Origin of the sequence: Metapseudomonas cellulosilytica, assembly GCF_049334135.1 — a bacterium.
In the GTDB taxonomy this organism is placed as follows: Bacteria; Pseudomonadota; Gammaproteobacteria; order Pseudomonadales; family Pseudomonadaceae; genus Metapseudomonas.
Window position 1 is genome coordinate 1 of the sequence record NZ_JBHZGN010000003.1, and the last position, 55844, is coordinate 55844.

Annotated in this window: 52 protein-coding genes (1 of these 52 running past the window's edge); 35 read left to right on the forward strand and 17 right to left on the reverse strand. The window is 65.0% G+C overall.

Translation table 11 applies throughout. The features are described 5' to 3' along the window. Window positions 1-92 precede the first annotated feature (92 nt). From ACFW0H_RS04270 to ACFW0H_RS04295, 6 genes are all read left to right on the forward strand, one after another. Entirely contained in the window at window positions 93-803 is a 711-nt protein-coding gene (locus ACFW0H_RS04270; RefSeq protein ID WP_422912654.1) for an ABC transporter permease, read from the forward strand. 13 nt (window positions 804-816) lie between these two features. Next, window positions 817-1554 carry an ABC transporter permease gene (locus ACFW0H_RS04275; RefSeq protein ID WP_422912655.1) on the forward strand — a complete coding sequence of 246 codons (738 nt, stop codon included), beginning with the start codon at window positions 817-819 and terminating at the stop codon, window positions 1552-1554. A gap of 5 nt (window positions 1555-1559) precedes the next feature. Beyond that, window positions 1560-2336: an ABC transporter ATP-binding protein gene (locus ACFW0H_RS04280; RefSeq protein WP_422912656.1), complete on the forward strand. Its 777-nt coding sequence runs from the start codon at window positions 1560-1562 to the stop codon at window positions 2334-2336. Between the two features lie 94 nt (window positions 2337-2430). Next, window positions 2431-3978 (forward strand): HAL/PAL/TAL family ammonia-lyase, encoded by a 1548-nt coding sequence (locus ACFW0H_RS04285; RefSeq protein ID WP_422912657.1) that lies wholly within the window; start codon window positions 2431-2433, stop codon window positions 3976-3978. A gap of 56 nt (window positions 3979-4034) precedes the next feature. Beyond that, a complete protein-coding gene (locus tag ACFW0H_RS04290) occupies window positions 4035-5147 on the forward strand; it encodes an S-(hydroxymethyl)glutathione dehydrogenase/class III alcohol dehydrogenase (protein WP_422912658.1) in 1113 nt (370 codons plus the stop codon). 20 nt (window positions 5148-5167) lie between these two features. Continuing rightward, complete coding sequence (locus ACFW0H_RS04295) at window positions 5168-5551, forward strand: VOC family protein (protein ID WP_422912659.1); 384 nt, start codon at window positions 5168-5170, stop codon at window positions 5549-5551. A 58-nt stretch (window positions 5552-5609) separates the two neighbouring features. On the opposite strand, the gene ACFW0H_RS04300 is transcribed toward ACFW0H_RS04295, so the two are convergent. Together ACFW0H_RS04300 and ACFW0H_RS04305 are read right to left on the reverse strand one after the other, a co-directional pair. Continuing rightward, window positions 5610-6173, reverse strand: coding sequence for a carboxymuconolactone decarboxylase family protein (locus ACFW0H_RS04300; protein WP_422912660.1), 564 nt, complete (start codon window positions 6171-6173; stop codon window positions 5610-5612). Window positions 6174-6183: 10 nt separating this feature from the next. Next, window positions 6184-7512, reverse strand: coding sequence for an aspartate aminotransferase family protein (locus ACFW0H_RS04305; protein WP_422912661.1), 1329 nt, complete (start codon window positions 7510-7512; stop codon window positions 6184-6186). A gap of 385 nt (window positions 7513-7897) precedes the next feature. On the opposite strand from ACFW0H_RS04305, the gene glnH reads away from it, so the two are divergent. The 5 genes from glnH to ACFW0H_RS04330 all read left to right on the forward strand — a co-directional run bounded on the left by glnH (window position 7898) and on the right by ACFW0H_RS04330 (window position 12086). Then, window positions 7898-8641 carry a glutamine ABC transporter substrate-binding protein GlnH gene (glnH, locus tag ACFW0H_RS04310; protein WP_422912662.1) on the forward strand — a complete coding sequence of 248 codons (744 nt, stop codon included), beginning with the start codon at window positions 7898-7900 and terminating at the stop codon, window positions 8639-8641. 32 nt (window positions 8642-8673) lie between these two features. Next, window positions 8674-9330: a glutamine ABC transporter permease GlnP gene (glnP, locus tag ACFW0H_RS04315; protein ID WP_422912663.1), complete on the forward strand. Its 657-nt coding sequence runs from the start codon at window positions 8674-8676 to the stop codon at window positions 9328-9330. Next, window positions 9327-10049: a glutamine ABC transporter ATP-binding protein GlnQ gene (gene glnQ / locus ACFW0H_RS04320; protein WP_422912664.1), complete on the forward strand. Its 723-nt coding sequence runs from the start codon at window positions 9327-9329 to the stop codon at window positions 10047-10049. The genes glnP and glnQ overlap by 4 nt, the downstream gene beginning before the upstream one ends. A 14-nt stretch (window positions 10050-10063) precedes the next feature. Further along, entirely contained in the window at window positions 10064-11098 is a 1035-nt protein-coding gene (locus tag ACFW0H_RS04325) for a C45 family autoproteolytic acyltransferase/hydolase (RefSeq protein WP_422912665.1), read from the forward strand. Window positions 11099-11192: 94 nt separating this feature from the next. Continuing rightward, window positions 11193-12086, forward strand: coding sequence for a MurR/RpiR family transcriptional regulator (locus ACFW0H_RS04330; protein WP_422912666.1), 894 nt, complete (start codon window positions 11193-11195; stop codon window positions 12084-12086). On the opposite strand, the gene ACFW0H_RS04335 is transcribed toward ACFW0H_RS04330, so the two are convergent. The 11 genes from ACFW0H_RS04335 to ACFW0H_RS04385 form a co-directional block, all read right to left on the reverse strand. Continuing rightward, a complete protein-coding gene (locus ACFW0H_RS04335; RefSeq protein WP_422912667.1) occupies window positions 12070-12708 on the reverse strand; it encodes a TetR/AcrR family transcriptional regulator in 639 nt (212 codons plus the stop codon). The genes ACFW0H_RS04330 and ACFW0H_RS04335 overlap by 17 nt on opposite strands. Before the next feature lie 77 nt (window positions 12709-12785). Next, window positions 12786-14192: a purine-cytosine permease family protein gene (locus ACFW0H_RS04340; RefSeq protein WP_422912668.1), complete on the reverse strand. Its 1407-nt coding sequence runs from the start codon at window positions 14190-14192 to the stop codon at window positions 12786-12788. Window positions 14193-14296: 104 nt separating this feature from the next. Beyond that, window positions 14297-15442, reverse strand: a complete 1146-nt coding sequence (locus ACFW0H_RS04345) for an acyl-CoA dehydrogenase family protein (protein ID WP_422912669.1) — start codon at window positions 15440-15442, stop codon at window positions 14297-14299. A gap of 2 nt (window positions 15443-15444) precedes the next feature. Then, window positions 15445-16602 carry a CaiB/BaiF CoA transferase family protein gene (locus ACFW0H_RS04350; RefSeq protein WP_422912670.1) on the reverse strand — a complete coding sequence of 386 codons (1158 nt, stop codon included), beginning with the start codon at window positions 16600-16602 and terminating at the stop codon, window positions 15445-15447. An 11-nt stretch (window positions 16603-16613) separates the two neighbouring features. After that, window positions 16614-18290 carry a urocanate hydratase gene (gene hutU / locus ACFW0H_RS04355; RefSeq protein WP_422912671.1) on the reverse strand — a complete coding sequence of 559 codons (1677 nt, stop codon included), beginning with the start codon at window positions 18288-18290 and terminating at the stop codon, window positions 16614-16616. Window positions 18291-18676: 386 nt separating this feature from the next. Further along, complete coding sequence (hutC, locus tag ACFW0H_RS04360) at window positions 18677-19429, reverse strand: histidine utilization repressor (protein WP_422912672.1); 753 nt, start codon at window positions 19427-19429, stop codon at window positions 18677-18679. 95 nt (window positions 19430-19524) lie between these two features. After that, window positions 19525-20133, reverse strand: a complete 609-nt coding sequence (locus ACFW0H_RS04365; protein ID WP_422912673.1) for an eCIS core domain-containing protein — start codon at window positions 20131-20133, stop codon at window positions 19525-19527. 282 nt (window positions 20134-20415) lie between these two features. Next, entirely contained in the window at window positions 20416-21579 is a 1164-nt protein-coding gene (locus ACFW0H_RS04370) for a D-glucuronyl C5-epimerase family protein (RefSeq protein ID WP_422912674.1), read from the reverse strand. Beyond that, window positions 21576-21869, reverse strand: a complete 294-nt coding sequence (locus tag ACFW0H_RS04375) for a hypothetical protein (protein WP_422912675.1) — start codon at window positions 21867-21869, stop codon at window positions 21576-21578. Before ACFW0H_RS04375 ends, ACFW0H_RS04370 begins: the two co-directional genes overlap by 4 nt. A 359-nt stretch (window positions 21870-22228) precedes the next feature. Next, on the reverse strand, window positions 22229-22351 hold the full coding sequence (locus tag ACFW0H_RS04380; protein WP_422912676.1) for a hypothetical protein: 123 nt from the start codon (window positions 22349-22351) through the stop codon (window positions 22229-22231). Window positions 22352-22549: 198 nt separating this feature from the next. Then, entirely contained in the window at window positions 22550-23452 is a 903-nt protein-coding gene (locus ACFW0H_RS04385; protein WP_422912677.1) for a LysR family transcriptional regulator, read from the reverse strand. A gap of 308 nt (window positions 23453-23760) precedes the next feature. On the opposite strand from ACFW0H_RS04385, the gene ACFW0H_RS04390 reads away from it, so the two are divergent. Then, window positions 23761-25260, forward strand: coding sequence for a purine-cytosine permease family protein (locus tag ACFW0H_RS04390; RefSeq protein ID WP_422912678.1), 1500 nt, complete (start codon window positions 23761-23763; stop codon window positions 25258-25260). 25 nt (window positions 25261-25285) lie between these two features. Further along, window positions 25286-26128, forward strand: coding sequence for a nitrilase family protein (locus ACFW0H_RS04395; protein WP_422912679.1), 843 nt, complete (start codon window positions 25286-25288; stop codon window positions 26126-26128). 131 nt (window positions 26129-26259) lie between these two features. Here ACFW0H_RS04395 and ACFW0H_RS04400 read toward each other — a convergent pair whose 3' ends face one another. Then, complete coding sequence (locus ACFW0H_RS04400) at window positions 26260-26565, reverse strand: hypothetical protein (RefSeq protein ID WP_422912680.1); 306 nt, start codon at window positions 26563-26565, stop codon at window positions 26260-26262. A gap of 352 nt (window positions 26566-26917) precedes the next feature. Between ACFW0H_RS04400 and ACFW0H_RS04405 the strand changes: the two genes are divergently transcribed. The 12 genes from ACFW0H_RS04405 (at window position 26918) to ACFW0H_RS04460 (ending at window position 43335) form a co-directional block, all read left to right on the forward strand. Next, complete coding sequence (locus ACFW0H_RS04405; RefSeq protein WP_422912681.1) at window positions 26918-27427, forward strand: sigma-70 family RNA polymerase sigma factor; 510 nt, start codon at window positions 26918-26920, stop codon at window positions 27425-27427. Next, window positions 27427-28374 (forward strand): FecR domain-containing protein, encoded by a 948-nt coding sequence (locus ACFW0H_RS04410; RefSeq protein WP_422912682.1) that lies wholly within the window; start codon window positions 27427-27429, stop codon window positions 28372-28374. The genes ACFW0H_RS04405 and ACFW0H_RS04410 overlap by 1 nt, the downstream gene beginning before the upstream one ends. Window positions 28375-28441: 67 nt before the next feature. Further along, complete coding sequence (locus ACFW0H_RS04415; protein ID WP_422912683.1) at window positions 28442-30862, forward strand: TonB-dependent siderophore receptor; 2421 nt, start codon at window positions 28442-28444, stop codon at window positions 30860-30862. Window positions 30863-31217: 355 nt separating this feature from the next. Next, a complete protein-coding gene (locus ACFW0H_RS04420) occupies window positions 31218-32594 on the forward strand; it encodes a diaminobutyrate--2-oxoglutarate transaminase (RefSeq protein ID WP_422912684.1) in 1377 nt (458 codons plus the stop codon). 246 nt (window positions 32595-32840) lie between these two features. Continuing rightward, window positions 32841-34625 carry an IucA/IucC family protein gene (locus tag ACFW0H_RS04425; protein ID WP_422912685.1) on the forward strand — a complete coding sequence of 595 codons (1785 nt, stop codon included), beginning with the start codon at window positions 32841-32843 and terminating at the stop codon, window positions 34623-34625. Further along, window positions 34618-35835: a type III PLP-dependent enzyme gene (locus ACFW0H_RS04430; RefSeq protein ID WP_422912686.1), complete on the forward strand. Its 1218-nt coding sequence runs from the start codon at window positions 34618-34620 to the stop codon at window positions 35833-35835. Before ACFW0H_RS04425 ends, ACFW0H_RS04430 begins: the two co-directional genes overlap by 8 nt. Continuing rightward, window positions 35835-37247, forward strand: coding sequence for a DHA2 family efflux MFS transporter permease subunit (locus tag ACFW0H_RS04435; RefSeq protein ID WP_422912989.1), 1413 nt, complete (start codon window positions 35835-35837; stop codon window positions 37245-37247). Before ACFW0H_RS04430 ends, ACFW0H_RS04435 begins: the two co-directional genes overlap by 1 nt. 23 nt (window positions 37248-37270) lie before the next feature. Further along, the gene (locus ACFW0H_RS04440) at window positions 37271-39151 is read left to right on the forward strand and encodes an IucA/IucC family protein (RefSeq protein WP_422912687.1); all 1881 of its coding nucleotides are present in this window, start codon (window positions 37271-37273) and stop codon (window positions 39149-39151) included. Next, entirely contained in the window at window positions 39145-39918 is a 774-nt protein-coding gene (locus tag ACFW0H_RS04445; RefSeq protein WP_422912688.1) for an HpcH/HpaI aldolase family protein, read from the forward strand. Before ACFW0H_RS04440 ends, ACFW0H_RS04445 begins: the two co-directional genes overlap by 7 nt. Before the next feature lie 4 nt (window positions 39919-39922). Then, on the forward strand, window positions 39923-41791 hold the full coding sequence (locus ACFW0H_RS04450) for an IucA/IucC family protein (RefSeq protein WP_422912689.1): 1869 nt from the start codon (window positions 39923-39925) through the stop codon (window positions 41789-41791). Between the two features lie 74 nt (window positions 41792-41865). Beyond that, window positions 41866-42510, forward strand: a complete 645-nt coding sequence (locus ACFW0H_RS04455) for an RraA family protein (RefSeq protein ID WP_422912690.1) — start codon at window positions 41866-41868, stop codon at window positions 42508-42510. Window positions 42511-42798: 288 nt separating this feature from the next. Further along, on the forward strand, window positions 42799-43335 hold the full coding sequence (locus tag ACFW0H_RS04460; protein ID WP_422912691.1) for a hypothetical protein: 537 nt from the start codon (window positions 42799-42801) through the stop codon (window positions 43333-43335). Between the two features lie 448 nt (window positions 43336-43783). Here ACFW0H_RS04460 and ACFW0H_RS04465 read toward each other — a convergent pair whose 3' ends face one another. Then, window positions 43784-44413: a helix-turn-helix domain-containing protein gene (locus tag ACFW0H_RS04465; RefSeq protein ID WP_422912692.1), complete on the reverse strand. Its 630-nt coding sequence runs from the start codon at window positions 44411-44413 to the stop codon at window positions 43784-43786. A 4-nt stretch (window positions 44414-44417) separates the two neighbouring features. Next, window positions 44418-44579 (reverse strand): hypothetical protein, encoded by a 162-nt coding sequence (locus ACFW0H_RS04470; protein WP_422912693.1) that lies wholly within the window; start codon window positions 44577-44579, stop codon window positions 44418-44420. A gap of 358 nt (window positions 44580-44937) precedes the next feature. On the opposite strand from ACFW0H_RS04470, the gene ACFW0H_RS04475 reads away from it, so the two are divergent. The 10 genes from ACFW0H_RS04475 (at window position 44938) to gabP (ending at window position 54805) form a co-directional block, all read left to right on the forward strand. Further along, entirely contained in the window at window positions 44938-45828 is an 891-nt protein-coding gene (locus ACFW0H_RS04475; RefSeq protein ID WP_422912694.1) for a TauD/TfdA dioxygenase family protein, read from the forward strand. 44 nt (window positions 45829-45872) lie between these two features. Then, window positions 45873-46919: an ABC transporter substrate-binding protein gene (locus ACFW0H_RS04480; protein ID WP_422912695.1), complete on the forward strand. Its 1047-nt coding sequence runs from the start codon at window positions 45873-45875 to the stop codon at window positions 46917-46919. A gap of 4 nt (window positions 46920-46923) precedes the next feature. Further along, window positions 46924-47781 (forward strand): ABC transporter ATP-binding protein, encoded by an 858-nt coding sequence (locus ACFW0H_RS04485; RefSeq protein WP_422912696.1) that lies wholly within the window; start codon window positions 46924-46926, stop codon window positions 47779-47781. A 13-nt stretch (window positions 47782-47794) separates the two neighbouring features. Next, window positions 47795-48661: an ABC transporter permease gene (locus ACFW0H_RS04490; protein WP_422912697.1), complete on the forward strand. Its 867-nt coding sequence runs from the start codon at window positions 47795-47797 to the stop codon at window positions 48659-48661. A 129-nt stretch (window positions 48662-48790) separates the two neighbouring features. Continuing rightward, a complete protein-coding gene (locus ACFW0H_RS04495) occupies window positions 48791-50008 on the forward strand; it encodes a threonine synthase (protein ID WP_422912698.1) in 1218 nt (405 codons plus the stop codon). Next, a complete protein-coding gene (locus ACFW0H_RS04500) occupies window positions 50005-50670 on the forward strand; it encodes an amino acid ABC transporter permease (RefSeq protein ID WP_422912699.1) in 666 nt (221 codons plus the stop codon). Before ACFW0H_RS04495 ends, ACFW0H_RS04500 begins: the two co-directional genes overlap by 4 nt. Continuing rightward, entirely contained in the window at window positions 50651-51310 is a 660-nt protein-coding gene (locus ACFW0H_RS04505) for an amino acid ABC transporter permease (protein WP_422912700.1), read from the forward strand. The genes ACFW0H_RS04500 and ACFW0H_RS04505 overlap by 20 nt, the downstream gene beginning before the upstream one ends. Then, on the forward strand, window positions 51307-52068 hold the full coding sequence (locus ACFW0H_RS04510) for an amino acid ABC transporter ATP-binding protein (RefSeq protein ID WP_422912701.1): 762 nt from the start codon (window positions 51307-51309) through the stop codon (window positions 52066-52068). Before ACFW0H_RS04505 ends, ACFW0H_RS04510 begins: the two co-directional genes overlap by 4 nt. Beyond that, window positions 52065-52952, forward strand: coding sequence for a transporter substrate-binding domain-containing protein (locus tag ACFW0H_RS04515; protein WP_422912702.1), 888 nt, complete (start codon window positions 52065-52067; stop codon window positions 52950-52952). Before ACFW0H_RS04510 ends, ACFW0H_RS04515 begins: the two co-directional genes overlap by 4 nt. A 452-nt stretch (window positions 52953-53404) precedes the next feature. Then, window positions 53405-54805 carry a GABA permease gene (gene gabP / locus ACFW0H_RS04520; protein WP_422912703.1) on the forward strand — a complete coding sequence of 467 codons (1401 nt, stop codon included), beginning with the start codon at window positions 53405-53407 and terminating at the stop codon, window positions 54803-54805. 254 nt (window positions 54806-55059) lie between these two features. Here the strand turns inward: gabP and ACFW0H_RS04525 are convergent, their stop codons facing one another. Beyond that, a protein-coding gene (locus ACFW0H_RS04525; RefSeq protein ID WP_422912704.1) for a hypothetical protein crosses the window boundary here: on the reverse strand, window positions 55060-55844 show its 3' portion. Its footprint extends 289 nt past the window's final position; the window shows 785 of its 1074 coding nt (coding positions 290-1074); the start codon falls outside the window, past its right edge — the gene reads right to left on this strand; it ends in the stop codon at window positions 55060-55062.

Sequence of the window (55844 nt, forward strand, 5' to 3'; positions counted from 1 at the left end):
GCGGGCACCGCTTTGCGCGGTGCCCGCCGGCGCCGGGGTTGTTCATGCGGTTGTGGTTATCGGCCGCTCTCCTGACTCGGTTATCAGCGGGTATGCACGTGATCGACTTGATTGGTTTTGGCGCGAATGGCTGGGGCAGCATCCTGCTCACGGCCGCGCTCATGACGGTACTGGTGACCCTGGCCGCGCTGCTGGTCGGCGCTGTGCTCGGTGCCCTGGTCGCAGCGGCGAAGCTGCACCACAGCGGGCTCCTGCGCCTGCTCGGCGATACCTACACCACGGTATTTCGCGGGGTGCCGGAATTGCTGGTGATCTACCTGTTCTATTACGGCGGTTCGGCGCTGGTCAGCAGCGTCGGCGGACTCTTCGGTGCCAGCGGCTTCATCAGCATGCCCGCCTTCCTGGTGGGGGCGCTGGCCGTCGGCGTGGTGTCCGGGGCCTACCAGGCCGAGGTCTATCGCGGCGCCTTCCAGGCCGTGTCGCGCAGCGAGCTGGAGGCGGCCAAGGCCATCGGCATGCCGGTCCTGCTGCGCTTGCGACGGATCATCGCGCCGCAGATCCTGCGCTTCGCCCTGCCCGGGCTCGGCGGGGTCTGGCAGATCAGCCTGAAGGACTCGGCGCTGATCTCCGTCACCGGCCTGGTCGAGCTGATGCGCGCCAGCCGCGTGGCCGCCGCCTCCACGGGCGAGTTCGTGCTGTTCTTCATCACCGGCTGCGCGCTCTACCTGGTACTGACCGGCCTTTCCAACCTGGTCTTCTCGCGGGCCGAACTGCGGGTCGGCAGAACCTTCCGCCGCAGCTGACAAGGAGCGAACCATGCCGATTGATTTCACTTTCCTGCGTGACACCCTGCTGCAGCTGCTGCAGGCCCTGCCGATGACCCTGGTGTTGTTCGCCGCCTCGGTCGCCCTCGGCACGCTGCTGGCGATGCTGGTGACCTGGCTGCGGGTCTGCCAAGTGGCCGCGCTGCGGCACCTGGCGCGAGGCTACATCTTCCTGTTCCGCGGCTCGCCGCTGCTGATCCAGATGTTCCTGCTCTACTACGGCCTGAGCCAGTTCCAGGCGGTGCGCCAGAGCCTGTTCTGGCCGGTGCTGCGCGAGCCGGTCACCTGCGCGGTGATCGCCCTGGCGCTGTGCACGGCCGGGTACATGGCGGAGATCTTCCGCGGCGGCCTGCTGGCGGTGCCGTCGCCGCAGGTCGAAGCCGGGCGCGCGGCGGGGATGTCCGGCTGGCTGCTGGCGCGGCGGATCATCATCCCGGTGGCCTTGCGCAGCTGCCTGCCGGCCTACTCGACGGAAATCATCCTGATGATGAAGGCGACTTCCCTCGCCAGCCTGGTGACTGTCTACGAAGTCTCCGGCGTGGCGCAGCGGATCATTTCCGAAACCTACCGGACGATGGAAGTGTTCCTCTGCGCCGCGCTGATCTACCTGGTGTTGAACTTCCTGATCGTCCGCGCACTGGCGCAGGTCGAACGCTGGCTGTCGCCGCGGCCGCCGGTCGCCGCGCGTCCAACAACAAGAAATCACGCACTCAGCGTGCGAAGAGGGTAAGTGGCATGGCTACAGGCAATGAACCGGTCCTGCAGGTGAAGCATATCCGCAAGTCGTTCGGCGACCTCGAGGTGCTCAAGGGCATCTCGCTGGATGCCTACGAAGGCGACGTGGTGTCGATCCTCGGCTCCAGCGGCTCGGGCAAGAGCACCTTCCTGCGCTGCATCAATCTGCTGGAAGTTCCCGATGCCGGCGAGATCCGCGTCGCCGGCGAACAGGTGGCGTTCAAGCTCGGGCGCAACCAGCTGCTGGTGCCCGCCGACCGCCGCCAGGTCGACCGTATCCGCCCGGAGCTGGGCATGGTGTTCCAGAACTTCGGGCTGTGGTCGCACATGACCGTGCTGCAGAACGTCATCGAAGGCCCGGTGCATGTGCAGAAGCGTCCGCGCGCCGAGTGCATCGACGAAGCCGAAGCCCTGCTGGAGAAGGTCGGCATGGCGGACAAGCGCAACCACTACCCGGCGTTCCTTTCCGGCGGCCAGCAGCAGCGCGTGGCCATCGCCCGCACCCTGGCGATGCGGCCGCGGGTGATCCTCTTCGACGAGCCCACCTCGGCGCTCGATCCGGAGCTGGTGGGCGAAGTCCTCAAGGTCATGCGCGCGCTGGCCGAGGAGGGCCGCACCATGCTGGTGGTGACCCACGAGATGGGCTTCGCGCGCAATGTCTCCAACCGCGTGGTGTTCATGAACCAGGGGTTGATCGAGGCCCACGGCACCCCGGAAGAGATGTTCAAGGAGCAGCGCTCGGAACGCTTCAGGAAGTTCATCCTGAACCAGGCCTGACGCCCGCCCGATCCCCCGACTTTTTCCGCCTGTCCTGCGACGGGGCAGGCTTCCTTCGCCTTGAAAAAGGCCAATGAACCGAGAGAGCACAGCAATGCCCAAGCACCCGAAAGAGATTTCCAACGTGATCCTGGACGACGCCAGACCCTCGCTGGAGGAGTTCGTCGCCGTCGCCCGCTACTCGGCGAAGGTGAGCTTCTCCGACGCCTATCGCGCCCGGGTTGCGCGCTCGCGCCGGCTGGTCGAACGCTTCCTCGACGAGAACCGCCTGGTCTACGGTGTGACCACCGGCTTCGGCGACAACGTGCGCCACGTGATCTCGCCGGATGACGCCCAGACCCTGCAGGTGAACATCGTCCGCTCCCACGCGGTGTCGGTCGGTGAGCCGCTGAACCGCGAACAGGTCCGCGCCATCCAGCTGATGATCCTGGTCAGCCTCGGCAAGGGCTACTCGGGCGTGCGCATGGCGTTGCTGGAGCAGATCGCCGGCCTGCTCAACAACGATGTGCTGCCCTTCGCCCCCGGCGAAGGCTCGGTGGGCTACCTCGGCCCGGAAGGCCACCTGGCCCTGGTGCTGATCGGCGAAGGCCAGGCCAGCGTCGCCGGTGGCGCGTGGGTGGATGGCGCCACCGCGCTGCGCCAGGTCGGCATGCAGCCGATCGACCTGCAGTGCAAGGAGGGCCTGGCGATGCTCAACGGCACCACTTCGGTGACCGCCATCGCCACCCTGGCGCAATACAACGCCAACCAGGCCGCCCAGGCGGCGGACATCGCCGCGGCGCTCTCGCTGCAGGCGCTCAAGGGCACCATCCGTGCCTTCGATGCGCGCTACCACTCGATCAAGGCCCATGCCGAACAGGCGCAGACCGCCAGCTACATCAAGCGCCTGCTGGCCGACAGTCGGCTGGTGGAGGAGAACATCGACTACCGCCTGCAGGACACCTACAGCCTGCGTGCCATCCCGCAGGTGCACGGCGCCTCGAAGAAGTTCATCGCCTATGCCCAGGCCTGCATCGAAAACGAGATCGCCTCGTCCGGCGACAATCCGGTGATCTACCCGACCGGCGAGGACGACGGCATCGCCATTTCCGGCGCGAACTTCGACGGCTCCTACATCGGCATGGCCGCCGACACCCTGTGCAACGCCATGACCAACCTGGCGAAGATCTCCGAGCGGCGCACCGACCGCATGGTCAACTCGCACTTCAGCGAGATGCCGGCCTTCCTCGTGCGCAACCCCGGCCTGAACAGCGGCTACATGATCATCCAGTACACCGCCGCCGGGCTGCTCGGCGAGATGAAGGTGCTGTCCCACCCGTCCACCATCGACAGCGTATCCACCTGCGGCAACCAGGAGGACCCGGTGAGCTTCGCCTTCAATGCGGCGATCAAGGCCTACCAGGTGTCGCGCAAGCTGGAGTCGGTACTGGCCATCGAGATCCTGGTGGGCTGCCAGGCGCTGGATTTCCACGATGTGGGCAAGTCGTCCAGCGCCACCCGCGCGCTCTATGACCTGGTGCGCAGCCGCGTGGCATGGGCCGACGAGGACCGCGCCTTCTACCCCGACATCGTCGCGGTGACCGAGCAACTGCGCTCGGGCGAAATCCTCGCCACTGTCGACCGCACCCTCCCCAACCGTTGAACGCCGCAGCCGGCCCGGGCGATGCGCCGGGCCGGTCCAGGCCAGGAGATACAGGCATGATCAAATCCCGCGCTGCCGTCGCCTTCGAGCAACGGCGGCCATTGCAGATCGTCGAAGTGGATGTGGCGCCGCCCAGGGCTGGCGAAGTGCTGGTACGCATCGTCGCCAGCGGCGTCTGCCATACCGACGCGTACACCCTGTCCGGCGCCGACCCGGAAGGCCTCTTCCCGAGCATCCTCGGCCATGAAGGCGGCGGCATCGTCGAAGCGGTCGGCCCGGGGGTGACCTCGGTCGCGGTCGGCGACCATGTGATCCCGCTCTATACGCCCGAATGCGGCCAGTGCCGCTTCTGCCGCTCGGGCAGGACCAACCTGTGCCAGGCGATCCGCGCCACCCAGGGCAAGGGCCTGATGCCCGATGGCACCACGCGCTTCTCCTATCAGGGACGGCCGCTGTTCCACTACATGGGCACCTCGACCTTTTCCGAATACACGGTGCTGCCGGAAATCTCCCTGGCGAAGATTCCCCGGGAGGCACCGTTGGAGAAGGTCTGCCTGCTGGGTTGCGGCGTTACCACCGGGATTGGCGCGGTGCTCAACACCGCCAGGGTCCGGGCGGGCTCCAGCGTGGCGATATTCGGCCTCGGCGGCATCGGCCTGTCGGCGATCATCGGCGCGGTGAAGGCCGGCGCGGAACGCATCCTTGCCGTCGACATCAACCCGGCCAAGTTCGAGATCGCCCGCCAGCTCGGCGCCACCGACTGCATCGATCCGCGCGAGTACGACCGGCCGATCCAGGAGGTCATCGTCGATCTCACCGATGGCGGTGTGGATTACTCCTTCGAGTGCATCGGCAACGTGGAGTTGATGCGTGCGGCGCTGGAGTGCTGCCACAAGGGCTGGGGCGAGTCGGTGATCATCGGCGTCGCCGGAGCCGGGCAGGAAATCAGCACCCGGCCGTTCCAGCTGGTTACCGGGCGGGTCTGGCGGGGCTCGGCCTTCGGCGGCGTACGTGGCCGCAGCGAACTGCCCAGCTATGTGGAGATGGCGCGGCGGGGCGAGATTCCCCTGGACACCTTCATCACCCACACCATGGGCCTGGAAGACATCAACCAGGCATTCGAACTGATGCGGGCGGGCCAGAGCATCCGCAGCGTCATTCATTTCTGACCACAACAAAGGAGACAACAATGACTGTCTATACACACGTCACCGTCGGTACCAACGACCTCGCCAAAGCCCGCGCCTTCTATGACGACGTGCTCGGCAAGCTCGGCCTGAAGCGCCTGGCCGACCTCGGCGAGAACGGCTCCATCTGGGGCGTCGATGCCCCCTCGTTCTTCGTGCTGAAGCCCGCCAATGGTAAGCCGGCCACCGTCGGCAATGGCGTTACCGTCAGCTTCGAGGCAGCCGACCGGTCTGCCATCGACGCCGCTCACCGCGCTGCCCTGTCCCTAGGCGGTCAGGATGAAGGCGCGCCCGGCCCGCGCAATTGGAAGGAGAATGCCTACGCCGCCTACTTCCGCGACCTGGACGGCAACAAGGTCGCTGCCTACTGCTTCAAACCCGCCTGAGCGTCCAATGCTGATGCGATACCCATCGGTGACTGATGGGTATCGCTGGCCAGGGGCTTCAGGGCTCCGTGAAGGGCAGCGGCGCATCCGTCCCGCGCCGCACCTGGAACACGTTCAGGGTCATGGCCACCAGCGCGTAGTAGCCGAACACCCCCACCAGTTCCACCACCGCCGGCTCGCCGAAGGCCGCGACGGCTTCGGCGTAGAGCGCTTCGTCGACTCGTCGCGTGGCATACAGCGTGCGGCCCAGGCGATAGACCAGGCGCTCGTCGTCCCGCGCGAAGGGCGGCTCCACGCCCTGGCGCAGGGCGTCGATCACCGCGTCGCTGACGCCAGCCTGGCGGGCGATGGGTTCGTGGATCTGCCATTCCGCCTGGGATTGCCACCAGGACGCGGTGAACAGGATCGCCAGCTCGGTCAGGCGCAGTTCCAGCCCGGTGCCGTAGCGGCAGAAGGCGCCCAGGCGCTGGGCGTGGTCGGCCAGTTCGGGGCTGTGGATCCAGGCCAGGAAAGGGCCGTCCAGGTTGCCGCGCGGGCCGCTGAGGATGGCCTTCAGCACGGTGCGCTGGGCGTCGCTCATCTGCTCTTCGGCCAGGGCGGTGAGCCGCGATTCGATCTTCATCACCGGCTCCTCAGGCATCGGCCAGGGCGTCGCGCAGGGCGGCGTCGAGCTTGTGCACAAGTTCGTCCAGGTGCGGCTCTTCGAGGATAAAGGGCGGTGCCAGGAGGACATGGTCGCCGCTGCGGCCGTCGAGGGTGCCGCCCATGGGGTAGCACATCAGGCCGTGGGCCATGGCGGCTTTCTTCACGCGGGCATGGAGCTTGCGCGCTGGGTCGAAGGGCGCCTTGCTGGCACGATCCTGCACCAGCTCCAGGCCCTGGAACAGGCCGCGGCCACGGATATCGCCGACATGGGGATGGTCCGCGAAACGTTCGCGCAGCCGGGTTTGCAAGGCCGCGCCCAGCTGCCGCACACGCGGCAGCAACTGGCGTTCCTCGATGCTCTTCTGCACCGCCAGGGCCGCCGCGCAGGCGGTGGCGTGGCCGATATAGGTGTGGCCGTGCTGGAAGAAGCCCGAACCCTGGCGGATGGCGTCGACGATGCGGCCGCTCACCAGCGTTGCGCCGATTGGCTGGTAGCCGGCGCCCAGGCCCTTGGCGACGGTGATGAGGTCGGCGCTGATGCCTTCCTGCTCGGCGGCGAACAGCGTGCCGGTACGGCCCATGCCGCACATCACCTCATCCAGGATCAGCAGCACGCCGTGGCGGTCGCAGACCTCGCGCACGCGCTTGAAGTAGCCGGGTACCGCGGGCACCGCGCCCAGGGTTGCACCCACCACCGGCTCGGCGATGAAGGCCATCACGTTCTCGGCACCGAGATTGAGGATTTCCGCTTCCAGTTCCGCTGCCAGGCGAATGCCGAGGGCTTCGGGCGTTTCGTCGGCGCGCTGCTCGCGGTAGGCGTAGCAGGGGGAAACGTGGCTGACGTCAATCAGCAAGGGCTGGAACTGCTGGCGCCGCCAGGCGTTGCCGCCAGCCGCCAGGGCGCCGAGGGTATTGCCGTGGTAGCTCTGGCGCCGGGCGATCACGTGGCGGCGCTGGGGCTGGCCGATCTCCACGAAATATTGGCGCGCCAGTTTGAGTGCGGCTTCCACCGCCTCGGAACCACCGGAGACGAAGTACACCGACTCCAGCCCCCCCAGTGCGCGCTCGATGAGGAAGTCCGCCAGCGCCTCCATGGGTTCGCTGGTGAAGAACGAGGTATGGGCATAGGCAAGCTTGCCGACCTGTTCGCGGATCGCCTCGATCACCGCCGTGTCGCTATGGCCGAGGCAGGACACCGCCGCGCCGCCGCTGGCGTCCAGGTAGCGCTTGCCCTGGCTGTCGATCAGGTAGGGGCCGTCGCCCTGGACGGCGGTCGGGTAGCTCTGGGTGAGGCTGCGGTGGAATACGTGGCTCATGGTGCCCTCCGGTGCATTTTGGCAAAGAATATATGCAAAAACTGGATATGCAATAAATTTTTGCCATGCACTTGGAAAGCGTCCTTTCGTGGGAAGAGTCTGTAGAAAGCCTGAGTGCCTTGAGTTTATTGGCCTGTAGAGGGGTGGTGGAGAGATTGTAGGTGTCTAGGGGTTTAGCAAATCGCTATTGCATTTGTGAAAAATGCATGTTTATCTTGCTCGAAAGCATGGTGGCCGTGCAGCGCATCGCTGACTGGCCTAGCAGCTGATAACAACAAACCGGCAGGGTGCCTTCCTCGGGCCCTTGCTGAACCTTGACTGCCAGAAACGCCTGAAGCCGTACCGGCCAGGGCCAGTTCGTCCACGACCGAGAGGAAGCATGCACATGAAGCACCTGCTGAAAGCAGCCCTGGCTGCGCTCGCCATCGCCGCAACCACCCACGCCAACGCCACCGACAAGGAATTGCTGGTCGCCACCGACACCGCCTTCGTGCCCTTCGAGTTCAAGCAGGGCGACCAGTACGTGGGCTTCGATATCGACCTCTGGGCGGCCATCGCCAAGGAACTGGGCTGGAAGTACACGCTCAAGCCGATGGACTTCAACGGCATCATCCCGGCGCTGCAGACCCGCAACGTGGACCTGGCGCTGGCCGGCATCACCATCAAGGAAGAGCGCAAGCAGGCCATCGACTTCTCCGACGGCTACTACGACAGCGGCTTCCTGCTGATGGTCCGCAGCGACAACGACAGCATCAAGGGCGAGGCGGACGTCGCCGGCAAGACCCTGGCGGTGAAGAGCGGCACCTCCTCGGCCGACTACGCCAAGGCCAACCTCAAGGCCAGCGACCTGCGCCAGTTCCCCAACATCGACAACGCCTACCTGGAGCTGCGCACCGGCCGCGTCGACGCGGCGATGCACGACACCCCCAACGTCCTCTACTACATCAAGACCGCCGGCGAAGGGCAGGTCAAAGCCGTCGGCCAGCAGATGATGGCCCAGCAGTACGGCATCGGCTTCCCCAAGGGCAGTGACCTGCGTGAACCGGTCAACGGCGCGCTGAAGACGCTGCGCGAGAACGGCACCTACGCCGAGATCTACCGCAAGTGGTTCGGCACCGATCCGCAGTAAGTCCTCCCTGCAACTGAAGTAGGAGCAGTGCAATGATTTTCCAATGGAGTGCCATCTGGAGCGCGCTGCCCGTGTTGCTCGAGGGCGCCAAGCTCACCCTGTGGATCTCGGTGCTCGGGCTCCTGGGTGGGGTGGTCATCGGCCTGGTCGCGGGCTTCGCCCGCGCCTATGGCGGCTTCCTCAGCAACCGGCTGGCGCTGGTGTTCATCGAGCTGATCCGTGGCACCCCGATCATGGTGCAGGTGATGTTCATCTATTTCGCCCTGCCACTCATGGTGCCGGTGCGCATCGACCCGTTCGGCGCGGCGGTGGTCACCATCATGATCAACTCCGGCGCCTACATCGCCGAGATCACCCGTGGCGCGGTGCTCTCCATCAATCGCGGCTTCCGTGAAGCGGGCCTGGCGCTCGGACTTTCCGGGCGCGACACCCTGCGCTACGTGATCGCGCCACTGGCCTTCCGGCGGATGATCCCGGCCCTGGGCAACCAGTGGATCGTCAGCATCAAGGACACCTCGCTGTTCATCGTCATCGGTGTCGCCGAGCTGACCCGCCAGGGGCAGGAAGTGATCGCGGGCAACTTCAGGGCGATGGAAATCTGGACGGCGGTGGCGGTGATCTACCTGGTCATCACCCTGGCCCTCAGCTACTCCCTGCGCCGCGTCGAATCGAGGCTGAAAATTCTATGATCGAGTTCAAGGGCGTCTCCAAGCACTTCGGCAGTACCCAGGTGCTGCACGACATCAACCTGAAGATCGGCAGCGGCGAAGTAGTGGTCATCATCGGGCCTTCGGGCTCGGGCAAGTCCACCTTGCTGCGCTGCATCAACAAGCTGGAAGTCATCAGTGGCGGGCAGCTTTACGTCGACGGCTTCGAGGTCAACGACCCCAAGGTGGAGGAGCGGCTGATCCGCCAGGAGGCCGGCATGGTGTTCCAGCAGTTCCACCTGTTCCCGCAGATGACGGCCCTGGAGAACGTCGCCTTCGGCCCCATCCGTGTGCGCGGCGCCAGCAAGGCCGATGCCGAGAATCTGGCCCGCGAGCTGCTGGCCAAGGTGGGCCTGGCCGAGCGCGCCGGGCACTATCCGTCGGAACTCTCCGGCGGCCAGCAACAGCGCGTGGCCATCGCCCGCGCCCTGGCGGTGAAGCCCAAGCTGATGCTGTTCGACGAGCCCACCTCGGCGCTGGACCCGGAACTTCGCCACGAGGTGTTGGGCGTGATGAAGAACCTGGCGGAGGAGGGCATGACCATGGTCATCGTCACCCACGAGGTGGACTTCGCCCGCAAGGTGGCCAGCCGCCTGATCTTCATCGACAAGGGCCGCATCGCCGAAGACGGCGACCCGGCATCCCTCATCAGCAACCCGCCGAGCCCGCGCCTGCGCGAGTTCCTCCAGCACGTTTCCTGAACAGGTAGAGAGTCATGGTTTTCCCCCATCTCCAGCTTGGCGGCAACGCCTACGACATCGGCTACGGCCTGGGCCTGTTCGGCCGCGAGGCGGTGCACAGGCACCTGCGTTCCCTCCCGCTGTGGCAGCGCCTGGCGGGCCTGGCTGGCACTGAAGCGGCGCGCAGCATGCGCATCGCCGTGGAGCAGCGCTTCCCGCGCTACTGGCAGGAGATCGAAGGCCTCGCGGCCGGATTGGAACTGCCGGTAGAAGAAGTCTTTCTCTGGAACTGCCGCGGCGACTTCGTGCAATCGCGGAGCGTCGACGGCTGCACCACGGTGCTCGGCCCCACTGCCAGCGGCACCCTGATCGCCCACAACGAGGACGGCCTGCCGCAGTTGCGCGGGCACTGCGCCCTGGTCAGCGTTTCCCCGGAACAGGGGCTGGGCTTCACCTCCTTCGTTTATCCCGGTTCGATTCCCGGCCACACCTTCGCGGTGAACGAGAAGGGGCTGGTGGTGACGGTGAACAATATCCGCCCGCAGGCGATTCCCGCCGGCCTGCCCCGGCAGGTGCTGGGCCGCGCCAGCCTGGATGCGGCGAGCCTCGACGAGGCTGTGGATATCCTTGCCAGCGAAGGCCGCGCCGGTGCCTTCCACCATGCCCTGGGGCAGGTGGGGAGCCGGCGTCTGATCAGCTTCGAGGGCACTTGCGAAGGCGTGTCCGTGGTCGAAGTGGAGCGTCCCTTCGGCCACTCCAATCACCTGGTCCACCCCGCGCTCGGCGGCGTGGCGCAGCGCATCACCGGCAGCTCCGGCAATCGCCAGCGCTGCGTGGATGGGCGGGTTGCCGCCCTGGGCGAACGGCTCGATGGCAAGCAGGCGCTGGCCATCCTGCGCGACACCTCGGGCGGTGATTTGCCGGTCTACCGTTGCGCTCCCGATGACCCGGACGACGAGAACACCCTGGCCACGGCTCTGTTCCTGATCGGCGCGGGTGCGGTGGAATGGGCGGTGTACACCGAAGCGGACATCGACGTACCGACCCTGAGCGGGCGGGTGGTGGTCTGACGTGGTGGCGCCCATCGCCGCCGGGATCAAGGCTCGGTAGTATGGGCGCCTGCCACCGGGCCGCGTCCCGGGAAACCTTCAGATGGATGCTGTCATGGCAAATCCCCCCGATACCCTGGCCGGCCTGAAACTGCTGCTCGACGCCATCGAGCGGCGGGAAGCCGACATTTCCCTCGGCAGCAGTTCGCGCCGCGTCCTCACCGCGCTGATCGAGGCGCCCCAGCGCGCGGCGGTGTCCTCCATCAGCGAGCTGGCCGAGCAGTTGGGAGTGAACCCATCGACCTTCTCGCGCCTGGCGCAAAAGCTCGGCTACGGCGGCTTCAGCAAGTTCCAGGACGTGTTCCGCCGCGAGGTCACCGAAGGCCGCACCTTCTACAGCGACCAGGCCTCGCGCCTGCTGGTGCCCAGCGGCAGCAACGACAGCATCAGCCAGCTCACCCGCTTGGGCCGCCAGGAAAGCGCCAACATGGCGAGCATGATCGAACAGGTGGACAGCGCCGACTTCGACGCCACGGTGGAGCTGCTCACCAGCGCCCGGCGCGTGCGTATCCACGGCATGCGCCAGTTCAATTCCCTGGCGCTGTTCATGGCCTACGCCCTGGGCATGCTGCGCCCTGATGTGGCGCCGCTGGATTCTGCCCGCCAGGGAGTGGCCGACGCCCTGGCCCAGTTGGACGAAGGCGATGTGCTGGTGGTGGCGAGCTGCTTCCCCTATACCCCCAGCGTGCTGGCCACCGCGGAAGTGGCGGCCAGGCACGGCATCCGGGTCGTCGCGCTGACCGACTCCAGCAGCTCGCCACTGGCGAAGATCGCCCGCTACAGCTTCTACGTGCCCAACCAGAGCCTGTTCTTCAGCAACAGCATGTGCGCCTTCATGCTGCTGGCCGAAGGCATCCTCAGCGCCGTGGCCAGCCGCCTGGGCGAAGCCTCGGTGGCGGCGCTCAAGCACCGCGAGGCGCTGATCGCCGAGCTCAACGCGTCGCTCTGATTTCCGGCCCCGCGCTGAAAGGCGGCTCCAGGCTGGCGGCGGCGCCGAGGATCATTTCGGTGAGTTGTTCGGCGATCAGCTGGGGTGGCAGGGGCGACTCGCTGTCCTCGGCGTCCGGGAGGCTTTCCAGCATGCCGATGACCCCACTGGTGAAGAACTTCATCCGCGAGCCTTCAAGGCCCCGGCGGGCCGGGGTGGAACCGATGATGCCGGTCAGGCACTGCGTGTAGTCATTGCGCAGTGCGGCGAGCAGGCGATTCTGTTCGGCGTTCAGGTTGCGCCGCTCCCGCAGCATGAGCTGCAGCCTTTTCCGCTCGCCCTGCTGGAACTCGATGAAGGCGCCGACGAAGGCGCGCAGCCGGGGCCGCGTGCCCTGGGCGGCCTTCAGCCTTGCACGGGTGAGGCTGAGCAGATCGCTCATGCACTCCTCGACCAGGTCGAAGAGCAGCGCCTGCTTGCTCTCGATGTGGTTGTACAGCGATCCCGCGCCTATCCCCAGGCGGGTGGCCAGGTCGCGCAGGCTGGTGTTCTGGTAGCCCTGTTCGGTGAACAGGTCCAGGGCCGCCTGGCGCAGGCGTTCCTGCGTGCCGGTCGGCTGGAGGGAATTCGAGTTGCCGTTCATGGGGACTCGGAGCCTGTTGGCGGAATGGACGGGAAACCGGCTTGCCGCCCGGTGGGGCGGCAAGCCGAGCTCAGGGGCTAGCGGTGTCCCTGGGCAAGGCCCTGGACGGGCAGCTGCGGCTGGCGCCGGGCCCACTGCCGGGCGAGCGGGTAATAGACCAGCGCCGGCACGATCAGGCCCACCAGCCAGGAGATGTCGGTATCACCCAGGTGCTGCACCAGCGGCCCGGTGTAGAAGCCGGTGGCGATGAAGGGCATCTGCACCAGCACGCCGAATCCATAGGTGCCGATACCCACCCAGTTCCAGCGGCCGTAGCGGCCATCCGGGTCGCCCAGGGCGGCAACGTCGTAACGCTCCTTGGTGATGAAGTAGTAGTCCACCAGGTTGATGGCGCTCCAGGGCGTGAAGAACGCCAGCAGGAACAGCAGGAACGACTTGAACGCGCTGAGGAATGAGTGCTGGCCAACCAGAGCCAGGCTGGTGGAGACGCCGACGATGCCGAGGACGAACAGCAGGCGCTGGCCGTGGGTGACGGTGAAGCGACTGCGGAACGCGCTGACGATGGTGGCGATGCACATGAAGCTGCCGTAGGCGTTCAGGGTGGCGATGGTCACCTTGCCGAAGCCCACGCTGAAGAACAGCAGGCTGGCCATCAGACCGCTGGCGCCCAGGCCGACGATATAGCTCACTTCATGGCCGGAGAAGGCGTCGCCCGCCAACGCGGCGGCGAATACACCGAGCACCATGGACGTCTGCGAGCCCAGTACCGAACCCAGGCCGACGGCGAGGAAGGTGCGCATGGGGGACGTGGAGCTGGGCAGGTAACGCGAGTAGTCGGCGACGTAAGGGCCGAAGGCGATCTGCCAGGAAGCCGACAGCGAGACGGCCAGGAGGAAGGTGTTCCAGCTGAAGTGGCGGTTGTCCAGCAGGGTGGCGATGTCGTTCACCGACAGCAGGCGCACGAAGAGGTAGGCGAAGGCCACCACGCCGAGCACGCTGGCGACCCGTCCCAGCAGGTGGATCACGCGGTAGCCGCAGACCGTCAGCACCACGATCACCGCGGCGAAGATGAGGATGCCCGCCGTGTCGCTGACATTCGCCATGCGGCCGATGGCCTGGCCGGCAAGGACGGTGCCGGTGGCGTTGAAGCCGATGTACATGATGCAGACCAGCACCAGTGGTATCACGGCGCCGAACACGCCGAACTGCACGCGGCTGGAAATCATCTGCGGCAGGCCGAGGCGCGGCCCCTGGGCGCCGTGCAGGGCCATGACGATGCCGCCGAACACCTGGCCGATCAGCAGGCCGATCAATGACCAGAACACATCACCGCCGAGCACCACCGCCAGGGCGCCGGTGACGATGGCGGTGATCTGCAGGTTGGCGCCGAACCACAGGGTGAACTGACTGAAGAGACGGCCGTGCCGTTCGCTTTCGGGGATGTAATCGATGGAGCGCGTTTCGATGAGGGACTTGCCAGACATGCGGGTTTCCTCCTGCGGCGCCATTGCCCATGGCGCCTCTATTGTTGTTATTGCAACGGATGCCCTGCGGACCTGGACGGCGGGCGCCGCCCAGGTTGGCCGCCTCAGCTGCGGGCGGCGTCCAGTACGGCGCGGGAGATGATGATTTTCTGGACCTCGGAGGTGCCTTCGAAGATGCGCAGGATGCGCGCATCGCGCACGAAGCGTTCCAGCGGCAGGTCGCGGATGTAGCCATAGCCGCCATGCAGCTGGAGGGCGGCATCGGTGATGAAGCCGGCAGCCTCGGCGGCGAACAGCTTGGCGGTGGCCGATTCCAGGCTGAAGCGCTCGCCCGAGTCGCGGCGAGCCGCCGCCTGCATGGTCAGCAGGCGCGCCGCTTCCAGTTGTGCGTGCATGTCCGCCAGGCGCCACTGGGTGCCCTGGTAGGCGGCCAGGGGCTTGGGCCCGATCTGCCGTTCCTGGACCCAGCCGAGGCTGTATTCCATGGCCGCACGGGCGATGCCCAGGGACATCGCCGCCACCTCGACCCGGCCACGGTCCAGCACTTCCATCGCGGTCTTGAAGCCCTGGCCTTCCTCGCCCAGCAGGGCCGAGGCGGGCAGCCAGCAATCCAGGGCCAGCTCGTAGATGGTGCTGCCGCGCAGGCCCATGGTTTTCTCCGGGCTGGAGAAGCTGATGCCCTCGGTGCCCTTGGGAATGAGGAAGGCGCTGATGCCACGGTGGCCGGCGTCGGCATCGGTCTTGGCATAGAGCACGATGAAGTCGGCTTCGCGGGCATTGGTGATGTAGTGCTTGCTGCCCCGGATGCGCCAGCCGTCGTTCTCCCGGCTGGCGCGGGTGCGCATGTCGGCCGGGTTGGAGCCTGCGGCGGGTTCGGTCAGGCCGAAGGCGCCGAGCAGCTCGCCGCTGGCGGCGCGGGGCAGCCATTCCTGGCGCTGCGCCTCGGTCGCGCCGATGAGGATGGAGTCTGTGGCCAGGAAGTGCGCGGTCAGCGCCGAGGCGGTGGAGGCGCAGGCGGCCGCCACGGCTTCCACCACGCGGCTCATCGCCAGGCTGCCGATGCCGAAGCCGCCGTAGGCCTCGGGCAGGTTGATGCCCATGAAGCCCAGTTCGCCCAGGGCCTTGAGGCTGTCGGCGCAGAACGACTCGGCTTCGTCGTAGCCTTGGGCGTTCGCCTGCAGCACATCACGCGCGACGCGCTCGGCGGATTCGATGACCGCGAGTTCCGCGGCGTCCAGTTCGAAGTTCATCTTCATTCTCCGGTGGGGTTCAGGCCGAACAGGGCATTGGCTTCGCCCAGGCGCGGGGCGGGCGAGGCGGCATGGGGTTTATTGCCGTTGAAGAAAACCGGCTGCGGAACCAGGGGCGAGCGCGCGCCGGCCTCCACCAGCAGCTGGCGGGTCTCGGCCTGCTCGCTGCCGGTGGCCTGGGCCAGGTTCCACACGGGGGAGGAGGGCACGCCGGCGTCCAGCAGCAGGTCGCAGATCTGCTCGACGCGGCGTGTGCCCGTCCAGGCCTCGATCGCCGCCTTCAGCGCGATTTCGTTTGCAGTGCGCGAACCGTCGTCGACGAAGCGCGGGTCATCGGCCAGGGCCTCGCGCTCCATGCTCTGGCACAGGCGGCGGAACAGCTTGTCGCTGGCCACCGCGATCACCACCAGGCCATCGGCGGCGCGGTAGGTGTCGAAGGGCGTCGAGACCGGGTGGCGGTTGCCCACCAGGCCAGGCGCGCTGCCGTGGGCGAAGAGGTTGGACAGGCCGGTCATCTGCAGGCTGACCAGCACATCGAACATCGCCACGTCGAGGTACTGCGCGCCGGCACCGTGGAACTCGCGGGCGAACAGCGCGGAGCTGATCGCCCAGGCGGCGTAGACCCCGGCGCAGAGGTCGCCGAGGGCTTCGCCGCTGCGGGTCGGGCCGGTCTCGGGGAAGCCGGTCACGCTCATCAGCCCGGACATGGCCTGGGCGACGATGTCGTAGGCCGGGCGGGCGGACAGCGGCCCGCTCTGGCCGAAGCCGGAAATGCTGGCGTAGATCAGCCGGGGGTTATGCGCCTTGAGGCTGTCGAAATCGATGCCCAGCCGCTGCGTCACGCCGGGACGGAAGTTCTCCACCACGACGTCGGCGTCGGCCACCAGTTCAAGGAAGCGCTGCAGCTCGGCGGGGGCCTTGAAGTCGAGCTCGACACTGCGCTTGCCGCGGTTGATCAGGCCGAAGTAGATGCTCTCGCCATCCTCGCCGAAGGGGCCCAGGTGGCGGCTGTCGTCGCCATGGCCGGGGACCTCGAACTTGATGACCTCGGCGCCCAGGTCGGCCAGCATCGCGGTGCAATGCGGGCCGGCCAGCACGCGGCTGAGGTCGAGCACGCGGATGCCCTGCAGCGGCTTCGGGGTGTGGTTCTGCTTGTTCATGACGTCGGCCCTCATTGCTTGCCGGTGATCATCGGCAGGTTCAGGCCTTGTTCCTTGGCGCAGTCGATGGCGATCTGGTAACCGGCATCGGCGTGGCGCATGACGCCAGTGCCTGGGTCGTTGGTCAGGACGCGGGCGATGCGCGCCGCCGCTTCGTCAGTGCCGTCGCAGACGATCACCATCCCGGAGTGCTGGGAGAAGCCCATGCCCACGCCGCCGCCGTGGTGCAGCGAGACCCAGGTGGCGCCGCTGGCGGTGTTCAGCAGGGCGTTGAGCAGCGGCCAGTCGGAGACGGCGTCGGAACCGTCCTGCATGGACTCGGTTTCGCGGTTCGGGCTGGACACCGAGCCGGAGTCCAGGTGGTCGCGGCCGATCACGATCGGCGCGGACAGCTCGCCGCTGCGGACCATCTCGTTGAATGCCAGGCCGAGCTTGGCGCGCAGGCCCAGGCCGACCCAGCAGATCCGTGCCGGCAGACCCTGGAAGCTGATGCGCTCGCGGGCCATGTCCAGCCAGCGGTGCAGGTGGGCGTCGTCCGGGATCAGTTCCTTGACCTTGGCGTCGGTCTTGTAGATGTCCTGCGGATCACCGGACAGCACGGCCCAGCGGAACGGGCCGATGCCGCGGCAGAACAGCGGACGGATGTAGGCCGGGACGAAGCCGGGGAAGTCGAAGGCGTTGGCCACGCCCTCTTCCTTGGCCATCTGGCGGATGTTGTTGCCGTAGTCGAAGGTCGGCACGCCCATCTTCTGGAAGTCCAGCATGGCCTGCACGTGCACGGCCATGGACTGCTTGGCGGCCTTGACCACGGCGGCCGGCTCGGTCTGCGCGCGGTCGCGGTACTGCTCCCAGGTCCAGCCGATCGGCAGGTAGCCGTTCAGCGGGTCGTGGGCGCTGGTCTGGTCGGTGACCATGTCCGGGCGCACGCCACGGCGCACCAGTTCCGGCAGGATCTCGGCGGCGTTGCCAAGCAGGGCGACGGAGATGGCCTTGCCTTCGGCGGTGTACTGGGCAATGCGCGCCAGGGCGTCGTCCAGGTCGGTGGCCTGCTCGTCGACGTAGCGGCTGCGCAGGCGGAAGTCGATGCTGGTCTGTTGGCATTCGATGTTCAGCGAGCAGGCGCCGGCCAGGGTGGCGGCCAGCGGCTGGGCGCCGCCCATGCCGCCCAGGCCGGCGGTGAGCACCCAGCGGCCGGTCAGGTTGCCGTTGTAGTGCTGGCGACCGGCTTCGACGAAGGTTTCATAGGTGCCCTGGACGATGCCCTGGCTGCCGATGTAGATCCAGCTGCCGGCGGTCATCTGGCCGTACATGGCCAGGCCCTTGGCGTCCAGTTCGTTGAAGTGCTCCCAGGTGGCCCAGTGCGGCACCAGGTTGGAGTTGGCGATCAGCACGCGCGGGGCGTTGGCGTGGGTCTTGAACACGCCGACCGGCTTGCCGGACTGCACCAGCAGGGTTTCGTCGTCATTCAGCTCCTTCAGGGTCTCGACGATCTTGTCGTAGCACTCCCAGTTGCGCGCGGCGCGGCCGATGCCGCCGTACACCACCAGTTCCTTCGGGTTCTCCGCCACCTCGGGGTCGAGGTTGTTCATCAACATGCGCAGCGGCGCTTCGGTCAGCCAGCTCTTGGCGTTCAGCTTGTTGCCACGCGGGGCGCGGATCTCGGTGTCACGGAAGCGGGAGGCTTTCATGGTGGTTTCCTTCTTGTTAGCTCGGGTGTTGCCCCGGGTGACGATTTCCCGATCGCGCCTGGAGCGTGGTGGTGGGTTTGTCATCTCTTATACATACAACCATATATCAACCTGTATATACAAGCTAAGGCAAAAACAGGACCAATCTGCCGACGGCGCCTTGCGCCGCGGCCTCAGCGAAGGGATATGAGCTTATTTTTCAATGGGTTGAGCGGGCGCGGCAGATGCTGGTGGCGCGCGCCGGAGAGGACGGGAAAGCCGGCCAGAGCGACGGACGGAGAGAAAAAAGGTAACGGCGGCTGTTCCGGGTAACGCCCGAACAGGGAAAAACGCGGCATGACACCATCGGCCGGAGCGGCCGACAGCGATGCGGGAGCGGGCGGGAGTTACTGGCCGAAGCGGCCTTCGAGGCGGTAGCGCGAGCCCGGGTAGACGAGGCGGGCGCAGCCCACTTGTCCCTTGCCGGACCAGCTGCGGCGGCGGATGAGCAGGCAGGGGTCGGTGCGCTTGATGCGCAGCAGCTTGCATTCGGCCGGCGTCGCCTGGATGGCTTCCACCATGTGCTCGGCTTCGGTCAGTGGCGCCAGTTGCACCAGGTAGGCGAAGGGGGTGACGCGGGTGAAGTCCTGGTTCAGGTAGTCGGGGGCGACATCCGCGTTGACGAAGCGCTCCTCGATCTGCACCGGGATTTCGTTCTCGTAGTGCACCAGCACCGAGTGGAACAGCTTGCGCACGCCGTCCAGGGGGAAGGGCAGCGAGGCCGGGTCCTGGTCCGCCAGCGCTTCGAGCAGGATCACCTCGCTGCGATGGGCGTGGCCGCGCGAGGTGATTTCCTGGGCGATGTCATGGATCTGGAAGAGCGCGGCATGACCCTTGGCTTCCGCGACGAAGGTGCCCACCCCCTGCAGCCGCACCAGCACGCCTTCGATGGTGAGTTCGCGCAGCGCACGATTGATGGTCATCCGGCTGACGCCCAGCTGGTTGAACAGCTCGCTCTCGGAGGGAAGCTTGAAGTTCGGTCCCCAGACGCCGGTGCGAATCTGCTGCAGGATGATGTCCTTGACCCTGGCGTAGAGCGGGGCGGGGCTTTCGAGGGCAAAGGCGGCCAAGGATGCGCGGTCGTCGGAGGAGTGGGGCACGGGTTTTCCTGGAAGTGGTTGGGCGGATCGAATCGCCCGCCAGTGTAACCCTGCCCATCAGGCGGCGCCTACCCGCGCCCCGGCGGCGCGGCGCGCTATGGAGCGCTGCTCGCCATGGTCGGCTTCAGCGCCCGCCTCACCTCGGCCTGAATCTTGTACGCCGGCGCTTCCACGATGTTGTAGTCGCGGGTGTAGCGCTGGGCGAAGCCCGCCACGCCCCATTCCTGGTACTGCTTCACGTGATGGAGTTCGTGGGCCCAGAGGGCAACGTTGTTCTCGGCGTCGTCCTCGTTGCGGAAGACGATCACGTCCACCAGGGTCACGGCTTCCACGTCGGGGTTCTGCATCAGGGTGTTGGCGGCGTTCATCTCTTCGTCGACGCCCACCTTGTAGCGCGCCGTATCCAGCACCCGCAGGTCGTACCAGGGTTCCAGTTGCGCGCGAATGTGCAGCGGAATGGGCTGCAACCGGCTGGCGTCCATGTTGTTGCGTGACTCCACGATCCACTGCTGCAGGCTGGTGGCGGCCATCTGGTTGACGCTCTCCAACAGCGGCGCCATGTCGCTCTGGCTGCCTGGCGCGCAGAAGCAGGACACCACGCAGACCTTCGTTTGCCCGGTGGGGCAGGCGAGGGCAGCGGTGGAAAGGAAGGACAATGCCAGGACTGCCTGGCGAAGCAAGGCGCGAGGAGGTACAGCGGGCAAGATGGCCTCCGTGAGGCGGTGGATAGGCTGGGCCGAGGGCGATGGTTGGACCGTGAGTCCGGAAAATGGTTGCCTGGTGTCCGGTGGCCAATAAACGGCAAGAACGGTCGTAAGCGGTGGCGTGATGCCGCGGACAGGGCTCAGTGGCGGGGAGCCAGCTACGTCCGTAAAACGCAGAAACCAGGGAAAACCCTGGTTTCTGGTGAAATCAGCCCCCAAAGGCTGGGCTGAAAAGATCGCGCGGGCAACTGGCTGCGCGTGGCCGGCTTGTTCGGAGTTTCCCTAGGGCGTTTTGCCCTTCTGCGCTTTAACGAATTCATTTGCCACGAGGTTGGAGAACAGCCAGCCATTATTTTGCGACTCTTTCCACTTCTCCCCGTAGGTACGGAAGTCCTCTATGCCAGTGACAGCGTGAAGCGCAATTAATTGAGAAACAATGAATGCCTGGTATTCACCGGTGACCAAGTCGAATTGATTGCTCTGCGCATATACCGACCAGTCCATAACGTCGTATTTTGAGATTTGCTTGGCCGTCGCAGTCACTCCATTTTTGAACATGGTGTGGGCAACATCGTCTCCCGTTACGCGGTAATAATCCAATACCCCAAATAATGCCCAGATATGGCCATTAAGCACATGGCTTGGTTGCTGTGCATTAGGGTATTCTTCATACCAAACCCCACCCTCGACATCCATGCGGACTCCGCCATCTGCAACTGGCCTATTCAGCCACTCAAGCGCGCGCTTTGCTCCATCCAGATATTTCTGATCATTTGTCAGTTGAAACTGACGAAGAAGAATTGATATGCCCAAACTTTGCGAAAGCCCAGATATCCATGGTGCTTTCAGATCCCTGGCAGGAATATCAGTCGTCCAAACCCATTTCCCATCCTCCTGAATCCCTAGCAGCCAATCAGCTATTTCAGAAAACCTTTTCAACGAGGGCTTGCTTCCAAATACAAGCCATGCGTTGAAGCTGGAGAGCGCACACCACTCCTTCATTGTTATGGTTTTCATGAATGCTTCGCGCTGAAACGCACTGTTGGAATTTCTTGGCGATGAATGGCAGTCAATTTCAATCATCTGTTCCACCGAGTCGTAAGGACGGTGAACATAGTAAGCGCCAAGCTTTTTCCCAGAAATGTCATCGACATTTGGAGTCATAAGAAGCTCCCGGCTAGTGGGGGCTCCGAAGCTTTTTTTGTAGCTTTCGTACCAGGCGTTTCCGCCATTTAACTCCACAAATTGCTTAACTTCAGAGTGTCTTTTATTGAGCTCTTCTTTAGTGTATTTTTGAGTAGAAAATGTATTTGAGGCTGCTCTTGTTATTATATTTTCAGGAATTTGATCTTTGCTTTCGGATGAGATTGAGATGCCAGATATCATTGTTATTGAAATGGCGATCAGGCTCTTGATAGTCCCTTTAAGGACGCTATTGAGCGTCATTTAATTGCACTCCTTTCTATTTGTGTTGGCAAAACAAATTGATCAAGAATTAAGTCCGCGAAGATCCGAAAAGGTCCCTCCCGGTTAGCTGAAATAGCGCCTTTGCTGACCCCAAGTCCGATCGCATGACCGATATGAAATTCTCTGATGCCAAGTACGCCGGCTGGCGCAAGCATACCCGGCGCGAATGCTTTCTGGCAGAGAAGGTACAGATAGTGACCTGGAGTGGACTCCAGGCGGTTATCAACGGCCAGCTTCGAACCTGGGTTGTCGCTGTGCCAGGACACCATCGTCGACGTCTGTGCCGCAAATGAATTCGACCGGCGAATGATTGAGGACAGTTGGCCTGCTCAGCGTCTCCTTAGGAGATATCCACCCAAGTTTCTCCGGTCCATATGGTACTTTGGTCCTGAAAGGGAAGGCCAGTAGGGACCTCGAAGTCCCCTAGCCGGCCGTCGGGTCTGTGACCAACGCCTTACTCGAAGGCATGACGCCGAAAGGGCAAACCGCCTGCCGGGTGTCAGCTCGTCCGCCTCGCGTAGTCGGGGAACCACGTCGCGGCTGATCCACTGGTGGATGACGCGATTCTCGGGTGTAGAAGTGGATCAGCATGACGTAGGCGCCGGATTCGCAGATCATCAGCTCCTCCTCATGGTCGCTGTGGCAGTTGTGAGATGTGCAGCCAGGCCTGGTGCCACTGGTAATCGTGCAGGTTGCGCATGGCTCGCTCGATGATCGGGATGTGATTCATCAGCCGGGCCAGATCGCTCACGGCGAACCAGGTCTCTTCGTCCAGCAGCAGGCGGTGCGGGCGCTGAGGGCCAAGTACGAGCTCTGAATGTCGGCAGGCCTGGCGCTTTCACCGTCCCCGGATGGAGACCTGCCCGCGAATCGACATCCTGATGTCCGGCGCGGCATCCGCCCCGCTCACCTCATTACCGGTGCATTGGTTGTAGGCGCGGGGTTCCCTTCAGGCGGCTTCAAACACCTCCATCAGCTCCGCCAGGAAAGTCGTCACCAGTTCGCTCTGCCGGGCGGAGTGGCGCACCGCGGCGTGGAACTGCACTTCATAGCGGAACCGCTGCGGGTTGAGCGCGCGCAGTTGGTCCAGCTCCACATGCCGCGCCGCATAGTGCTGCGGCAGAAAGCCCAGGTGCTGGCCGGAGAGGATCAGCAGGGCGGCGCCATCCATGCTGTCGGTGAGGGCGGTCAGGCGATCGATGGAGGTGGGCGCCGGCATTTCCGGCAGCGGATGGCTGGGCCAGACCCATTCGTGTTCGGCCACATCGTCGTGGCCCAAGGTGCCGACCTGTGGATAAAGCGGGTGGGAGGCGCTGCAGTAGGCCATCTGGGTTTCGCTGAACAGGGCGAAGTAATCGAGGCTGTCGAGGCGGCGCCAGAAGTAGCCGATCGCGAGGTCCAGGTGACCGTTGATGAGCTTCTCCTCGAGGAAGGACGAAGACAGTTCGGTGAACTGGAAGTACAGGCCCTGGTTGCGCGCACGCAGGCGGGCGATGGCCAGGGCGATCTTCTTGTTGGCCGCCGGGTCGATCTGCCCGAGCAGGCCGATGTTCAGGGTGCCGGTGAGGGTGCGGTTGATGTGCTGCACTTCCAGGCGAAAGCCTTCGGCGGCGGCCAGCAGACGTCGCGCCGCTTCGACGAACTGGCTGCCCTTGGGCGTCAGCGCGAAGCCGGCCCTGCCGCGCTGGCAGAGGCGAAAGCCCAGGCGGGTTTCCAGCGAGGCGAGTTGCGCGCTGATGGTGGGTTGCGAGGTGTTCAGCGCGGTCTGCGCGGCCGAGATGCCGCCGGCCTCGACGACGGCGAGAAAGACTCTGATCAAGCGGATATCCAGCTCGGATACGTTGCCCAGCATGCGGCCTCCGGTCGTGCATTACATAGAGCGCAATCTATGTGAACAGTTGGCTTGCGCTATTTTACCTGCCCGCCAAGCCACCTAGATTGCTGCTTCAGCGACGGCGCAAGACCTGCCAGGACGCAGGAAAGGGCCCAGTCGCGGGCGCGCCATCATAGGGCGCCCCAGGCAGCGTTCGCCACAGGGCCAGGGCGATGCTACCTCACCCAACATAGATGAACCCGATGTATGGCCGGGGCCGAACAGGGCCGCTGACAACATCATCACAAGAACAACAGTTCGCTCGACCAGGAGCGAAGGAGCATCCCATGTCAGGGTCCACCCAGCCCGCCCACGCGGCCGAAGCCAGCGGCGGCCTGGCCATCGAAGGCCACTCGATCGACTACATCCCCGAGACCGAGCGCCACGCCCGGCTAGGCAGCCAGGGGCCGTTCTGGTTCCTCGGCAACTTCCACTTCTTCACCATCTCCATCGGTTTCGTCGGCCCGAGCCTCGGCCTCTCTGCCCTGTGGACAACCCTGGCGGGTGCCCTGGGCATCATGTTCGGCACCCTGTTCATGGCCTTCCACGGCTCCCAGGGACCGGAGATGGGCTTGCCGCAGATGATCCAGTCGCGCGCGCAGTTCGGCTACCGCGGAGTGGTGCTGGCGTTGCTGGCGACCCTGTTCGTATTCGTCGGCTTCAACGTGGTGAACGTCACCCTGATCATCGACGGCCTGAAGAACGTCTTCGGGCTGGAGCCGATTCCGGTGGCCTGCGCGGTGATCGCCGTCGGCGCGCTGCTGGCGATCTACGGCCACGACCTGATGCACAAGGCCTTCAAGTGGGCGCTGATTCTGACCCTGCCGCTCTATGCGCTGGTGACCGTCGCGCTGATCTTCGGCGCAGGGCAGGAGGGTGCCGCCGAGCCGGCCAGCCTCGGCTTCAGCTGGGTCGCCTTCGCCACCCAGTTCGCCATCGCCGCCAGCTACAACATCTCCTACGCGCCTTATGTCTCCGACTACTCGCGCTACCTGCCGAAGAACACCAGCCGGCCCAGGCTGATCGCCGCGGTGTTCCTCGGTGCGTCCCTGTCGGGTGCCTGGATGATCGGCCTCGGCGCCTGGCTGGCGCAGCTGCTGCAAGCCTCCGATGCGCTGGTGGCGCTCGACCGGGTGGGCTCGTCCGTCCTGCCTGGCCTGGGCCATGTGCTGGTGCTGGTGTCGGTGCTGGGCTTCCTGCCGGTGATCGCACTGAACACTTACAGCGCCATGCTCACCCTGCTCACCGGAATCGACTCGGTTCGGCGCATCGATCCCACGCCCCGTGCGCGGGTGCTGTCCATCGTCTGCATTACCCTGGTTCTGTTGGCCTGCGTGCTGTCGATCCGTGGCAACGGCATATCCATCCTCAATACCTTCCTGGTGCTGATGCTCTACTTCCTGGTGCCCTGGACCGCCGTGAACCTGGTGGACTACTTCTGTGTGCGCAAGGGCCGTTATGCGATCCCGCACTTCTTCACCCCCAAGGGCATCTATGGCGCCTGGCAGTTGCGCGGCATCGTTGCCTACGTGGTGGGTTTCGTCTGCATGGTCCCGTTCTTCTTCATCTTCGATGCGGCCGCCGGCCAGGAAGTCTTCGTCGGTCCGATGGCGCGACTCCTGGACGGTGTGGATATCGCCTGGCTGGTGGGTCTGGTGGTGTCCGGCCTGACCTACTTCATCCTCAGCCGCTCGCTGGACCTGGCCGCCGAGCAACGCGTCATCGACGCCATCAGCGAGCGTGACATTCTCGCCATCGCCCGACCTGGCGCAGGCCAGGAGCTGTGAACCCGACTACAGGGAGTACCGCCCCGTGAATGCATCCACCATCAAGGTCGCCTGCTGCCAATTGGCACCGAAGATCGGCGACCTCGCCCACAACCGCCGCATCAGCGAGCGGGCCATCCGCGCGGCGGCGCTGCAGGGGGCGCGAGTCGTGGTGTTGCCGGAGCTGGTGCAGAGCGGCTACGTCTTCCACGACCTGGCCGAGGCGCTGGCCCTGGCGGAGACGCTGGACGGGCCGACCCTGCGACTGTGGCAGGACCTGGCCCGTGAGCTGGATATCGTCATCGTCGGTGGCTTCTGCGAGCGGCTGGACGAGCGGCGCGTAGCCAACAGCGCTGCCCTGGTGGACGCCACCGGCCTGCGGGCGGTCTATCGCAAGGCCCATCTGTGGGACGCCGAGAACGCTATCTTCACCGCTGGCAGCGAGCCGCCGCCGGTGGTGGAAACCGCCTTCGGGCGAATTGGCGTGATGGTCTGCTACGACCTGGAGTTCCCCGAATGGGTGCGCCTGCCGGCACTGGCCGGCGCGGACCTGCTCTGCGCGCCGGTCAACTGGCCGGACGGCCCGCGCCCGCCCATCGAACGTCCGGCCGAAGTGGTGCGCGTGCAAGCCAATGCTGCGGTCAACCGCCTCTTCATCGCCGCCTGCGACCGTCACGGTGCCGAGCGCGGGGTGAACTGGGTACAGGGCTCGGTCATCGTCGACCCGGACGGCTACCCCCTGGCCGGGCCGATCGAGGAGGGTGGCGAACAGATCATGATTGCCACCCTGAAACTCGATGAAGCCCGCAACAAGCGCATCAGCCAGCACAACCACCTGCATGATGATCGCCGCCCGGAGCTCTACGAGGTGGCTGGGCTGTTGGAGTGACTTGCCGAGGCAGGCCCCACACTTGACCCGCCGTGTGCGGCGCGCACCGATTGTGGGATCAGCCACCGCGACAGGCCCAACCGCTGGTGCGCACGGCGCACCCTACGAGGCTTCAGACTGCAGAGGGGCCCTCACTCATGGGCAGCCACATCGGCCAGGGAGGCCTGGGCCAGGCGCTGCTGTTCCTTGATGCAGAACAGGACCATATGGAAATCGGTTTGCCATTCGGACTCGCAGCGCGTTCGAATCGGGCCGCTGTAGCTGGCAACCGCCGCGGATGCCTCGCGCTGTTCCTCGAGGCAGTAGGCCCGCATGGCATCGCCGCTCCACTTCTCCAGACAATGCGCCTGGATGGTCGATTCGCTGGCATGGGCGCTGGATAGGAAGCCGGCCGCAAGGGTCGCGGCAGCGACGATCAGACGCTTTCTGTACGGCATGAGCACGCTCGCTCTCCCCTTTGAACGTCGGCCCCCCCTGGCCAACGAATGACAGGATGCAGTGATCTGAAACCCTGGATGCTGCGCTGGGAACTGCCATCAGGCATGCCCGCCAGCGCGGTAGGGGAGCAGTCTAGTACAGCTCCGCACTTTGCCCAGTTCGTCCGTCGATGACCCGATGTCCGGCCTTCAATTGGCCGCGCGCCACGCCTTGGCGTCCTTCGATTTCACCTGCGCGAAATGAGATGTGAGATTTGGGTAGCGTCGGATGTGCGAAAGGGCTTGGTTTACGGCTCTATCATTAATTAGAATCAGTCGCATTTGTGTTGTCAGACGTGCAGGCCCCTTTGACATGAACGATGCAGCGACGCCCGCGGAGAAAACTCTACATGCCCTGTACCGCGATCATCGTGGCTGGCTGGAGTGCTGGCTCAGGCGTCGCATGGGCAACGCCTGGGATGCGGCGGACTTGAGCCAGGACACCTTCCTGCGCGTGCTGGCCAGCTCCCAGCAGATCGCCGACCTGCGGGAGCCGCGTGCCTATCTGCTGACGGTGGGAAGGCGTCTGCTGAGCAATTTCTACAGCCGGCGCAGCCTGGAAGAGGCCTACCTGGAAGCCCTGGCGCAATTGCCCGAGGAGAGCGTGCCGTCTCCCGAGCAACGCTGGCTGCTGCTGGAAACCCTGCAAGCACTGGACGAGTTGCTCAACGGATTGCCGGCCCTGGTGCGCCGGGCGTTTCTATGGAGCCAACTGGAGGGGCTGGGTTATCGGGAAATCGCCGAACGTTTGCGCGTGTCGGAGCGCACGGTCAAGCGTTACATGGCGCAGGCCTATGAGCATTGCCTGCTGGTGGACCTGTGATGCGCCAGGATCTGTCCAGCAATGCCCGTGAGGTGGCGCGCGCAGCGGCGCGCTGGCTGGTGCTGCTCGAATCCGGTACGGCCAGCGAAGACGATCATCGCCGCCTGCAGGACTGGCGCAACAGCGACAGCAGCCACGAAAACGCCTGGCAGAAGGCGCAGCACTTGCGCCAGCGGTTTTCCGACGTGCCGGCAAACCTGGCGATGGCCACCCTGGACCGCCCGGACCTTGCACGGCGCGATGTACTCAAGCGCACCCTCGGGGTTGCCGCACTGGTACCGGCCGCCTGGCTGCTGGGCCGGGAACTGCCGCTGGATGTCTGGCGAGCCGATCTGCACACCGCAATCGGCGAGCGCAAGCAGTTCCCCCTGGCCGACGGCAGCCTGCTGCTACTGAACACCGACAGTGCGGTCAACCTCGACCTCGCCGCCCGCCAACTGACCCTGGTGCGTGGGGAAATTGCGCTCAAGGTCCCGGCAAGCGTGCCGCTGACCATCCAGGCGGCCTACGGCCGCATCATCGTCAGCCGTGGCGAAGTCTGCGTCCGTTTCGATCAGCAGGATTACCGGGTATCGGTGGTTAGCGGTTCGGTGCGGTTGCATCCGCTGCACGGTCCGCTTCTGGACCTTGGCGAAGGGCAACAGGTCAGCCTGCGAGCGACCGGCGCCGGCCCTGTCGCAACCTTCGACGCCCGGGAACCCGGTTGGCGCGAAGGAGTGCTGGTGGCGCACAACCAGCCATTGGGGGACTTCCTGCGCGAGCTCGGTCGCTACCGTCCCGGATTGCTGCGCTGGGACCCGGCGCTGGAAGCCTTGCGCGTCACCGGCAGCTTCCGCCTCGACAACACCGATCGCGTGCTCTCGCTTTTGGCGGCCAGCCTGCCGGTGGAGGTGCATTCGCGCACGCGTTTCTGGGTCACCCTGGTCCCTCGAAAAAATACTGCCTGAAGGCTGTCCCTTTTTTTCGCGTCGCCTGTCATCACTGGCAGATAAATGAAAATGAGAGATTTTATCAATGCCAGCAGTATTGCCTTTCCGTTTGCTCCCGACGTCGTCCGGCCTGCGCCCGTTGATGCACCTGGGACTCATGATGACCTTGAGCGCGAGCCCGCTGTTCATCCCGACAAGTTGGGCGGACGACGCCGCACGCCGCAGCTACCAGGTGCCAGCCGGCAGCCTGAGTGCCGCGCTGACCCGCTTCGCCGGCCAGGCGGGGGTCAGCCTGTCGGTGGACCCGGTGCTGGTCAGGGGGCGCAGCAGTGACGGACTGTCAGGCGAATACGGGGTGGAGGAGGGCTTCGCCCGGCTGCTGCAGGGCTCCGGCTTGCAGCTGCAGCCGGTGGGTGACCAGGCCTACATCCTCTCCCCGGCCGCGGACGGCGCCGGCATGCAGTTGCCCAGCACGTCGATCCACAGCGTCAGCGACCAGGCGACCGACCAGGTGTACGCCGGTGGCCAGGTGTCCCGTTCCGGCTCCCTGGGCATGCTCGGCAACCAGGACTTCATGGACACGCCCTTCAGCATCACCTCCTACACCAAGGAAACCCTGAAGAACCAGCAGGCCCGTACCCTCAACGACGCCGTGGCGGTGGATCCGTCGGTGCGTTCATCCAACCCGGCCGGCGGACGCTTCGAACAGTTCACCGTGCGCGGCTTCAGCCTGTTCAACAGTGACGTGTCCTACGGCGGTCTGTACGGCATCCTGCCGACCTATGCCATCGACATGGAAATCGCCGAGCGCGTCGACATCCTCAAGGGGCCGAGCGCGGTGCTGAACGGCATCGCGCCGCGCGGCAGCATCGGCGGCGGCATCAACATCGTGCCCAAGCGCGCCACGGACGAGCCGATCACCGAGGTCACCGGGCTCTTCGCCTCGGAAAGCCAGTTCGGCGGCGCGGTGGATGTCGGCCGCCGCTTCGGCGAGGAGCAGCGCTTCGGCGTGCGCTTCAACGGTGTGCAGCAGGACGGCGATACCGAATGGGACGACCAGGCCGTCAAGCGCGAAACCGGCGTACTCGGCCTGGACCTTCGCGAGGAGCGACTGCGCCTGTCCCTGGACATCGGCCACTCGAAGCGCCATGTCGACGCACCGCAGGAGCGGGTGGAGCTGGCCGCGGGGGCCAGGGTGCCCGATGCCGACGACATCGACGACAACTTCGCCCAGCCCTGGACCTTCTCGAACACCAAGGACAGCTTCGGCGCCCTGCGTGGCGAGTACGACGTCAACGAATCGCTGATGGTCTACGCCGCCTATGGCGCGCGCAAAGGCAACTACAACTTCCTGCGCCACGGTGTGCAGAACACCCAGGACAACGGCAACTTCACCCTGGTGCCGCGCACCTTCCGCCGCGATGAAGATGTGAAGACCGCCACCGTCGGCGCCCGCCAATGGTTCAGCACCGGCTCGGTCAACCACACGCTGAACCTGAGCCTGAACCGGTTCGACATGGATTTCGACAACGCCGGCGAGCGCTATCTGCGCAGCATCGGCAATATCTACAACCCGGTGGATATCGCCCCGCCGGGCCGGCCGAACCGTTTCGACGACAGCACCCACACCGAAGACCGTTTCACCAGCGCCGCGCTGGCCGACACCCTGGGATTGTTCGAGGATCGCCTGCTGGTGACCCTCGGTGCCCGCCTCCAACGGGTGAAAATCACCAACTGGACCAACGGCGTCCGCGATCAGGAGCAGAACGACGAAACCGACACCTCGCCGCTGGTGGGCGTGGTGTACAAGGCCACCGACGAGCTCTCGCTGTACGCCAACTATGTGGAAGGCCTGACCCAGGGCGAAACCGCACCCTCCACGGCCAGCAACGCCGAGGAGATCTTCCCGCCGTTCACCAGCAAACAGGGCGAGATCGGTGCCAAGTACGACCTCGGCGACTTCGCCCTGACCGCCGCCGTATTCCGTATCGAGCAGCCGGCCTACCAGTTCGACAACCAGAACACCTTCAAGCCCAACGGCGAGCTGACCAACCAGGGCGTGGAGCTGAACCTGTTCGGTGAACCGCTCGAAGGCTTGCGTCTGCTGGGCGGCGTGATGTTCCTCGACAGCGAGCAGAGCGACACCACCAACGGCGAATTCGACGGCAACGATGGCACCGGCGCGCCGGAGGTCAATGCCAACCTTGGCGTCGAATGGGACATCCGGGCCGTCCAGGGCCTGACCCTCACAGCTCGCGCGATCCACACCAGCTCCCAGTTCCTGGACCCGGCCAACGAGCAGAAGATCGACAGCTGGGAACGCTACGACCTGGGCGGCCGCTACGCGTTCAAGCTGGGCAGCAGCCCGGTGACGCTGCGCGCCACGGTCGAGAACGTGCTGGACAAGACCTACTGGGCCTCCGCCGCGACTTCGTCCGACAGTGCGGCGGGCCTGACCCTGTCAACCCCCAGGACCTGGCTGGTTTCGGCAACCGTGGGTTTCTGAGGCTGCAAGGCAAAGGTGCGCCACAGGGAAGGGCGCATCCGACCTGATTGAACATGACTCTTTAACGACCACGGAAGAACTTGTTCGTTATTACCTGAAACTTGAATTGCACTCTCCTGAATAAGCCTATTGCTCAATTACGGCAACTAAAAGCTGTATGTGTCATGGCAATGGCATGGCTTGTTCATATCACTCCTGATGGAACTACCAGGTTTATCAACCAGGCTGTCTGCGTGTGCGCGTTGTATTTGTTCAATTCTCCCGTATGTAAATTTTTAAATAATCGGCAATAACCTGTTGCATTGGTTTGCTAATGAGAATAATTTGCATCTCAATTCTTAACGAGGGCAAACGGATGTTGAATGATGGCGTACTGCGCACTGAACCTCTGGAAAAAACCAATGCTGAGTATCTGCTTCGACAAAGCAGGTTCGAGTCGAACGTGCGCAGTTATCCGCGCAAGTTACCCCTGGCGATCGCCAAGGCGCATGGCGTCTGGGTGACGGACGTCGAAGGCAGGACCTACCTGGATTGCCTGGCTGGCGCGGGCACCCTGGCCCTTGGCCACAATCACGAAGCGGTGATGGCCAGCCTCGACAGCTTCCTGGCCTCGGGCCTGCCGATGCATACCCTGGACCTGACCACTCCGGTCAAGGACGCCTTCAGCGAAAGGCTGCTCAGCCTGCTGCCGGGCCAGGGCCGAGACTACTGCCTGCAGTTCTGCGGGCCGTCCGGCGCCGATGCGGTGGAGGCCGCGCTCAAGCTAGCCAAGACCCATACCGGGCGCAACACCATCATCAGCTTCTCCGGCGCCTACCACGGCATGACCCACGGCGCCCTGGCGCTCACCGGCAACACGGCCCCCAAGGACGCCATCGCAACGCTGATGCCGGGCGTGCAGTTCCTGCCCTATCCCCATGAATACCGCTGCCCCCTGGGGCTTGGCGGAGAGGCCGGGGTCGAGGCGCTGACCCATTACTTCACTCAGTTCATCGAAGACGTCGAAAGCGGTGTTTCGTTGCCGGCAGCCGTGATCCTCGAAGCCGTGCAGGGGGAGGGCGGGGTGAACTGCGCACCGGTCAGCTGGTTGCGCCGGATTCGTGAGGTGACCCGCGAGCGCGGCATTCTGCTGATCCTGGATGAGGTCCAGGCCGGCTTCGCCCGCACCGGCCGGATGTTCGCCTTCGAGCACGCCGGGATCGAGCCGGACATCATCGTGATGTCCAAGGCCGTCGGCGGCGGGCTGCCCCTGGCGGTGCTGGGGATCCGCCGCGAGTTCGACGCCTGGGCGCCGGGCGGCCATGCCGGGACCTTCCGCGGCAACCAGATGGCCATGGCCACCGGGCTCGCGACCCTCGAGGTGCTGCAGCGGCAGGACCTGGCGGCCCAGGCCGAACGGCGGGGCCTGTGGCTCAAGGAGCAGCTGGAGTCGTTGCAACAGCGCTATCCGGCCCTTGGGCAGGTCCGAGGGCGCGGCCTGATGCTGGGCATCGAGATCGTCGACGAGCGCCGCGCGTCCGACCGCCTGGGCAGCTTCCCGATGGACCCGACCCTGGCCGTCGCCATCCAGCAGCACTGCTTCCGGCAGGGGCTGTTGCTCGAACGGGGTGGCCGGCAGGGCAATGTGATCCGCCTGCTGCCGCCGCTGATCATCAACGACGAACAATGCCAGCAAGTCATCAGCCGTTTCGAAAGAGCCGTGGCCGCGGCACTGCTGCAAACCCGTTCTTGAAGTTTGGGCGCGCTAATAATGCATAGCGATCCAGCAAGAGAGTGCTGACATGGAAGTTGAACTTTCATAGAGCCTGAGCGCCCTGTTCCGGGTGTTCGAAAAAACTTTATCAATTGGTAACAAGCAATCCATTGGGTGGCTGAGGAAGATCAGCTGCGCGGGTGATTATTGGCAGTTTTTCGCGGCGGATATGTTTGTCGCGTATCAACTTCCCAGGTAATTCCAGCGAGCTGCTATGGAGCAAAGATGAATATTCCCGATCGCACCGTTTTATCCAGAGTCGTGAGCGAATTGGCGACCACGCGCGCCTTGCTCAATTGCCTGATAAAGGAATTCGCCCTGCCAGAGAACTGCCTGCGTTATGCATGGCCGGAGGATATGACCGGCATCGCACCTGGCTGTTATCTGGAAGGGCTTGAGTGGAAGGGCATTCCCCTGTCGATCAACCTGCCGAACCAGCAGCAGTTTTTTGTCATGGTGGACCGGCGGGACCGTCTCGGCAGCCACCGTTACCTGTCCGACGTGTACGCCCGGCACGGCCAGGAAACCTGGCGCTGCCTGGCCTTTGCCGAGTTCGTCGAGCAACTGCTCGGCGCCTGCGAGCACATGACCCGGGCGAGCAATGACGAACTGCTGGACCAGGTGCTGCAAAGCCAGCTGCTGACCGCGGCGATAGTCGCCCACAACATGGACGGCCAGCGCCCGGCGCCGCTGAGCGGTTATCTGGCCAGCGAGCAGGGGCTGTGGTTCGGTCACCCCAACCATCCGGCGCCCAAGGCGCGCCTGTGGCCGGCGCACCTGGCCCAGGAGACCTACGCCCCGGAATTCCAGGCGCAGACCGCGCTGCATCTGTTCGAAGTGCCGCAGCGCGGCCTGCGGGTCACCGCCAACGGCCTGAGTGAAGAGCAGGTCATGGCCGGCTTCGCCGACCAGCGCCGGGCGCGTCCGGGCCACGCCATGATCTGCATGCACCCGGTGCAGGCGGAGCTGTTCATCCAGGACCGGAGGGTCCGGCGTCTGCTGGAACAGGGAGAGATCGTCGACCACGGCGCCAGCGGGCCGCTGGCCAGCCCGACGGCGTCGATGCGCACCTGGTACATCGAGGACCACGATTACTTCATCAAGGGCTCGCTGAATGTGCGCATCACCAACTGCGTGCGCAAGAACGCCTGGTACGAGCTGGAAAGCACACTGATCATCGACCAGTTGTTCCAACGCTTGCAGCAGACCCGGCCGGACACCCTCGGCGGGCTGGCGGCGGTGGCCGAGCCGGGCTCGATGAGCTGGGCGCCGCCGCAGGCCAGCGAAGCCGACGCCCATTGGTTCCGCGAGCAGACCGGGGCGATCCTGCGGGAGAACTTCTGCCGGCGCACCGGTGCCGAGCGCAGCGTGATGGCCGGCACCCTGTTCGCCCGGGACATCCATTCCCGGCCCCTGGTGCATGACTTCCTGCGGGGCTGCAACGGTGGCGAGCTCGACGACGAGCAGCTGCTGGACTGGTTCGACCAGTACCAGACGCTGTTGCTGCGCCCGGTCCTGGCGCTGTTCTTCAACCACGGCGTGGTGATGGAACCGCACCTGCAGAACAGTGTGCTGATCCACGACCAGGGCCGGCCGCAACAGGTACTGCTCCGGGACTTCGAGGGGGTGAAGCTCACTGACGAGCTGGGCATGGCGCAGATCGACGTCGGCCTTCACCCGCGGGTCCGCCAGTCGCTGCTCTATTCCCGCGCCCAGGGCTGGAGCCGCATCAGCTACTGCCTGCTGATCAACAACCTGTCCGAAGCGGTGCTGGCCCTGAGCTGGGAACGCCCGCACCTGGCGCCGGCGATGTGGCAACGGGTGGAGCAGCAATTGCGGAGTATCCGCAGCGAACTGGTCTGCCCGGCGCCGGAGCTGGACGCGCTGATCGCCGGCCAGCCGATCGCCTGCAAGACCAACCTCAAGGTCCGGCTGGCGGCCAAGGCCGATCGCCAGGCCGGCTACGTCAACCTGAGTTCGCCGTGGAGCGAGGAGGCCCGCTATGGCTAAGTTGCCTGCGGCGGTCCTGGCCGCCATCGACGAAGCCCGCGCCGGCAGTGCCGACCCGCTGGCGGTCTTCATCTACGACCTGGATGCCTTGCAGGCGCATGTGCGCCAGGTGATGGCGGCGCTGCCGGCCAGGGTCGAGCTGTACTACGCGATCAAGGCCAACAGCGAAGCGCCGATGCTGGCGGCCCTGGCGCCGCTGGTCAGCGGCTTCGAGATCTCGTCGGGTGGCGAGATCGAGCGGGTGGTGGCCTGCCCGACGCGCAAGCCCTACGTCTTCTCCGGTCCCGGCAAGCTGGACTCCGACCTGCGGGCGGCGATGGCCCACCAGGTGGAAGCCATTCACCTGGAAAGCCTCAACGAGATCGATCGCCTGCAACGCCTGGCCAATGACGCCGGGCGGGTGCAGCCGGTGTTCATCCGCATCAATCCGCAGCTGCCGCCGACGCTGTCGAGCAAGCTGGCCATGGCCGGCACCGCCACGCCGTTCGGCATCGACGAGTCGGAGCTGGCCGAGGCGGTGCGGCGGGTGGACCGGGCCAGCCACCTGAGCCTCAAGGGCTTTCATGTGCATGCCATGTCCCATCAGCTGTCGGTGGAGCGTCACGAGAAACTGCTGGACTTCTACCTGCGGCGTTGGCCGCAGTGGCGAGCCCTGGCGGCCTACCCGGCGCAGCTGACCCACCTGAATGTCGGTGGCGGCATCGGCGTCGATTACCTCGGCGGCCGGCAGTTCGACTGGCAGCGCCTGTGCGCATTTCTGGAGCGGCGCCTGGCCGAGCTGCGCGATGCACCGGTGCTGCGCTTCGAGCCGGGCCGTTTCATCAGCGCCTTCTGCGGTTACTACGTGATCGAGGTGCTGGACACCAAGCGCAGCCACGGCGAGCACTTCCTGGTGTGCCGCGGCGGTACCCATCAGTTTCGCCTGCCGGCGGCGCAGGGCCACAGCCACCCGCTGATCCACCTGCCGCGCAGCCGGCGGGCCGCGGAGTCGCCCGAGCAGGCCTGGACCGTGGTCGGCCAGCTGTGCACGCCCAAGGATGTGCTGAGCCGCTCCCAGCCGCTCAAGGGCGTGGGCATCGGTGACCTGCTGGTGCTGCCCATGGCCGGCGCCTATGGCTACAACATCTCCCACGCGGATTTCCTCTGCCACCCAAGGCCGGCGCAGCACTTCCTGCAGCGGGGCGAGTTGCTCGCGGGAGCGGCGCTGTGATCCAGGCACCCCGCAGCTGGGTGGTGGTCAATGTGCTGCTGGGCACGCTGACCGTCAGCCTCAACAACAGCTCGCTGAACCCGGCGTTGCCGGCCTTCATGAGCGTCTTCGGGATCGGCCCGCTGATGGCCACCTGGATAGTCGCGGCCTTCATGACCAGCATGGGCATGACCATGCCGTTGACCAGCTATCTCAGCCAGTGGATCGGGCGAAAACGTCTGTACCTGTGGGGCGTGGCGCTGTTCATCGGCGGCTCGCTGCTGGGGGCGCTGGCCGACTCCATCGCCCTGGTGATAGTCGCGCGGGTGGCGCAGGGCATCGCCAGCGGGCTGATGATCCCGCTGTCGCTGGCCATCATCTTCTCGGTTTATCCCAAGGACGAGCGGGGCCGGGTCACCGGCCTGTGGGGCGCGGCGGTCATGCTCGCCCCGGCCATGGGCCCGCTGTGCGGCAGCCTGCTGCTGGAGTGGTTCAGCTGGCGCTCGCTGTTCCTGATGAACGTGCCGATCGGGGTGCTCGCACTGCTGATGGGCTTCGCTGTGCTGCCGGCCTCGGAGCCGGCCGAGCGCAAGCCCTTCGACCTGTCCGGCTACGTGCTGATCGCGTCGGGCGTCGGCCTGCTGATGATCGCCACCGGGCGCCTGCATCACGCCGAAGGGCTGACCGATCCGCTCAACCTGGGGATGTTGCTGGCAGCGCTGCTGTGCCTGGTGGCCTTCGTCCGCGTGGAGCTGGGCCGGCAAGCGCCGCTGCTCAACCTGCGCATCTTCGCACTACGCGGCTACCGCTTGAGCGTGATCATCGCCGTGGTGCAGTCGGTGGGCATGTTCGAGTGCCTGGTGCTGCTGCCCCTGCTGGTGCAGACGGTGCTCGGTTACAGCGCCATCTGGACCGGCCTGGCGCTGCTGTGCACCGCGGCCTTCGCCAGCCTGTTCGGACGTTTCGGCGGCAGCGCCCTGGACCGCCACGGGCCGCGCGCCGTGGTCTCGCTGGGGCTGCTGCTGACGGGCGCCTCGACCCTGGCCCTGGGCTTGCTCGAAGCCGATGCCGCCATCGGCCTGGTGTTCCTCCTGATGATGGTGCGCGGTGCCGGCCTGGGGCTGTCCTACATGCCGGTGACCACTGCGGGGCTCAATGCCTTGCCCGAGCCGATGGTCACCCAGGGGGCGGCGATGAACAACATCTCCCGGCGCCTGGTGTCGGCCCTGGCCATCGTCATTGCCTCGCTGTGGCTGGAGTTCCGCCTGGCCGCGGCCGGGCTGGAGGCGCAACAGGCCGCCACGCCCTTGGCCATCAGCGAGGTGTTCGTGGCCACCGGCATCCTGATCCTGCTGGCATTGCCCTGTGCCTGGCGCTTTCCCCAATCCGAGGAGGCGGCGCCGGCTGTGCCTGCCGCCTTCGAACCCCGATAACCCTTCTTCTACAAGGTATGAACATGGCGACCCCACTACAGGCCACAGCCCAGGCTGCGACCGCGACTCCCCACGCTTTCAGCCCGGCTGCCTGGCTGGCCACGATCGATGCTCCCGTCCATGAAAAAGTGCAGCAGCGGGTGGTCGGCCAGCTGTTGCAGACCCTGCTGTACGAGGCCGTGCTGCCTTACCACAGCCAGCCGTTGGAACACGGCCAGCAGCTGTTTGTCGTGGTCGGCCGCGATGGGCAGCAGCAGCGGGTGGAGTACCGCTGCAAAGGGCTGCTCAGCCACAGCTTCGAGCTGATCCGCCTCGACCCGCTCAGCCTGGAGCGCGTGGACAGCACGGGTGAGACCAGCCTGCCGGACCTGCACCAGGCTCTGGCGGAACTGCTCGGCGACTACGAGGACAGCCCGCACCTGGGGCGTTTCATCCAGGAGCTGGAACAGACCCAGCTCAAGGACCTGCAAGCCCGCAGCCAGGGCTACCAGGCAGACCGCCCGGCCCACGAGCTGGATGTGGACGCCCTGGAGCAGCACTTCATGGATGCCCACAGCTATCACCCCTGCTACAAGTCGCGTATCGGCTTTTCCCTGGCGGACAACCGCGCCTTTGGGCCCGAATTCGCCACGCCCATAGCCGTGGTCTGGCTGGCGGTGGCCAGGTCCCTGGCGGCAGTCAACCACTCCCGGCACCTGGATTTCCCGACCTTCATCCGGCAGGAGCTGGGGGCCGAGCGCTGGCAGCAGGTGGCCCGGCAACTCGCCAGCCAGGGCCGGTCGATCGACGACTTTCAGCTGCTGCCGGTGCACCCCTGGCAGTGGGAGAACCAGATCGTCCCGACCTTCTACCCGGAGCTGGCCAGCGGTGAGTTGATCCACCTCGGCACCTCGGATGACCTGTACAAGGCCCAGCAGTCGATCCGCACCCTGGCCAACGCCACGGCCAGGGAGCGGCCCTACGTCAAGCTGGCGATGAACATGACCAACACCTCAAGCACCCGCATCCTCGCGCGGCACACGGTGTTGAACGGGCCGATCATCACCGACTGGCTACAAGGGCTGATCGCCAGCGACAGCACCGCCCGCAGCCTGGATTTCGTGATACTCGGCGAAGTCGCCGGCGTCAGCTTCGACTACCCGCAGCTGCCCGAGTCCCGTGGGCCCCAGGCCTACGGCAGCCTGGGGGCGATCTGGCGCGAGAGCATCCACCAGTACCTGAAGGCGGACGAACAGGCGGTGCCCTTCAACGGCCTCAGCCACGTCGAGAACCGCTACGGCACCGGTGAGCAGAAGCCATTCATCGATGCCTGGATCGGCCGGTACGGCCTGCTGGCCTGGACCCGCCAGCTGTTGCAGGTGACCGTGCCACCGATCATCCACATGCTCTACGCCGAAGGCATCGGCATGGAGTCCCACGGCCAGAACATCGTGCTGATCGTCAAACAGGGCTGGCCGCAACGCATCGCCCTGAAGGACTTTCACGACGGCGTGCGCTATTCGCCGGCGCACCTGGCGCGTCCGGAACTCTGCCCGGAGCTGGTACCGCTGCCGGCCAGCCATGCCAAGCTCAACCGCAACTCCTTCATCCTCACCGATGACGTCAACGCGGTCCGCGATTTCTCCTGCGACTGCTTCTTCTTCATCTGCCTGGCGGAGATGGCGATCTTCCTGCGCCAGCATTACCAGCTGGACGAAGCGCAGTTCTGGCGGATGACCGCCGAGGTGATCCTGGCCTACCAGGACGCCCACCCACAGCACTGCGACCGCTTCGGCCTGTTCGATGTGTTCGCACCCAGCTACGAGGTCGAAGCGCTGACCAAGCGCCGCCTGCTGGGTGACGCCGAGCGGCGCTTCAAGTCGGTGCCGAACCCGCTGTATGTCTACAGGCCGCAAGCATGCTGAGAATCAACCAGCTCAAACGCAAGCTCGGCGCCGGGCAGGCGGTGTACGGGGTGATCAGCTCGATTCCCTCGCCAGCGGCCATCGAACTGATCGCCGAAGCGGCTTTCGACTTCGTGATCATCGACATGGAGCACGTGCTGATCAATCCGGAAACCGTGGAGAACATGATCCGCACGGCAGAGGCCTACGACCTGACACCGCTGGTACGGGTGGCCGACCTGAACCCGAAAACCCTGTTGCGCCTGCTCGATGGCGGTGCCCAGGGCATCGTCCTGCCGATGATCGAATCCCCCGAGCAACTGGCGGACGCCATCGCCGCCTGCAAATACCACCCGCTGGGCCGGCGCAGCCTCAACGCCGGACGCCCCGGTGCCTTCGGCAAGAACAGCCTGGCGCAGTACGTGGGCCGGGCCAACGAAGAGACCCTGCTGGTGGCCATGATCGAAAGTGCCGAGGGCGCCCGACGCGCGGCCGAGATCGCCGCCGTGCCGGGCCTGGACATGATCCTGGAAGGCGCGGCCGATCTGTCGCAGTCCCTGGGCGTGCCCTGGCAGATCGACCAGCCCGCGGTGCAGCAGGCGCTACTCGATACCTGGCAGGCCGCCTCTGCCGCCGGGGTGCCGTACTGCGCCCTTCCGCGCCAGGCCGGCGACCTTGGCCGCTGGCGCGCCCGCGGGGTCAAGGCGTTTGTCCTGGGCGACGATCGCGGCATTGCCTTTCGCGCCCTCCAGGCCAGGTTGGCCTCTCTTTCTGCAGAAGGAAACTGATCCGATGAACTTCACCTCACTGGCCGCCGACATGGTGATGCAGGACCTGATCGACTGCCTGCTGGCGGAAGATTTCTTTGCCAACGACACCTTGCCCCTGGTGGACGGCGCGCAATGGCGGCGGGCTCATCCGCAGGCACCGTCCCTCGAAGGCGCCGACCCGCACCAGCGCATCCTGGATTGGTGCTACGACGCCCGGGAGCAGCGTTTCATCAACATCGCCCTGCGTCCGGGCATTACCCAGCAATGGGAGAAGGTGCCGGGCACGCCGGTGCTGGCCCGCCAGGAAGAGCGCTGGACCCTGTTATCCCCGGTGGACTTCATGAAGCGGGTGTTCACCGGCATGGCCTCGCGTTTTCAGAACAACGAAAAGGGCCAGACGCTGTTTCTCGAAGTGCTGCACATCAGCGTCTGGCAAACCGCGCTGTCCCTGGAGCACCGGGTCGACCACCAGGGACTGATGACCCTGGATGGCGCGACCTTCTTCCGCACCATGGAGCAGTGGGCCTCGCTGCGTGATCGTCCCTACCACCCGCTGGCCAAGGCCAAGCAGGGGCTGCTGCAGGGCGAGTACCAGCAGTACCAGGCCGAGTTCGCCCGGCCGGTGGCGCTGAACTGGGTGGCGGTGGACAAGACCCTGCTGCTGTGCGGCGACGGCGTGCCAGACCTGGAGCAGGTCTATCCGGCGCGTTACCTGCTGCCCGAACCGCTGCAGGCGCGTCTGGCCCGGGAGCTGGAAGAGCGCGGCATCGCCCACAGCCATGTGGCCTTGCCGGTTCACCCCTGGCAGTTCGAGCATGTGTTGCAGGTGCAGTTGGGCGAGGCCTTCGCCCGTGGCGACTGCCAGCGCCTGGACTTTACCGAAGCTACGGTATTTGCCACCTCGTCGCTGCGTTCGATGACCCCGTGTTTTGCCAGCGCCGACTACCTGAAGCTGCCCATGGCTATCCATTCCCTGGGAGCGTCGCGCTACCTGCCCGCGGTGAAGATGATCAATGGCGGCCTGAGCGAGGCGCTGTTGCATCAGGTGCGCCGCCTCGACCCGGTGCTGGAGCAGAGCCTGCACCTGTGCGACGAGGGCAAGTGGTGGGCCTTCATGCCGCCCCAGGCGACCTTGTTCGACGAAGCCCCGCGGCACCTGTCGGCGATGGTCCGTGGTTATCCGCAGGCCTTGCTCGACGACCCGGAATGCCGCCTGTTGCCGATGGCCGCGCTGGGCACGCCCTTGCCTGGCAGCAAGCGCCACTTCTTCGACGACTGGATGCAGTACCGCGGGCTACCGGCCAACCATGCCTCGGTGCTGGCCCTGTTCCGTGAGCTGTGCCAGCGTTTCTTCGACGTCAACCTGCGCATGTTCCGTCTTGGCATGCTGGGCGAGGTGCATGGGCAGAATGCGGTGCTGGTCTGGAAAGCCGGCCAGGCCCAGGGCCTGCTGCTGCGCGACCACGATTCGCTGCGCCTCTTCGTGCCCTGGCTGGAACGCAATGGCATGGCCGACCCGCAATACCGGATCAAGAAAGGCCACGCCAACACCCTCTATCACCAGCGTGCCGAGGACCTGCTGTTCTGGCTGCAGACCCTGGCGATCCAGGTCAACGTGCGGGCGATCATCGACACCCTGGGCCAGGTCTACGGGCTACCGGTGACGACCCTGTGGAGCGCCCTGCGCGACGTGCTGGAAGAACTGATCGAGACCATCGGCTTCGACGACGAAGCGCGGGCGATGATCCGGCGGCACCTCTTCGAAGCCCCGCGCTGGCCGCAGAAGCTGTTGCTGAGACCGATGATCGAGCGCGCGGGCGGGCCGGGCAGCATGCCGTTCGGCAAGGGCGAAGTGGTCAACCCCTTCCAGCGTCTCGCCGGTAGGGTCTGAACCCTCGACCGGCCCGGGCCGGGGTGGATCACCCTGGCCTGGGAACTGCCGCAATCACCCTGGAGAAAATGCCGATGAACCATCGGATTGCAACACGGCGACAAGCCCTGGGCGAGGAGCTGCTCAGCCACTACCGGACCGTCGCTTCATCGACCATCGGCCACCTGACCGATGTTGGTTACCTGCGCGGAATAAGGCCGCTGTTCGGCGGCTCGCGCATGGTCGGCAACGTGGTGACGGTAAAGGTCTTCCCGCCCGATGGCGGCATCCTGCGCGAGGCGCTGCTGCTGAGCGAACCGGGGGATGTGCTGGTCATCGAGTGTCTCGGCGATGACTGCGCGTGCTGGGGGGAATTGCGCACATTGGCCGGGAGGATCAAGGGACTTGCCGGCGTCGTGGTCTCCGGCAGCGTCACGGATTCCGCCGCGTTGCGCGAGCACCGGCTGCCCGTGTTCTGCCGGGGCGTCAGTGCTTGCACCACGCGCGGAATCGGGCTGGAAGGTGAGATCAACCATCCGATCCAGGTTTCCGGCACCTGGGTTTATCCAGGCGACCTGGCGGTGGGCGATGACGACGGCGTTTTCATCCTGGATGCCCAGCGGGCGCGGGAGATGCTCCCTGAGCTGCTGGCCAAGGAGGCGCAGGATCGTGAGCGCAGGGAGATGTTCCTGCAGCGGCTCGCAGCGGCGCCGGACCACCCAAGCCACGGGGCGAGTTGATCTTTGCGCGCAAGAAAGGTGGCCCGGGCTTAGATTGTTTATTCACTAGGGTTATTTGCTAAGTGTTGGATCGCATATCCATTTCGCCGGTTTCGGCGCCATGGCCGAGTGGCTGATCGCTACAGCAGTTGATTGCTGGCTATCGCAGCGGATCCGTTCGCGGTTCGCGAAGAATCAGCGGCCCGGCACCGTTCGCCGACGCTGGCCCGTCATCTTGTCCGGCATCCGCGCTTTCCTAGAATCGGCGCCATTCCGATTACTCATTCCATCCTTTGAGGGAGCGCCACCATGATGAATGCCATGCAGATGCCGATGACCGCCAACACCATGATGCCGATGATGGGCATGCCGATGATGATGGCCACCATGCAGTGTGAAATGCAGGACGACGGCATGCTGTGCAAGATGATGCCGGCGATGGGCATGGACATGGCGATGTTCCGCAACAGCGCCGACATGATGGCGATGATGATGAACTGCGGCATGCCGATGATGATGCACTGCGGCAACATGTCGATGATGTGCATGTCCCAGTCCGGCATGGCCATGATGCCGATGATGGGCATGATGAACATGATGCCGATGCCGATGCCGATGCCGATGCCGATGCCGATGATGGGGATGGGCATGCCCATGCCGTCCATGAAGTGCATGATGGAGTGCTCCATGGAGGGCGGCACCATGATGTGCAAGATGATGCCGATGCAGGGCATGAACACGGACATGTTCAAGAACTGCTGCGCGCTGATGATGAAAATGATGGAGTGCGGCATGCCCATGATGATGAGCTGCAACGGCATGCCCGTGATGTGCTGCACCTGCTGATCGGCAGGATGTAGAAAAAGCCCGGCCGGGAAACCCGCCGGGCTTTTTTGTGCCTCCGTAACGGGCGCCTCTGGTTCCAGGATGAAGTTGGACTCGCCGGCGCGAGTCACCCCTCTCCTCTTCAGGGGTGAAGAGGCACGCTTTCGGAAGCTCCGCTTCCGGTGCCGATGAACGCCTGAGCGCGAAGCGATCGGGCTGGGGCGCAGGGCGGGGGCCGGGGGAGAGGGAAGGTGGGATTCACTCGGACCTGCAATCAGGCTCGAACTGCTTCACCTGTAGGGGCGAATTCATTCGCCAAGCAGGCCGCAGGTCTGCCATTCGGGCGCCGCAGGGGGCAGCTTCGTCGCCCTTGGCGAATGAATTCGCCCCTACAAGGAAATACCCCCACCATCCAGCCCCGTAGGGTGGACAGCGATTTTCTGTCCACCAGTCGGGCAGGCGTGGCGACTCAGTCGAGCCGCTCGGCATAGGTGGTGACCAGGTAGGCCACCGCTTCGCTGTCCGCGGGGTTGCGGTAGGTGTGGGGCTGGTCGGCGTAGAACAGGATCGAATCGCCCGTGGCCAGCAGGAAGCGCTCCTCGTTGACGCTGATCTCCAGCACGCCCTGGGCCACCACCAGGTTCTCCTGGGTGCCGGGGGCGTGAGCGGGGGAATCCTCGCTGGCCAGTGCCGCCAGGCGCAGCTCGTAGAACTCCACCTGGCGCGAACAATCGAAGGGGAACAGCGCGCGGCTGACAAAGCTGCCGTCACTGCTCACCAGGCGTTTGCTCTGGCGCGCCGGCAGCACCGCGACACCGTCGAAGGCGCGGTCGTCGAGGAAGGCGGCCACCGAGACCTTCAAGCCCTGGGCGATCTTGCACAACACCTTGATGGAGGGAACGCTGCGTCCCGACTCGATCTGCGCCAGCATGGCCCGGCTCACGCCGGATACTCGCGACAGACCATCCAGGGAGAGGTTTCGCTTGCTGCGCAGGCGCAGCAGATTGCTGGCGACTCGTTGGCCTATGGGGTCGTCCACGACGCCTGGCGCCGCGATCAACACCTGGTCAAGGGCGCCGGCAGAAAAGGACTGCCCCATGGTTTCACGCCTCTCGAATACCGCTGTCCCGACCTTGCTGCAAAATGTGGAACGCGCTGTAGCCCACGCGCGAGGCATACATCAGCCACATCAGCTCGGCCGTGCGGCGGGCCTGGCGGCGCGTGCGATAGCGGGCGATGTCGATGACGTTGTCGGCGCGGTCCATTTGCGTTGCTCCTTTGGAGTCATGGGGTACGGAGCTAGCCTAGTCGCTCCGACTTAGAACAATAAATACTTAATTAGAATTTGTTTATTCCATTTAATCTTATTTGGTGATTGAGCCTTTGGGATGGAGGCGGCTCTAGGAAGCACGATAGCGGGCGGTGGAATGAGAAGTGGCGGAGAGAAGTGGCCGCCATATGCTTATTTCTAAAAGATATTTAAAGTAATTTTCTTATTTCTATACTGTTTTCTCCATGCGTACCTGCCGACCAATCGGCGCGCCGCTCGATGAACCTTCGCGGACACCCCGCGGTTCTTGAACGTTGCGCGCCATGAGCGCGCAGTTTGCATGGAGAGTCGCCATGTCCGTGGCACAAAGCCTTTCTGCGGCACAGCCGCAGCGTTTCGAGATTCGTCCTTTCGCCGGCGCCGCCCTGGGTGCCGAGGTGGTCGGCCTGGACCTGTCCCGGTCTCTGGACGATGCGGACTTCGCCCGCATCCACCGCGCCCATCTGGACCACCACGTGCTGGTGTTCCGCGACCAGCGCATCACCCCCGAACAACAGATCGCCTTCAGCCGCCGCTTCGGCCCGCTGCAGATCCATGTGCTCAAGCAGTTCCTGCTGGAGAGGCACCCCGAGATCTTCATCATTTCCAACATCGTCGAGAACGGTCGGCCCATCGGCCTGGGCGATGCCGGCAAGTTCTGGCATTCGGACCTGTCGTACAAGGAGTTGCCGAGCCTGGGCTCCATGCTGCTCGCCCAGGAGCTGCCGGAGGAGGGCGGCGACACCCTGTTCGCCAACCAGCACCTGGCTTACGACACCTTGCCGGTGGCCCTGCGCCAGGCCATCGAGGGCAAGCGCGCGTCCCACTCCTACACGGCGCGCTACGCCGACGAGGTGTTCGCAGGCATCCAGCGTCCCCAGCTCACCGCGGCCCAGCTCGCCGAGGTCAAGGCGGTGGTCCACCCGGTGGTGCGCACGCACCCGGAAACGCGCCGCAAGGGGCTGTTCGTCAACGAGAACTTCACCACTCACATCCTCGATATCCCCGAGGACGAAAGCCGGCAGATCCTCGCCGAACTGTTCGCCCACAGCGCCCGTCCCGAATTCATCTACCGCCATCAGTGGCAAGCCCACGACCTGGTGTTCTGGGACAACCGCGCGCTGATCCACCTGGCCACCGGCTGCCCCAACCACCTGCGCCGGCGCATGCACCGCACCACCATCCAGGGCGACGCCCCGTTCTGATCCGCTGACCCTTTCCCGCGATCCCTTTTTTCATGGAGCTTCATATGTCTCTAGGCAAACGCTTTCCTTTCATTCCGCGTTTCGGCCGGCTGGCCGGCACCCTGGGCCTCGGTCTCAGCCTGTTGACGGCGGGGCTGGCGACTCCCTCCGTGGCCCAGGCCGAAGGCGAGATCCGCATCGCCGAACAGTTCGGCGTGGTCTATCTGCTGCTCAATGTGGTGCGCGATCAGCATCTGATCGAGAAGCACGGCAAGGCCGAGGGCCTCGAAATCAAGGTGGACTGGACCCAGTTGTCCGGCGGTGCCGCAGTGAACGATGCGCTGCTGGCGGGTTCCATCGACATCGCCGGCGCCGGCATCGGCCCGCTGCTGACCATCTGGGACCGCACCCACGGCCGGCAGAACGTCAAGGGCGTGGCATCCCTGGGCAACTTCCCCTACTACCTGGTGAGCAACAATCCCAAGGTCAAGACCATCGCCGACCTCAGCGACAAGGACCGCATCGCCGTGCCCGCCGTGGGCGTTTCGGTGCAGTCGCGCTTCCTCCAGTACGCCGCCGCCAAGCAGTGGGGCGACAAGGCGTACGATCGTCTGGACAAGTACACCGTGGCCCTGCCGCACCCCGACGCCACCGCCGCGTTGAAGGCCGGCGGCACCGAGCTGACCGGGCACTTCTCCAACCCGCCGTTCCAGAACCAGGCGCTGGAGAACCCCGACGTGCACGTGGTGCTCGACACCTACGAACTACTCGGCCCGAACTCGCCCACCGTGCTCTACACCACCGAGAAGTTCCGCCAGGAGAACCCGAAGACCTACAAGGCCTTCGTCGCCGCGCTGGCCGAGGCTGCCGATTTCGCCCAGAAGGACAAGGGCGCGGCCGCCGACACCTATATCCGCGTGACGGGCGCCAAGGTCAGCCGCGAGGACCTGCTGAAGGTGATCGGCAACGAGCAGATCCAGTTCAGCGTGAACCCCACCAACACCTACCCCTTGGCGGAATTCCTGCACCGCGTCGGTGCCATTAAGAACAAGCCGGCCTCCTGGCAGGACTACTTCTTCCAGGACGAAGCGCACCCGCTGCAAGGAAGCTGATCTGATGAATGCCCCGCTGCAAGGCCGCACGGCCAGCACGCTCACCCACCTGCAGCCGCTGCTGCAGGTGGAGTCGGTGAACCTCGAATACCGCACGCCGCAACGGGTGGTGCGGGCGACCCATGACGTGAGTTTCGAAGTGGACCCGGCGGATCGCTTTGTCCTGCTCGGGCCTTCGGGCTGCGGCAAGTCGACCCTGCTCAAGGCGGTGGCCGGCTTCATCGCCCCGCGTGCCGGCGCGATACGCCTGGATGGCGAACCGGTGCGCGAGCCCGGTCCCGACCGCATCGTGGTGTTCCAGGAGTTCGACCAGCTGCCGCCCTGGAAGACGGTGAAGGAGAACGTCATGTTCCCGCTGCTGGCCTCGCGCACCGCCAAACGCCGGGAGGCCGAGGAGCGTGCGCTGCACTATCTGGACAAGGTCGGCCTGGCCGGTTTCGCCGAGGCCTACCCGCACACGCTGTCCGGCGGCATGAAGGCGCGGGTGGCCATCGCCCGGGCACTGGCGATGCAGCCGAAGATTCTGCTGATGGACGAGCCCTTCGCCGCGCTGGACGCCCTGACCCGGCGCAAGATGCAGGAGGAGCTGCTGCAACTCTGGGAGGAGGTGCGCTTCACCCTGCTGTTCGTTACCCATTCCATCGAGGAAGCGCTGGTGGTGGGTAACCGCATCCTGCTGCTGTCGCCCCATCCGGGGCGGGTGCGGGCGGAAATCAGCAGCGACCGGTTCGACCTGCACAGCCTGGGGGGCGTGGCGTTCCAGAACGCCGCCCAGCGTATCCACCGCTTGCTGTTCGACCAGGAGGACGGGGCTGCACCCGCGTTCGACCTGGGTTTCCAGGACATCCGCATCGCCTACTGACGAGAGTATCCCCATGAGTGTTTCCGGAATCCGCCGCGAGGAATATGAAATCGCCCTCGCGCCTCTCGACAACCTGCCCCTGGAGCGTGAGCTTCCCCTGCACCAGCGCATCTGGCAGCAGGGTTGGCTGCGCAAGCTGGCGATCCTGGCGCTGCTGGCCCTGGTCTGGGAGCTGGTGGCGCGTTACCAGGCCAACGACCTGCTGCTGCCGGGTTTCCTGCAGACCCTCCGCGCCTTCGCAGGCGGCCTGGCCAGTGGCGAGCTGCTGCAGAAGGTGGCGATTTCCCTGGCGGTGCTGGTCAAGGGCTACCTGATCGGCATCGTCCTCGCGTTCCTGCTCACCACCCTGGCGGTATCCACCCAACTGGGCCGCGACCTGCTGTCCAGCCTGACCGCCATGTTCAACCCGCTGCCAGCCATCGCGTTGTTGCCGCTGGCGCTGCTCTGGTTCGGCCTCGGCGAGAACAGCCTGATCTTCGTACTGGTGCACTCGGTGCTCTGGGCACTGGCGCTGAACACCTACGCGGGCTTTCTCGGGGTTTCCGAAACCCTGCGCATGGCCGGGCGCAACTACGGCCTCAAGGGCCTGCGCTTCGTTCTGCATATCCTCATCCCGGCGGCGCTGCCGTCGATCCTCGCCGGCCTGAAGATCGGCTGGGCCTTCGCCTGGCGCACCCTGATCGCCGCCGAACTGGTGTTCGGCGCCACCAGCGGCAAGGGCGGCCTGGGCTGGTACATCTTCCAGAACCGCAACGAGCTTTACACCGACAAGGTGTTCGCCGGACTCATCGCGGTGATCCTGATCGGCCTGCTGGTGGAGTACCTGGTGTTCGCCAGCCTGGAGCGGGTGACCGTCAAGCGCTGGGGGATGCAGCGGTGAGCGACTGTGCTGCAAGGGCAGGGTGGGCCGGGCGGCGTTCCGCTTCAGCCCACCAAACCGAATGGTGGGCTGAAGCCCACCCTACGATCGGTGCCGCGTTCGCAATTCTTTCCCTGCCTGGTGATTCCCATGCCCTATAGCTACCTGTCTCATCTCCATTGTCCGAAGACCGGCGCGCGCTACGACGCCGGCCGCATCCAGCAACTCAGCGACGTCGGTGCGCCGCTGCTGGTGGACTACGACCTCGACGCCCTGCGCACGGCCTGGAAGCCTGCCGACCTGATCGGCCGCGAGGCCAGCCTTTGGCGTTATCACGAGCTGCTGCCGGTGCTGGACCCGGCCCATGTGGTGAGTCTCGGCGAAGGTTTCACGCCTCTGTTCAAGACGCCGTGCATCGGCCAGGACCTCGGCATCGACGACCTCTGGCTGAAGGACGAGGGCATCATCCCCACCGGCTCCTTCAAGGCCCGTGGCGCGGCGGTGGGTGTTTCCAAGGCCAAGGAACTGGGCGTGCGCGCCCTGGCCATGCCCACCAACGGCAATGCCGGCGCGGCCTGGTCGCTGTATGCCGCGCGGGCTGGCATCCAGGCCACGGTGGTGATGCCGGAGGACGCCCCGCTCATTACCCGCAACGAGACCGCCATCTCCGGCGCCCGCCTGTTCCTGGTCAATGGCCTGATCTCCGATGCCGGCAAGCAGGTGGCCCAGGCCGTGGCCGAAGGCGGCCTGTACGACGCCTCCACCCTCAAGGAGCCGTACCGCATCGAAGGCAAGAAGACCATGGGCCTGGAAATCGCCGAGCAGTTCGGCTGGCGCTTGCCCGACGTGATCCTCTATCCCACCGGCGGTGGGGTGGGGCTGATCGGTATCCACAAGGCCTTCCAGGAGCTGCGCGAACTCGGCTGGATTCCCGCCGACCGTCCGCTACCGCGGCTGGTGGCGGTGCAGGCCAGCGGCTGCGCGCCCATAGTCCGGGCCTGGGAGAAGCGGGCGGAGGCGTCGGAGTTCTGGCAGGACTCGCGTACCGTCGCCTTCGGCATCAACGTGCCCAAGGCCCTGGGCGACTTCCTGGTGCTGCGGGCGTTGTACGAAAGCGAGGGCTACGCCATCGCCGTGGATGACGCCGAGCTGCTGGCCGAACAGCGCAAGGTGGCCGAGCTGGAAGGCGCCTTCGTCTGCCCCGAGGGCGCGGCCCTCTATGCCGCCGCGCGCAAGCTGCGCGAGGGCGGCTGGATCAGGGCGGGCGAGCGCGTGGTGGTGCTCAACACCGGCGCCGGCATCAAGTACCCGGACACCGTGCAGGTGGACGTGCCGCTGCTGCAGCCGGGGGAGAGACTGCCCCGATGAGTTTCGACTGGAGCTTCGTGATCTCCACCTTGCCGGCCTTCGCCAAGGCCGTCGGGGTGACCCTGCAGGTGGGGGCGATCGCCATCGCCACCTCCCTGCTGGTGGCCCTGGTCAATGCGACGATCCTGGTGCTGCGCTTGCCGCTGCTGCGCCCGCTGGTGAAGGGGTACATCGAGGTGGCGCGCAACACGCCGCTGCTGATCCAGTTGTTCTTTATCTACTTCGCGTTGCCCGGCGTCGGTATCCGGCTGTCTGGCCTCAGCTCCGCGATCATCGCCATGACCTTCCTCGGTGGCGCCTACCTTACCGAGGTGCTGCGCGCCGGGGTGGAGGCGGTGCCCAAGGCGCAGATCGAGTCGGGGCTGTCCATCGGGCTGTCGCGCGGGCAGCTGCTGCGCCACGTGATCCTGCCCCAGGCGGGCATCCTCAGCCTGCCGGCGCTGTTTGCCAACTTTATTTTCCTGCTCAAGGAAACCACCGTGGTCTCGGCGGTGGCGGTGCCGGAAATCCTCTACACCACCAAGAGCAATATCGCCCTGTACTACAAGACCTATGAAATGCTGGCGGTGCTGACCGCGCTCTGCGTGCTGCTGTTCCTGCCGCTGTCGCTGGTGCTGGGCCGCCTGGAAAGGAGGCTGCAGCATGGCCAGTTCGGGTCTTGAGTTGCTGCTGGTTTCGGCGCCGCAATTGGCCCGGGGCGCCTGGGAGACGCTGTCCATCTCGGCCACGGCGATTCTCTTCAGCAGCGTTGGCGGCGTGCTCTACGGCGTGCTGCGCAGTCTCGGCAAACCCTGGCTGGAACTGCCGCTGCGCATCTACCTGGAGTTGTTTCGCGCCATCCCGGTGCTGGTCTGGCTGTACCTGTTCTTCTTCGGCTTGCCGATCTTCCTCGGCGTCAGCGTGCCGAGCTTCTGGTGCGCGGTGCTGGTGCTGTCGCTCTGGGGGGCCAGCGAGGTGGGGGAGGTGGTTCGTGGCGGCCTGCGTTCCCTGCCGCGTGGCCAGCGCGAAGCGGGCCTGGCCATCGGTCTCGACCTGCCCCGGCTCTATGCCGAGGTGTTGCTGCCCCAGGCGCTCAAGCGCATCACGCCGCCGACCATCAACGTCTACACGCGGATCATCAAGACCAGCTCGCTGGCGGTGCTGATCGGTGTGGTGGATGTCATCAAGGTGGGCCAGCAGATCATCGAACGCACCTACGAGTCGGTGCTGGTCTACGGCTTCCTGTTCGTTTTCTTCTTCCTGCTCTGTTATCCGCTGTCGGCCGCATCGCGCGTGCTGGAGCGTCGTTGGAGTCACCCATGACCGCCTTGATCGAACTGTCTTCGTTCAGCAAGCGCTTCGGCGCCACCCAGGTACTGCGGGAGGTGGACCTGCAAGTCCGGCGCGGCGAGGTGGTGGTGATCCTCGGCCCCAGCGGCTGCGGCAAGAGCACCTTGTTGCGTTGCCTCAATGGCCTGGAGGAAGGGCAGGGCGGCAGCCTGCTTTTCGCCGGCCGCGAACTGAACGGCAAGACCGACTGGCGCGACGTGCGTCAGCGCATCGGCATGGTCTTCCAGAGCTACCATCTGTTCCCCCACAAGACGGTGCTGGAAAACATCCTGCTCGGCCCGCTCAAGGTTCAGAAGCGCGCCTCCGGCGAGGCCCTGGCCCAGGCCGAATCGCTGCTCGCCCGGGTCGGCCTGCTGGACAAGCGTGATGCCTATCCGCGTGAGCTTTCCGGTGGCCAGCAGCAGCGCATCGCCATCGTCCGTGCCCTGTGCATGAACCCCGAGGTGATGCTCTTCGACGAGGTCACCGCGGCACTCGACCCGGAGATGGTCAAGGAGGTGCTGGAGGTTATTCAGGACCTCGCCGAGGGTGGCATGACCATGCTCATCGTCACCCATGAAATGGCCTTCGCCCGCGCGGTGGCCGACCGGATCCTGTTCATGGACGGCGGCGTGATCGCCGAACAGAACGACCCCGAAACCTTTTTCAGCAACCCGCAAACCGCACGCGCGCAGCAGTTCCTGGAGAAGTTCTCCTACGTGGAAAACATGCCTAAAAGGAAATTGTCATGAAACTTGGAACAGCCCTTATTTTCCCCTTGCTCGCCGCGGGCATCCTGGTCGGTTGCGGTAATTCGGATGCGCCCAAGCAGGCGACCAAGGAGGCCACCCCGGCCAAGGAGGCCGCGCCCAGCGCCGGCTACCTGGACAAGATCAAGGCGCGCGACAAGCTGGTGGTCGGCGTGTTCAGCGACAAGCCGCCGTTCGGCTTCGTTGACGAGCAGGGCAAGTACGTCGGCTTCGATACCGACATCGCCAAACGCTTCGCCAAGGACCTGCTCGGTGACGAGAAGAAAGTGGAGTTCGTGGTGGTGGAACCCGCCAGCCGCATTCCCTTCCTGCAAAGCGACAAGGTGGACCTGATCCTCGCCAACATGACCGTGACGCCGGAGCGCGCCGAGGCGGTGGACTTCACCAACCCCAACCTGCGTGTCGCCGTGCAGGCCATAGTCCCGGAAGGCAGCCCGGTGCGGAAGCTCGATGACCTTGCCGACAAGACCATCATCGTCACCACCGGCACCACCGCCGACCTCTGGCTGACCCAGAACCGCCCGAACTGGAAGCTGGTCAAGTTCGAGAAAAACTCCGAGTCCCTCCAGGCACTGGCCAACGGCCGCGGCGATGCCTACGCCCAGGACAACCTGGTGCTGTTCAGCTGGGCCAAGCAGAACCCGGGCTATCGCGTGCTGGCCGACAAGCTTGGCAACGAAGCCCCGATCGCCCCGGCAGTGAAGAGGGGCAACATCGAGCTGCGTGACTGGGTCAATGCCGAATTGGCCAAGCTGGGTGAGGAGCAGTTCCTGCTCAAGCTCTACGACCAGTACGTGCGCAAGGAGCTGGCCGACGGCACCGATCCGAAGTCGGTCATCGTCGAAGGCGGCAAGTGGGAAGGCTGATACCGCTCCCGATGAATGCAGAGCCCGCCGAAATGGCGGGCTCTGCATTTTTGCCTGTCCGGCGATCCCGGCGCCGGGGCTGGCGCTTGCCAGGTCGTTGAGTCGCGCCGCTGAGCGGGATTGGGGTGTTTGCGCCAACAGGCGCTGCCGTGCACCAGGGTGGTTCACAAAAAAGCGTTGATTAACAAGGGGTTATGGGCATATTGCCAGCAGCTGTCCAGGGCGGATGGGTGTCGTGTTTGGGCAGCTTCGTGGCGTTTTCGAATAATTAGGATTTTGCTTGCGGGGCTTAAAGTGGCGCGCCGTTCGAGTGCCGTGCGCTATTGGTGCTACCCGGTCGCGGTGAAAAAGAGCGTCCGGGCCGTGCGGTTTTCTTGTTTTTCAAAGGAGTTGGTTTCGTCGTCAAAGTCAGTTCGTAGTTTCCTATGTCAGTAACAAGAGAATAAGACGAAATGGTTAGCGTAGGATCTGGTGGTTCGAGCGGTAAGTTGGCGCAAGGCTTCAAGCCGCGCCACGTAACGATGCTTTCGATTGCGGGCATTATCGGCGCAGGTTTGTTTGTCGGTTCGGGGCATGCCATCGCAGCCGCCGGCCCTGCGACCATTCTGGCGTATATCGTCTCCGGGCTCCTGGTCGTACTGGTCATGCGAATGCTCGGGGAAATGGCCGTTGCGAACCCCGATACCGGGTCGTTCTCCACCTATGCTGACCAGGCAATAGGGCCATGGGCCGGCTTTACGATCGGCTGGTTGTATTGGTGGTTCTGGGTGCTGGTCATTCCCATCGAGGCGCTGGCGGCCGGCAATGTGCTGCACAACTGGTTCCCGCAGATCGACATCTGGCTGTACGCCCTGATCTCCGTGGTCGCCCTGGCCGCAACCAATCTGTTCAGCGTTGCCAAGTACGGCGAGTTCGAATTCTGGTTCGCCATGTTCAAGGTGGTGGCGATCATCGGCTTCATTGCCGCGGGCTTCGCCGCACTGATGGGCTGGCTGCCGGACCGCGAAGTAAGCGGCCTGAGCCGCCTGGCCAGCGAGCAGGGTGGGTTCGCCCCGAATGGCTGGTCTGCCGTCGTCGGCGCGTTCATTACCGTCATGTTCAGCTTTATCGGCACGGAATCGGTGACCATCGCCGCTGCCGAATCCAGCGATCCCGCAAAGAACATCGCCAAGGCCACACGGTCGGTGATCTGGCGGATCAGCGTTTTCTATCTGCTGTCCATTTTCGTGATCATTTCCATCGTGCCCTGGAATGATCCGCTGCTGCCCGTGCAGGGGTCGTATCAGCGCGCGCTGGAGCTGATGAACATTCCCTATGCCAAGTTCCTGGTCGATGTTGTCGTGCTGATCGCCGTCACGAGCTGCATGAACTCGTCGATCTACATTGCCTCACGCATGCTCTACTCCCTTGGCCGCCGCTCCGAGGCGCCAGCGTTTCTGAAGGTGACCTCGTCGGCTGGCGTTCCCCGGGCCGCTGTCATCGCCAGTACCGTGATCGGCGCAGCGGTCGCCGTCCTGAACTTCTTCGCCCCCGCCGGTGTGTTCGATTTCCTGCTGGCCAGTTCTGGCGCCATTGCCTTGCTGGTGTACCTCGTGATCGCGATTTCCCAATTGCGCATGAGGTCGCTGCTGCGCCGCAACAATGTCGAGATCACCTTCCGGATGTGGCTGTTTCCCTGGCTCACCTACCTCGTCATCGTCTTTATCGTCTGTGCGCTGGGCGTGATGCTGGTGACCCCCGAGCATCGAACCGAGGTCACCTCGACCATCAGCCTGGCGATCGTCATTTCGTTCCTCGGCATCGTTACCGCACGAAACCATGCCCGACCGGCGCGTGTGAGCGCCCTGGGCTAGTTCCCGGGTTGCCGGACCTGAAGCAGAGCCGCCGTACCCTGATGGGGGCGGCGGCTCGTCCTTTTCTGGCTTTGCGGTGTGCTGTTCGCTGGTGGGCACAGCCGCCGATGTGACTGGCTGGCCAATGGTCCAGATGTGAGAAGGAGTCGCAGGCCGTTGACGCTTCAGGCCTTGCGACTCCCTCTGATACGTCCCGCTGGCTCCTGGGACGTCTTCAACTGAACACTCGCGTGTTCCTTTCGGAACCCGCAGCCTTAGTGCTGTACCTCAACCACATCGACATCCGGTGCGTCAGGGGCTTCATTGGCGTCCTCCGCAGCCTCTCTGGCAGCATCTGCGGCGTCTTCGTCAGCTTCCCTGGCAGCATCCGCGGCCTCTTCAGCGGCCTCTCTGGCAGCATCTTCAGCCTTTTGTCCCGCCTCTTTGGCTAGGTCTGCGGCCTCTCGGGCAGCCGCTCTGGCAGCGTCTGCGGCATCCTTGTCAGCTTCCCGGGCTGCATTGGCCTCGTTCTTGGCCGCGTCCCGAGCTGCATCTGCAGCCTCTTTGGCAGCTTCACGGGCAGCATCCGCGGCCTCTCTGGCAGCGTCTCTGGCAGCATCCGCGCCTTCTTTGTCAGCGTCTTTGGCTGCATCCCGGGCTGCATCTGCTGCGTCCCTGGCGGCATCTCGGGCTGCGTCTGCAGCATTCTTGGCAGCGTCTCTTGCCGCGTCTGCATCATCCTTGGCGGCGTCTCTGTCTGCAGCCGCCGCAGCCTTGGCCGCGTCTCTGGCTGCATCTGCGTCGTCTGCGTCATCTGCATCAGCCGCTACGCCGTCCGCGTCCTCGTGTTCGGCCTCATCCCGGTCCGCTTTCGGACCTGGTCCGTTGGCGACCCCGGCATCATCGTCATGGGCATTGCCAGGCCCCCGGTTGGCGCCGTCGTTGTCATGGTCGTTGTCCCCGGCAAGACCGCCATGGTCCGCGTCAGCGTCGCCGTGTCCCTTGCCTCCATGACCGTCACCGGCATGATCGCCGTCGTGGTCGCCACCGTCACCCGCGT

What these genes read in the sequence shown, in the direction of transcription:
- ACFW0H_RS04270 (WP_422912654.1), top strand. Translation starts at nt 93, where the DNA reads ATGCACGTGATCGACTTGATTGGTTTTGGCGCGAATGGCTGGGGCAGC.
- ACFW0H_RS04275 (WP_422912655.1), top strand. Translation starts at nt 817, where the DNA reads ATGCCGATTGATTTCACTTTCCTGCGTGACACCCTGCTGCAGCTGCTG.
- ACFW0H_RS04280 (WP_422912656.1), top strand. Translation starts at nt 1,560, where the DNA reads ATGGCTACAGGCAATGAACCGGTCCTGCAGGTGAAGCATATCCGCAAG.
- ACFW0H_RS04285 (WP_422912657.1), top strand. Translation starts at nt 2,431, where the DNA reads ATGCCCAAGCACCCGAAAGAGATTTCCAACGTGATCCTGGACGACGCC.
- ACFW0H_RS04290 (WP_422912658.1), top strand. Translation starts at nt 4,035, where the DNA reads ATGATCAAATCCCGCGCTGCCGTCGCCTTCGAGCAACGGCGGCCATTG.
- ACFW0H_RS04295 (WP_422912659.1), top strand. Translation starts at nt 5,168, where the DNA reads ATGACTGTCTATACACACGTCACCGTCGGTACCAACGACCTCGCCAAA.
- ACFW0H_RS04300 (WP_422912660.1), bottom strand. Translation starts at nt 6,173, where the DNA reads ATGAAGATCGAATCGCGGCTCACCGCCCTGGCCGAAGAGCAGATGAGC.
- ACFW0H_RS04305 (WP_422912661.1), bottom strand. Translation starts at nt 7,512, where the DNA reads ATGAGCCACGTATTCCACCGCAGCCTCACCCAGAGCTACCCGACCGCC.
- glnH (WP_422912662.1), top strand. Translation starts at nt 7,898, where the DNA reads ATGAAGCACCTGCTGAAAGCAGCCCTGGCTGCGCTCGCCATCGCCGCA.
- glnP (WP_422912663.1), top strand. Translation starts at nt 8,674, where the DNA reads ATGATTTTCCAATGGAGTGCCATCTGGAGCGCGCTGCCCGTGTTGCTC.
- glnQ (WP_422912664.1), top strand. Translation starts at nt 9,327, where the DNA reads ATGATCGAGTTCAAGGGCGTCTCCAAGCACTTCGGCAGTACCCAGGTG.
- ACFW0H_RS04325 (WP_422912665.1), top strand. Translation starts at nt 10,064, where the DNA reads ATGGTTTTCCCCCATCTCCAGCTTGGCGGCAACGCCTACGACATCGGC.
- ACFW0H_RS04330 (WP_422912666.1), top strand. Translation starts at nt 11,193, where the DNA reads ATGGCAAATCCCCCCGATACCCTGGCCGGCCTGAAACTGCTGCTCGAC.
- ACFW0H_RS04335 (WP_422912667.1), bottom strand. Translation starts at nt 12,708, where the DNA reads ATGAACGGCAACTCGAATTCCCTCCAGCCGACCGGCACGCAGGAACGC.
- ACFW0H_RS04340 (WP_422912668.1), bottom strand. Translation starts at nt 14,192, where the DNA reads ATGTCTGGCAAGTCCCTCATCGAAACGCGCTCCATCGATTACATCCCC.
- ACFW0H_RS04345 (WP_422912669.1), bottom strand. Translation starts at nt 15,442, where the DNA reads ATGAACTTCGAACTGGACGCCGCGGAACTCGCGGTCATCGAATCCGCC.
- ACFW0H_RS04350 (WP_422912670.1), bottom strand. Translation starts at nt 16,602, where the DNA reads ATGAACAAGCAGAACCACACCCCGAAGCCGCTGCAGGGCATCCGCGTG.
- hutU (WP_422912671.1), bottom strand. Translation starts at nt 18,290, where the DNA reads ATGAAAGCCTCCCGCTTCCGTGACACCGAGATCCGCGCCCCGCGTGGC.
- ACFW0H_RS04370 (WP_422912674.1), bottom strand. Translation starts at nt 21,579, where the DNA reads ATGACGCTCAATAGCGTCCTTAAAGGGACTATCAAGAGCCTGATCGCC.
- ACFW0H_RS04375 (WP_422912675.1), bottom strand. Translation starts at nt 21,869, where the DNA reads ATGGTGTCCTGGCACAGCGACAACCCAGGTTCGAAGCTGGCCGTTGAT.
- ACFW0H_RS04385 (WP_422912677.1), bottom strand. Translation starts at nt 23,452, where the DNA reads ATGCTGGGCAACGTATCCGAGCTGGATATCCGCTTGATCAGAGTCTTT.
- ACFW0H_RS04390 (WP_422912678.1), top strand. Translation starts at nt 23,761, where the DNA reads ATGTCAGGGTCCACCCAGCCCGCCCACGCGGCCGAAGCCAGCGGCGGC.
- ACFW0H_RS04400 (WP_422912680.1), bottom strand. Translation starts at nt 26,565, where the DNA reads ATGCCGTACAGAAAGCGTCTGATCGTCGCTGCCGCGACCCTTGCGGCC.
- ACFW0H_RS04405 (WP_422912681.1), top strand. Translation starts at nt 26,918, where the DNA reads ATGAACGATGCAGCGACGCCCGCGGAGAAAACTCTACATGCCCTGTAC.
- ACFW0H_RS04410 (WP_422912682.1), top strand. Translation starts at nt 27,427, where the DNA reads ATGCGCCAGGATCTGTCCAGCAATGCCCGTGAGGTGGCGCGCGCAGCG.
- ACFW0H_RS04415 (WP_422912683.1), top strand. Translation starts at nt 28,442, where the DNA reads ATGCCAGCAGTATTGCCTTTCCGTTTGCTCCCGACGTCGTCCGGCCTG.
- ACFW0H_RS04420 (WP_422912684.1), top strand. Translation starts at nt 31,218, where the DNA reads ATGTTGAATGATGGCGTACTGCGCACTGAACCTCTGGAAAAAACCAAT.
- ACFW0H_RS04425 (WP_422912685.1), top strand. Translation starts at nt 32,841, where the DNA reads ATGAATATTCCCGATCGCACCGTTTTATCCAGAGTCGTGAGCGAATTG.
- ACFW0H_RS04430 (WP_422912686.1), top strand. Translation starts at nt 34,618, where the DNA reads ATGGCTAAGTTGCCTGCGGCGGTCCTGGCCGCCATCGACGAAGCCCGC.
- ACFW0H_RS04440 (WP_422912687.1), top strand. Translation starts at nt 37,271, where the DNA reads ATGGCGACCCCACTACAGGCCACAGCCCAGGCTGCGACCGCGACTCCC.
- ACFW0H_RS04445 (WP_422912688.1), top strand. Translation starts at nt 39,145, where the DNA reads ATGCTGAGAATCAACCAGCTCAAACGCAAGCTCGGCGCCGGGCAGGCG.
- ACFW0H_RS04450 (WP_422912689.1), top strand. Translation starts at nt 39,923, where the DNA reads ATGAACTTCACCTCACTGGCCGCCGACATGGTGATGCAGGACCTGATC.
- ACFW0H_RS04455 (WP_422912690.1), top strand. Translation starts at nt 41,866, where the DNA reads ATGAACCATCGGATTGCAACACGGCGACAAGCCCTGGGCGAGGAGCTG.
- ACFW0H_RS04460 (WP_422912691.1), top strand. Translation starts at nt 42,799, where the DNA reads ATGATGAATGCCATGCAGATGCCGATGACCGCCAACACCATGATGCCG.
- ACFW0H_RS04465 (WP_422912692.1), bottom strand. Translation starts at nt 44,413, where the DNA reads ATGGGGCAGTCCTTTTCTGCCGGCGCCCTTGACCAGGTGTTGATCGCG.
- ACFW0H_RS04470 (WP_422912693.1), bottom strand. Translation starts at nt 44,579, where the DNA reads ATGGACCGCGCCGACAACGTCATCGACATCGCCCGCTATCGCACGCGC.
- ACFW0H_RS04475 (WP_422912694.1), top strand. Translation starts at nt 44,938, where the DNA reads ATGTCCGTGGCACAAAGCCTTTCTGCGGCACAGCCGCAGCGTTTCGAG.
- ACFW0H_RS04480 (WP_422912695.1), top strand. Translation starts at nt 45,873, where the DNA reads ATGTCTCTAGGCAAACGCTTTCCTTTCATTCCGCGTTTCGGCCGGCTG.
- ACFW0H_RS04485 (WP_422912696.1), top strand. Translation starts at nt 46,924, where the DNA reads ATGAATGCCCCGCTGCAAGGCCGCACGGCCAGCACGCTCACCCACCTG.
- ACFW0H_RS04490 (WP_422912697.1), top strand. Translation starts at nt 47,795, where the DNA reads ATGAGTGTTTCCGGAATCCGCCGCGAGGAATATGAAATCGCCCTCGCG.
- ACFW0H_RS04495 (WP_422912698.1), top strand. Translation starts at nt 48,791, where the DNA reads ATGCCCTATAGCTACCTGTCTCATCTCCATTGTCCGAAGACCGGCGCG.
- ACFW0H_RS04500 (WP_422912699.1), top strand. Translation starts at nt 50,005, where the DNA reads ATGAGTTTCGACTGGAGCTTCGTGATCTCCACCTTGCCGGCCTTCGCC.
- ACFW0H_RS04505 (WP_422912700.1), top strand. Translation starts at nt 50,651, where the DNA reads ATGGCCAGTTCGGGTCTTGAGTTGCTGCTGGTTTCGGCGCCGCAATTG.
- ACFW0H_RS04510 (WP_422912701.1), top strand. Translation starts at nt 51,307, where the DNA reads ATGACCGCCTTGATCGAACTGTCTTCGTTCAGCAAGCGCTTCGGCGCC.
- ACFW0H_RS04515 (WP_422912702.1), top strand. Translation starts at nt 52,065, where the DNA reads ATGAAACTTGGAACAGCCCTTATTTTCCCCTTGCTCGCCGCGGGCATC.
- gabP (WP_422912703.1), top strand. Translation starts at nt 53,405, where the DNA reads ATGGTTAGCGTAGGATCTGGTGGTTCGAGCGGTAAGTTGGCGCAAGGC.